The organism is Shinella sp. GW821-FHT11G07, from assembly GCF_058808115.1.
Genome location: NZ_JBXARJ010000001.1, coordinates 740,467 through 797,131, shown reverse-complemented (window position 1 = coordinate 797,131; position 56,665 = coordinate 740,467). Strand labels below are relative to the sequence as shown.

Annotated in this window: 50 protein-coding genes and 1 pseudogene (2 of these 51 running past the window's edge); 25 read left to right on the top strand and 26 right to left on the bottom strand. The window is 62.3% G+C overall.

The features are described from left to right. Positions 1–438, bottom strand: the start of a protein-coding gene (locus AC1RT2_RS03445; protein ID WP_493099505.1) for a hypothetical protein. 819 nt of this gene lie to the left of the window's left edge; only the first 438 of its 1,257 coding nucleotides appear in the window; the start codon lies at positions 436–438; its stop codon lies beyond the left edge, outside the window. 357 nt (positions 439–795) lie between these two features. On the opposite strand from AC1RT2_RS03445, the gene AC1RT2_RS03440 reads away from it, so the two are divergent. After that, positions 796–1,728 carry a glycosyltransferase gene (locus AC1RT2_RS03440; protein ID WP_493099503.1) on the top strand — a complete coding sequence of 311 codons (933 nt, stop codon included), beginning with the start codon at positions 796–798 and terminating at the stop codon, positions 1,726–1,728. On the opposite strand, the gene AC1RT2_RS03435 is transcribed toward AC1RT2_RS03440, so the two are convergent. Further along, a complete protein-coding gene (locus AC1RT2_RS03435) occupies positions 1,719–2,924 on the bottom strand; it encodes a glycosyltransferase family 4 protein (RefSeq protein WP_493099501.1) in 1,206 nt (401 codons plus the stop codon). The genes AC1RT2_RS03440 and AC1RT2_RS03435 overlap by 10 nt on opposite strands. Positions 2,925–3,176: 252 nt before the next feature. On the opposite strand from AC1RT2_RS03435, the gene AC1RT2_RS03430 reads away from it, so the two are divergent. From AC1RT2_RS03430 to AC1RT2_RS03420, 3 genes are all read left to right on the top strand, one after another. Beyond that, on the top strand, positions 3,177–4,115 hold the full coding sequence (locus tag AC1RT2_RS03430; RefSeq protein WP_493099499.1) for a glycosyltransferase family 2 protein: 939 nt from the start codon (positions 3,177–3,179) through the stop codon (positions 4,113–4,115). Between the two features lies 1 nt (position 4,116). Next, positions 4,117–4,899, top strand: a complete 783-nt coding sequence (locus tag AC1RT2_RS03425; protein ID WP_493099497.1) for a right-handed parallel beta-helix repeat-containing protein — start codon at positions 4,117–4,119, stop codon at positions 4,897–4,899. A 130-nt stretch (positions 4,900–5,029) separates the two neighbouring features. Then, positions 5,030–6,481: an O-antigen ligase family protein gene (locus AC1RT2_RS03420; protein ID WP_493099495.1), complete on the top strand. Its 1,452-nt coding sequence runs from the start codon at positions 5,030–5,032 to the stop codon at positions 6,479–6,481. On the opposite strand, the gene AC1RT2_RS03415 is transcribed toward AC1RT2_RS03420, so the two are convergent. Continuing rightward, a complete protein-coding gene (locus tag AC1RT2_RS03415) occupies positions 6,425–7,678 on the bottom strand; it encodes a glycosyltransferase family 4 protein (protein ID WP_493099493.1) in 1,254 nt (417 codons plus the stop codon). The genes AC1RT2_RS03420 and AC1RT2_RS03415 overlap by 57 nt on opposite strands. A gap of 286 nt (positions 7,679–7,964) precedes the next feature. Here AC1RT2_RS03415 and AC1RT2_RS03410 point away from each other — a divergent pair, with 286 nt between their 5' ends. From AC1RT2_RS03410 to AC1RT2_RS03385, 6 genes are read left to right on the top strand one after another with little or no spacing between them, the layout of a single operon-like run. Beyond that, entirely contained in the window at positions 7,965–8,471 is a 507-nt protein-coding gene (locus AC1RT2_RS03410) for an acyltransferase (RefSeq protein WP_493099491.1), read from the top strand. After that, positions 8,468–9,505: a Gfo/Idh/MocA family protein gene (locus AC1RT2_RS03405; RefSeq protein ID WP_493099489.1), complete on the top strand. Its 1,038-nt coding sequence runs from the start codon at positions 8,468–8,470 to the stop codon at positions 9,503–9,505. The genes AC1RT2_RS03410 and AC1RT2_RS03405 overlap by 4 nt, the downstream gene beginning before the upstream one ends. Next, a complete protein-coding gene (locus AC1RT2_RS03400; RefSeq protein ID WP_493099487.1) occupies positions 9,502–10,608 on the top strand; it encodes a DegT/DnrJ/EryC1/StrS family aminotransferase in 1,107 nt (368 codons plus the stop codon). Before AC1RT2_RS03405 ends, AC1RT2_RS03400 begins: the two co-directional genes overlap by 4 nt. Then, entirely contained in the window at positions 10,598–11,308 is a 711-nt protein-coding gene (locus tag AC1RT2_RS03395; protein WP_493099485.1) for an acyltransferase, read from the top strand. The genes AC1RT2_RS03400 and AC1RT2_RS03395 overlap by 11 nt, the downstream gene beginning before the upstream one ends. A gap of 1 nt (position 11,309) precedes the next feature. Then, positions 11,310–12,281, top strand: a complete 972-nt coding sequence (locus tag AC1RT2_RS03390) for an NAD-dependent epimerase/dehydratase family protein (protein ID WP_493099483.1) — start codon at positions 11,310–11,312, stop codon at positions 12,279–12,281. Beyond that, complete coding sequence (locus tag AC1RT2_RS03385) at positions 12,278–13,474, top strand: DegT/DnrJ/EryC1/StrS family aminotransferase (protein ID WP_493099481.1); 1,197 nt, start codon at positions 12,278–12,280, stop codon at positions 13,472–13,474. The genes AC1RT2_RS03390 and AC1RT2_RS03385 overlap by 4 nt, the downstream gene beginning before the upstream one ends. Positions 13,475–13,504: 30 nt before the next feature. Here AC1RT2_RS03385 and AC1RT2_RS03380 read toward each other — a convergent pair whose 3' ends face one another. Both AC1RT2_RS03380 and AC1RT2_RS03375 read right to left on the bottom strand, forming a co-directional pair. Then, entirely contained in the window at positions 13,505–15,019 is a 1,515-nt protein-coding gene (locus AC1RT2_RS03380; protein ID WP_493099479.1) for an O-antigen translocase, read from the bottom strand. Continuing rightward, complete coding sequence (locus tag AC1RT2_RS03375) at positions 15,016–16,260, bottom strand: polysaccharide biosynthesis/export family protein (RefSeq protein WP_493099477.1); 1,245 nt, start codon at positions 16,258–16,260, stop codon at positions 15,016–15,018. The genes AC1RT2_RS03380 and AC1RT2_RS03375 overlap by 4 nt, the downstream gene beginning before the upstream one ends. 409 nt (positions 16,261–16,669) lie before the next feature. Between AC1RT2_RS03375 and AC1RT2_RS03370 the strand changes: the two genes are divergently transcribed. Then, a complete protein-coding gene (locus tag AC1RT2_RS03370; RefSeq protein WP_493099475.1) occupies positions 16,670–17,395 on the top strand; it encodes a LuxR C-terminal-related transcriptional regulator in 726 nt (241 codons plus the stop codon). Between the two features lie 126 nt (positions 17,396–17,521). Here the strand turns inward: AC1RT2_RS03370 and AC1RT2_RS03365 are convergent, their stop codons facing one another. Then, entirely contained in the window at positions 17,522–19,849 is a 2,328-nt protein-coding gene (locus AC1RT2_RS03365; protein ID WP_493099473.1) for a hypothetical protein, read from the bottom strand. 599 nt (positions 19,850–20,448) lie between these two features. On the opposite strand from AC1RT2_RS03365, the pseudogene AC1RT2_RS03360 reads away from it, so the two are divergent. Continuing rightward, positions 20,449–20,613 (top strand): annotated as a pseudogene (locus AC1RT2_RS03360) (PPC domain-containing DNA-binding protein); the annotation flags it as partial. On the opposite strand, the gene AC1RT2_RS03355 reads toward AC1RT2_RS03360, so the two are convergent. Continuing rightward, complete coding sequence (locus AC1RT2_RS03355; RefSeq protein ID WP_493099471.1) at positions 20,610–21,125, bottom strand: cupin domain-containing protein; 516 nt, start codon at positions 21,123–21,125, stop codon at positions 20,610–20,612. The pseudogene AC1RT2_RS03360 and the gene AC1RT2_RS03355 overlap by 4 nt on opposite strands. Positions 21,126–21,308: 183 nt before the next feature. On the opposite strand from AC1RT2_RS03355, the gene AC1RT2_RS03350 reads away from it, so the two are divergent. Together AC1RT2_RS03350 and ku (AC1RT2_RS03345) are read left to right on the top strand one after the other, a co-directional pair. Further along, positions 21,309–21,530 carry a hypothetical protein gene (locus tag AC1RT2_RS03350; RefSeq protein WP_246200465.1) on the top strand — a complete coding sequence of 74 codons (222 nt, stop codon included), beginning with the start codon at positions 21,309–21,311 and terminating at the stop codon, positions 21,528–21,530. Then, complete coding sequence (ku, locus tag AC1RT2_RS03345) at positions 21,530–22,327, top strand: non-homologous end joining protein Ku (RefSeq protein ID WP_493099469.1); 798 nt, start codon at positions 21,530–21,532, stop codon at positions 22,325–22,327. Before AC1RT2_RS03350 ends, ku (AC1RT2_RS03345) begins: the two co-directional genes overlap by 1 nt. Before the next feature lie 4 nt (positions 22,328–22,331). Here ku (AC1RT2_RS03345) and ligD read toward each other — a convergent pair whose 3' ends face one another. The 8 genes from ligD to AC1RT2_RS03305 all read right to left on the bottom strand — a co-directional run bounded on the left by ligD (position 22,332) and on the right by AC1RT2_RS03305 (position 32,184). Continuing rightward, entirely contained in the window at positions 22,332–24,878 is a 2,547-nt protein-coding gene (gene ligD / locus AC1RT2_RS03340; RefSeq protein ID WP_493099467.1) for a DNA ligase D, read from the bottom strand. A 1-nt stretch (position 24,879) separates the two neighbouring features. After that, positions 24,880–25,728: a non-homologous end joining protein Ku gene (gene ku / locus AC1RT2_RS03335; RefSeq protein WP_493099465.1), complete on the bottom strand. Its 849-nt coding sequence runs from the start codon at positions 25,726–25,728 to the stop codon at positions 24,880–24,882. Positions 25,729–25,799: 71 nt separating this feature from the next. Continuing rightward, positions 25,800–26,249, bottom strand: coding sequence for a c-type cytochrome (locus tag AC1RT2_RS03330; protein ID WP_493099463.1), 450 nt, complete (start codon positions 26,247–26,249; stop codon positions 25,800–25,802). Positions 26,250–26,261: 12 nt separating this feature from the next. Beyond that, a complete protein-coding gene (locus AC1RT2_RS03325; protein WP_493099461.1) occupies positions 26,262–28,430 on the bottom strand; it encodes a xanthine dehydrogenase family protein molybdopterin-binding subunit in 2,169 nt (722 codons plus the stop codon). 13 nt (positions 28,431–28,443) lie between these two features. Beyond that, positions 28,444–28,914: a (2Fe-2S)-binding protein gene (locus AC1RT2_RS03320; RefSeq protein WP_493099459.1), complete on the bottom strand. Its 471-nt coding sequence runs from the start codon at positions 28,912–28,914 to the stop codon at positions 28,444–28,446. A gap of 83 nt (positions 28,915–28,997) precedes the next feature. Beyond that, a complete protein-coding gene (locus tag AC1RT2_RS03315; protein ID WP_493099457.1) occupies positions 28,998–29,573 on the bottom strand; it encodes an Isoquinoline 1-oxidoreductase subunit in 576 nt (191 codons plus the stop codon). 5 nt (positions 29,574–29,578) lie between these two features. Beyond that, positions 29,579–31,729, bottom strand: coding sequence for a xanthine dehydrogenase family protein molybdopterin-binding subunit (locus tag AC1RT2_RS03310; RefSeq protein ID WP_493099455.1), 2,151 nt, complete (start codon positions 31,727–31,729; stop codon positions 29,579–29,581). Then, complete coding sequence (locus AC1RT2_RS03305) at positions 31,729–32,184, bottom strand: (2Fe-2S)-binding protein (RefSeq protein ID WP_493099453.1); 456 nt, start codon at positions 32,182–32,184, stop codon at positions 31,729–31,731. The genes AC1RT2_RS03310 and AC1RT2_RS03305 overlap by 1 nt, the downstream gene beginning before the upstream one ends. Before the next feature lie 160 nt (positions 32,185–32,344). Between AC1RT2_RS03305 and AC1RT2_RS03300 the strand changes: the two genes are divergently transcribed. The 3 genes from AC1RT2_RS03300 (at position 32,345) to AC1RT2_RS03290 (ending at position 35,587) form a co-directional block, all read left to right on the top strand. Next, a complete protein-coding gene (locus AC1RT2_RS03300; protein ID WP_493099451.1) occupies positions 32,345–33,064 on the top strand; it encodes a response regulator in 720 nt (239 codons plus the stop codon). Beyond that, positions 33,058–34,380 (top strand): ATP-binding protein, encoded by a 1,323-nt coding sequence (locus tag AC1RT2_RS03295; protein WP_493099449.1) that lies wholly within the window; start codon positions 33,058–33,060, stop codon positions 34,378–34,380. The genes AC1RT2_RS03300 and AC1RT2_RS03295 overlap by 7 nt, the downstream gene beginning before the upstream one ends. A gap of 97 nt (positions 34,381–34,477) precedes the next feature. Next, the gene (locus AC1RT2_RS03290; RefSeq protein WP_493099447.1) at positions 34,478–35,587 is read left to right on the top strand and encodes an XdhC family protein; all 1,110 of its coding nucleotides are present in this window, start codon (positions 34,478–34,480) and stop codon (positions 35,585–35,587) included. A gap of 22 nt (positions 35,588–35,609) precedes the next feature. Here the strand turns inward: AC1RT2_RS03290 and AC1RT2_RS03285 are convergent, their stop codons facing one another. Then, the gene (locus tag AC1RT2_RS03285; RefSeq protein WP_493099445.1) at positions 35,610–36,029 is read right to left on the bottom strand and encodes a hypothetical protein; all 420 of its coding nucleotides are present in this window, start codon (positions 36,027–36,029) and stop codon (positions 35,610–35,612) included. 589 nt (positions 36,030–36,618) lie between these two features. Continuing rightward, positions 36,619–37,392 carry an alpha/beta hydrolase gene (locus tag AC1RT2_RS03280; RefSeq protein ID WP_493099443.1) on the bottom strand — a complete coding sequence of 258 codons (774 nt, stop codon included), beginning with the start codon at positions 37,390–37,392 and terminating at the stop codon, positions 36,619–36,621. Positions 37,393–37,777: 385 nt separating this feature from the next. On the opposite strand from AC1RT2_RS03280, the gene AC1RT2_RS03275 reads away from it, so the two are divergent. From AC1RT2_RS03275 to AC1RT2_RS03265, 3 genes are all read left to right on the top strand, one after another. Further along, the gene (locus AC1RT2_RS03275) at positions 37,778–38,686 is read left to right on the top strand and encodes an AraC family transcriptional regulator (protein WP_493099441.1); all 909 of its coding nucleotides are present in this window, start codon (positions 37,778–37,780) and stop codon (positions 38,684–38,686) included. Positions 38,687–38,823: 137 nt separating this feature from the next. After that, positions 38,824–39,642: an SDR family NAD(P)-dependent oxidoreductase gene (locus tag AC1RT2_RS03270; protein ID WP_493099439.1), complete on the top strand. Its 819-nt coding sequence runs from the start codon at positions 38,824–38,826 to the stop codon at positions 39,640–39,642. 131 nt (positions 39,643–39,773) lie between these two features. Further along, entirely contained in the window at positions 39,774–40,124 is a 351-nt protein-coding gene (locus AC1RT2_RS03265) for a type 2 periplasmic-binding domain-containing protein (protein WP_493099437.1), read from the top strand. 67 nt (positions 40,125–40,191) lie between these two features. On the opposite strand, the gene AC1RT2_RS03260 is transcribed toward AC1RT2_RS03265, so the two are convergent. The 9 genes from AC1RT2_RS03260 to AC1RT2_RS03220 form a co-directional block, all read right to left on the bottom strand. Next, positions 40,192–41,100 carry a CehA/McbA family metallohydrolase gene (locus AC1RT2_RS03260; RefSeq protein ID WP_493099435.1) on the bottom strand — a complete coding sequence of 303 codons (909 nt, stop codon included), beginning with the start codon at positions 41,098–41,100 and terminating at the stop codon, positions 40,192–40,194. Beyond that, positions 41,090–42,757, bottom strand: coding sequence for a dipeptide ABC transporter ATP-binding protein (locus AC1RT2_RS03255; protein WP_493099433.1), 1,668 nt, complete (start codon positions 42,755–42,757; stop codon positions 41,090–41,092). The genes AC1RT2_RS03260 and AC1RT2_RS03255 overlap by 11 nt, the downstream gene beginning before the upstream one ends. A gap of 2 nt (positions 42,758–42,759) precedes the next feature. Then, entirely contained in the window at positions 42,760–43,635 is an 876-nt protein-coding gene (locus AC1RT2_RS03250) for an ABC transporter permease (RefSeq protein WP_493099431.1), read from the bottom strand. After that, positions 43,628–44,605: an ABC transporter permease gene (locus AC1RT2_RS03245; RefSeq protein WP_493099429.1), complete on the bottom strand. Its 978-nt coding sequence runs from the start codon at positions 44,603–44,605 to the stop codon at positions 43,628–43,630. The genes AC1RT2_RS03250 and AC1RT2_RS03245 overlap by 8 nt, the downstream gene beginning before the upstream one ends. A gap of 55 nt (positions 44,606–44,660) precedes the next feature. Then, a complete protein-coding gene (locus AC1RT2_RS03240; RefSeq protein WP_493099427.1) occupies positions 44,661–46,256 on the bottom strand; it encodes an ABC transporter substrate-binding protein in 1,596 nt (531 codons plus the stop codon). A 229-nt stretch (positions 46,257–46,485) separates the two neighbouring features. Beyond that, positions 46,486–47,940, bottom strand: a complete 1,455-nt coding sequence (gene phnY / locus AC1RT2_RS03235; protein ID WP_493099425.1) for a phosphonoacetaldehyde dehydrogenase — start codon at positions 47,938–47,940, stop codon at positions 46,486–46,488. Positions 47,941–47,968: 28 nt separating this feature from the next. Then, entirely contained in the window at positions 47,969–49,237 is a 1,269-nt protein-coding gene (phnA, locus tag AC1RT2_RS03230; protein WP_493099423.1) for a phosphonoacetate hydrolase, read from the bottom strand. A 122-nt stretch (positions 49,238–49,359) separates the two neighbouring features. Continuing rightward, positions 49,360–51,033: a Na/Pi cotransporter family protein gene (locus tag AC1RT2_RS03225; protein ID WP_493099421.1), complete on the bottom strand. Its 1,674-nt coding sequence runs from the start codon at positions 51,031–51,033 to the stop codon at positions 49,360–49,362. Positions 51,034–51,160: 127 nt separating this feature from the next. Beyond that, positions 51,161–52,027 carry a LysR substrate-binding domain-containing protein gene (locus AC1RT2_RS03220; protein WP_493099419.1) on the bottom strand — a complete coding sequence of 289 codons (867 nt, stop codon included), beginning with the start codon at positions 52,025–52,027 and terminating at the stop codon, positions 51,161–51,163. A 96-nt stretch (positions 52,028–52,123) separates the two neighbouring features. Here AC1RT2_RS03220 and psrA point away from each other — a divergent pair, with 96 nt between their 5' ends. The 5 genes from psrA to phnE (AC1RT2_RS03195) form a co-directional block, all read left to right on the top strand. Further along, positions 52,124–53,251 carry an iron-containing alcohol dehydrogenase PsrA gene (gene psrA / locus AC1RT2_RS03215; protein WP_493099417.1) on the top strand — a complete coding sequence of 376 codons (1,128 nt, stop codon included), beginning with the start codon at positions 52,124–52,126 and terminating at the stop codon, positions 53,249–53,251. A 68-nt stretch (positions 53,252–53,319) separates the two neighbouring features. Then, entirely contained in the window at positions 53,320–54,234 is a 915-nt protein-coding gene (locus AC1RT2_RS03210) for a phosphate/phosphite/phosphonate ABC transporter substrate-binding protein (RefSeq protein WP_493099415.1), read from the top strand. Beyond that, positions 54,231–55,052 carry a phosphonate ABC transporter ATP-binding protein gene (phnC, locus tag AC1RT2_RS03205; protein WP_493099413.1) on the top strand — a complete coding sequence of 274 codons (822 nt, stop codon included), beginning with the start codon at positions 54,231–54,233 and terminating at the stop codon, positions 55,050–55,052. The genes AC1RT2_RS03210 and phnC overlap by 4 nt, the downstream gene beginning before the upstream one ends. Then, complete coding sequence (gene phnE, locus AC1RT2_RS03200) at positions 55,052–55,879, top strand: phosphonate ABC transporter, permease protein PhnE (RefSeq protein WP_493099411.1); 828 nt, start codon at positions 55,052–55,054, stop codon at positions 55,877–55,879. Before phnC ends, phnE (AC1RT2_RS03200) begins: the two co-directional genes overlap by 1 nt. A gap of 9 nt (positions 55,880–55,888) precedes the next feature. Then, on the top strand, positions 55,889–56,665 hold the 5' portion of the coding sequence (phnE, locus tag AC1RT2_RS03195) for a phosphonate ABC transporter, permease protein PhnE (protein ID WP_493099409.1). 63 nt of this gene lie beyond the right edge of the window; the window shows 777 of its 840 coding nt (coding positions 1–777); its start codon is at positions 55,889–55,891; its stop codon lies off the right edge, out of view.

The following is a 56,665-nucleotide window of genomic DNA, read 5'->3' as shown; positions in this document are numbered from 1 at the left end:
CGTCACTTCGGCGATCGCCCAGGCCGTCAAGGCGATTGCGCCGATGTCTGGGGACTGTTCCGCGCGCATGGCCGCCCGCTGCAGGAGTTCGGCAAGCGTGCCGCCCTCCAGAGCATGCATCTGTACCGCCGTGTCGGTATGTGCCAGACCGAGGGCCGTCATGGCGGTATACCGAAGGCTGACGCCCTCGATCCGTTCCGTCCAGCCGTCTTTCGTCTCCACTGCCCGCAGCGTATGCGCAAAAAAGGCACCGTCATACATCCGCGGCAGGCCGCGCCCGGCAACCAGGAACAACCTGTCGACCAGGGAACGCGATGGCGGGGAAACCGCCCCGAGCAGGGCCAACCGGTCCTGTGAGGGCACAGCCGACCGGGAGGAGCCGGCGCCTTCGAAGGCTGCCCGGATCTGCAGGTGCGATTTGGCGATTTCGATCGACATGAAGACTTCCACCACCGGTGGGGCACCGGTTTGCCGGGTTCGTGATCGACGGACGCATCGGCGCATTTCAACGCGATACGGCACTCCGTTTGTTCGTCACGTAGGCTACGAAGTCCGGGCGTTTAATCTACCGCTCTCAATGGTTGACGAGAGACCGTTGGAAGGCAGGAAACGCGCGACGGACTATCCTAAGGGCTTAGGACGGGGAGGCGGCGGCGTAATGCAATTCGATTAGATGCCCGACGGGATCGCGTGCGCCTTACGTCTCTCGGCAGTCTTTCGGAGCGGTGTTATTCAGACAATTCTGGGCTCGGTGAAACGAGCGGGCGCAGCGCAATGGACACATCGTCGAAAGCCATGAATGACAACACACTGGCGAGGCTGCACGACAAGGCGCGCCTTGCTATCGTGGTGGTCACCTACAACAGCGCGGAGGTGATCGGAGGGCTGCTCGATTCCCTGCCTTTGGGGTTGGCAGGACTTGCCGACACGGAAATCGTCGTCGTCGACAACAACTCCAGGGACGCCTCGGTCAACATCGCTGCGTCCCATCCCGTGGGCGTGCGCATCATCCAGACGGGCCGGAATGCGGGCTATGCGGCGGCGATCAACGCCGCCGCCGCCTCTATCGACGATGAAAGGCATCTCCTCATCCTCAACCCGGATATCCGCCTCCAGCCGGACTGTGCTCTCACCCTCGTCAGCCGGCTGCAGGACCCTGCGGTCGGGCTGGCGGTGCCGCAGTTGCTCCATGAGGACGAAAGCCTCTCGCATTCACTGCGCAAAGAACCGTCCCTGATCACGGCATGGTCGGATTCGTTGCTGGGAACCAGCTTTGCGGGTCGGTTGGGGCTCGGGGAGATCGTCAAGGACGAGAGACTGTACCGCGCAGGCGGCACGATCGACTGGGCTAGCGGCGCGGCGCTCGCAATATCGGCCGACACGCGAAAGGCGGTCGGGGCGTGGGATGAAACGTTCTTCCTCTACAGCGAGGAGGTCGATTACATGGAGAGGGTTCGCCGCTGCGGCCTGAAGGTCGTTTACGAGCCCGCCGCCCGTGCCGTTCACATCGGCGGCGAATATCACGCCAATACTGGCCTTTCCGCGCTGATGACGTCAAATCGCATCCACTATTACGGAAGGCATCATGGCGCGGCAGCGACGTTCCTGTTTCGCCTTGGCATCATCACGGGAGAGGTGATGCGCTTCGGGTTGGGACCTGGCCATCGTGCCGCATTGTCCGCAGCACTTCGTCCCTACATCGAATATCGGGCGGCTCTTCAGCGCTGACCTGTCAGGTCCGCATAGATCGTGTCCACTCTGTCGAGTTTCGACGACCAGAGGGCGGTTTTGCCGACATGGTCATAGGCGGCCCGCCCCATGCGGTTGCGTAAGCCCGCATCCGTAGCAAGCGTTGCGATGGCCGCAGCGAGATCACGCGCCAGCTTTTCGGGTGTCGACACGGAGAGCTTCATTGCACACAGATCGGACGTCGCGCTGCCCGGCCCGCCGCGATCGACGACGATCAGGGGTAGCGAATATCCCATCGCCTCCAGCGCTACATTGCCGCCCGGCTCCCGATAGCTTGGAAACGTGAAGATATCGGCCGCGCGATAGAACGCGCCAACCTTGTCCTTCGATTGCCACCCATGCAGGTGGACGCGCTGCTCCAGGCCGAGAGAGGTGACCAGCGCTTCGCACGGCGCACGCTCCGGGCCTTCGCCGACGACGTCGAGCTCGACCGGTAGGTCGCGGATGAGCGACAGGGCGCCGATCAGGTCGCGCACGCCCTTGGTCCGCACGAGGCGTCCGACGAACAGCAGCCTGACCGGCCCCTGTCGGCTGGACCTGTCGACCCTTTCCGGAAGGCTGTCGAGACCGGTCTCGCTCATCACCTGAAAATTCTTCAAGGGAACGCCCGCGAGGATTTCCTTCACATAGTCGGCGATGCCAAGCACGCAATCTGCATTCCTGAAAGACGCTCGCAGCCACGGGTCCCAGTTCAGGCGATGGCGATCCAGCGCCCGCAATCGGGTGAACCACGGGCTCGACGTATCGTCCGTCGTGAAACCTTCAGGAGATGGAAGGCTTCCGCCCACGGGGCCGATCAACAAAGGCAGGGTGAAGCCGGTCGCAGGGGAGGGATACCGCATCGCGACGGGCACGGGCTGGTGCACCAGGTCGAACCGCTCGCCGCTCGCCAGCGCCTGCCCGATCCAACGGCGTGCACGCAGATAGAACGGCAGATATGCGGGCTTCATGAGGCTATTGAGGCGCTCGGCCCGGCCGAGCAGGGGTGGCTCGCGCCACTCGATCACCCGCATGGCTGGAAGCTGCTCTGTGGCGGGGCGGGCGCCGCGCTTGTGATAGGTCAGCAAGGTGACATCGTGCCGATCAGCGAGCCGGCGCGCCCATTGGAACGCCACCCATGCCTCGCCGACATCCTCGCCATTGCAGGTCGGTGCGATCAACAAGACCTTGGCCAATCCAAATGCTCCACAAACCTGCCGCGATCCCCTTGCCGCCAGGGGATTATCCGGCCCCCGGATATCGCGGCAATGTCTCCTTTGGGCGGTGTTTGGCGGTGGGCATGCGGCGGATACGGGACGCTGCCTGCCCGCGAACATACCGGACCTATACCAAAGGATGGCGGCATACCCCGTTTTACCGGTCTTTCCTCCTTCGGGACGATCTGCGTAGATGAGAGGCAACAGGTGGCACGCCTCGCGGAGGCTTCGATGAACCCCGACATTTCGGTCATCCTACCGACCTATAACAGAACCAGGCCCCTCGTCGCGGCCATGGCGAGCGTGCTCGCCCAGTCCTACGGGGACTTGGAACTCATCGTCGTCGACGATGCCTCGAGCGACGATGTTGCGACCGTGGTCAACGGCTTTGCCGACGCGCGGGTGCGGTACATCAGGCGCGAAAAGAATGGCGGTGCTGGTGCCGCACGCAATACGGGGCTTGCGGCCGCCCGGGGGCGGCTTATCGCTTTCCAGGACAGCGACGACCTCTGGCTCCCCGGAAAGCTCGAAAGGCAGGTCGCGTTCTTCGACACACTTGCCGACAGCGTGCGCGTCGTCATCGGCGGCAAGATCGTCTACGGCCGTGATCCGGATTTCCGTTACGGGGTCGGCAAGGTCGCGCATGCGCCTCCCCCCGAAGGGAGGCTGCGGCTCGACGAGGACCAGCTCGGCCACCTTCTGACCGAAAACCGGATAAGCGTACAGAATGCCCTGTTCCGGCGCGATTGCATGCCGGATCTCCACTGGTTCGATGAATGCCTGAGGGCAAACGAGGACTGGGAATTCGCGGTTCGGCTGGTCCAGCACACGACGGTTTTCGAAGATATAGAGCCGGTTGTCCTGGGCTTCATTTCGGCCGACAGCATATCAACCAATCGACGGCGGCAATTGATGGGCGAATTCAGGATACTACGCAAGAACCGCCGGGTCCTCGCCTCACGGCGGCTGGATCGTTCCCGACTGCGTATTGGAATCGCGATCGGCCTCTATAATTCCGGCAAGAAACGTTCTGCAATGCGATTCCTGCTCGCCGGCCTGAGGGACCGCCCGGCCAATGTTGCCTCGGTCGTTCGCTCGCTCGTCCGACGGTTCGGTCGTGTGCTCGTCAACACCAGCCTCGCTTCGCCTCAACCGCATTCCGAACGATGAAATGAGATATGTCCGGGCACTGACGGTCTTCGGCCTCGTCCTGCTCTGCCTGACGGCAACAGCGAGCGCGCCGTCGCGCACAGACCGCTGGACCCTGGAAAGAACCGGATTGTCCGATCCGTCGAAGCTCACCAAATTCCACGGCACCTACTATGCGACGGTCGATAATGCGACGGTCCGCGACTTGGAGATCCATGGCAACGTCGTCATCGAAGCCGGCAACGTGACGATGAGGAACGTCAGGCTGATCTCCGAAGCCCCGTGGCATGCGTTGCGCGTGATGGAAGGCGCGACCGGTTTCACGCTGGAGGACAGCGAAATCAACGGCGCCGGCATGGCGGTCAACGGTGTCTACGGTTTCGGGACCTTTCTGCGAAACGACATCCACGGCGTCGACAATGGCATCAACGTCATCGCGCCGTCGACGATCCGCGACAACTACATCCACGATTTCCGCACCAGCGCCGATGGCCACTATGACGGTATCGAGATCAATGGCGGCCACGACATCCAGATCGTTCACAACCTCATCGTGAACGAACATGACCAGACCTCGGCGGTGATGATGAACAACGAGTTCAGCGGGCTGTCGAACATCTCCATCGAGAACAACCGTCTCGTCGGCGGCGGCTACACGATATATCTCGATGGCCGCAAGGGCGGTGGCGCCGTCGACGACGCCTCGATCCGCATCATCGGCAACCAGATCGGTGGCGGGCGGTGGGGCGATTTTGCTTTCTATGACAGCCGGCCGGTGGTGGAGGGCAACAGCGCGCGGAGATGACGTGCACCTAATCCGTTGGGTGTATCCGGACGGCGCCGACTGATCCGATTGATAAGTTATCTATCACCACGCGCGGGGATAGGGTGTCGAGAACGTCGCGTCATCCCGTACCATGAGGCAGCTGCCGGCAATGCGCGCTATCCTTTCCAACGACGGTGAGCCTCAGGCGCCCGTGAAAGCGCGAGCTCCCCGCCCGAGCCGACCGGCCGGACGGAATGCTGGTGCGCGGATCCGGACGTCAGGCGCGATCGCCGAGGACCATCCGGCGCGTGGGACGCGATCCCTGTCGGTCACGCTGTTCGTCGTGTCGCTTTTCCTGCCCCTCGTCTTCAATGTCGGCAGTCTGGCCCTGAGCCCCTTTCGCCTAGTGCTGCTCGCGACGATCCTGCCGTGCCTGTACAAATGGGCATCGGGCGGGGCGGGGCGGGTGCGGTTTGCCGACTTCACGCTTCTTTTGTACTGCGTCTGGTGCTTCATAAGCTTGTGCGCCGTTCATGGTCTCAGCCAGGGGCTGCAGTCGGGTGGCATCCAGTTCATCGAGACGATGGGGCCTTACCTTCTCGCGCGGTGCTACATTCGGTCTGCCGATGATTACTATCGCGTGACGCTCCTGCTGTTTCGCGTCATTCTGTTGCTGATGCCCTTTGCGTTCTTCGAAGCGCTGACCGGCAAGAACATCCTGCTCGATCTGATACGCACCGTGTTCACGACGCACCCGAACCTGCATGACACGCGATGGGGCTTGCGCCGCGTGCAAAGCGTCGTGGAGCATCCCATCCTTTTCGGGGTAATTTGCGGTGCCATGCTCGGTCCGGTTTATTGCGTTCTCGGTTATGCGAAGACGGCCTCGGAACGCTATGCGAAGGCGGCGGTGATCGCGACGACGACATTCCTGTCGATGTCGTCGGGTCCGCAGAGCGGGCTTTTTGCCCAGATCGTCGTGATTGCGTGGGACAGGGTTCTGGTGCGCATCAACGCGCGGTGGAAGTTGTTTTGGGCAAGCCTCTGCACGGGCTATGTATTCGTCGCGACGATGTCCAATCAGAGCGTCTTCGAGTTCTTCATCACCCATTTTTCGTTCAGTCCCGAAAATGCCTATTACCGTGTGCTGATATGGAATTTCGGGACCGGCTCCGTGATGAACCATCCTCTTTTCGGAACGACCATGATCGGCTGGGACAGGCCGGATTGGATGCCGCCCAGCATCGACATGTTCTGGCTCTATCAAGCCATAATCTATGGCATTCCGGCGGCCGCGGCGATGCTCGTCACGTTCCTGGCAGTCTTTGCGGCTGTTGCGACACGGAAGATCGATGATGCGAAACTGGCCTCTTATCGGTTGGGCTTCCTCGCCTCCCTGACGGGCTTCTTTCTCGTCGGCTGGACCGTCCATTTCTGGAACGCCACCTATGTGCTGTTCATCTTCTCCCTCGGCGCGGGAGTTTGGCTGTTGGACGCGAAGGGTGAAGAAAAACCGGACGAACCGATGAAGCGGCGCCCGGCCCGCAGCATCGGGATGCGAGCCTCATCCGCCGGTTTCGAGAGCGGGCGGCCATTGGCCCGATCTGGCGGCCGAGAGTAAGCTCAGGGCCTCACGCCTCTTTCTGCGCTTTGCCAGGGGATTGTGGTTATCGATCTCCACCGCCAGGGCGCGCAGGCCGGACATAACCGCCTCACCTACATGTTTTTCCAAACGCGTGGCGACGACCTCGCGGTAGATCTCGAGTTGAAGCGCCAGTGCCCTTTCAAGGCTGAAGCGTTCGACGACGACCTCGCGACCATATTCGGCAAGGTGCCGCCGAAGATCAGCGTCCAGCACCAGCCGCTCGATCTGGGCTGCAAGCCGGTCGGCGCCGGGCGCGTCGTCCGCGAGCCCGTAGAAACCCTGGTTGAGGAACATGGTCAGCGTCGGGGGCTCGAAGACTTCTGAAAATGCCCTTTCCCCCTGCACGATCAATGGCCGGCCGATGGCAAGTGTGCGCAAGGCGGAACTGCCCATCGCCACGACCAGGTCGGCGGCGGCATAGGCGCCTCTCGGATCGAGCAGCTGGCCGCAAAGAATGATCGCGCGTCGTCCGAGACGGTGATTGACGGCCTCGGCCCGCTCCTCCAGCGCCGCGCGGGCGGGGCCGTCGCCGACCAGCGCCAGAACCACCCTGTGCCGCCCGCCGATCATGTCCACCGCATCGATGGCCCGGACAAGCGAATCCAGCTTCAGGTCGAGGGCGTGGCGAGATACGCTGACGATCAGAAAATCCTCATCCGCAATCCCGTGCGCGGTTCGAAACGGCTGCCCATCCAGCGATGGGTTGTCGCGATCGACGTCGATCGGCGGCTCGATCACCCAGACGGGGCCGGCCTGCCGCGCGCGCGCCTGTCGGCCAAGATCCTCGGTGCCCATGATCAGCGGCACGGAGGGCGGTACCTGTGCGCTGACGGACATGCTCAGCACGGTACAGAGAACGGGGACGCCGAAAATCAGGAACGCACCGTAGTAGGCGTCGAGACAGGGGGGCCATTCATAGGTGTGGATCAGGTCGATCCGCTCCCGTCGCGCAATCCGCGCGAGTTCGATGATGCGCGAGGGCGCGGGCCGGTACTTCGTTGCACTTGCCGGCAGGAAGCGCAGGCCCCGCTCGGCGATATAGTCGGTCAGAGGCCCCGGAACGCCATAGACGACCACCTCATGGCCCGCGGCCTGCGCGCCGGCGGCCAGGTCGATCGCGTTGATCTGGCTTCCGCCGACGGCGAGATCATGGGGATAGACGAGGATGCGCAATTTCCGCTTTCCCGGTTTGATGCCGCGTGTTTTCAGCGCTCAAACTGCGGGGAAGGATAACACCGTGCAATCGCACCTTTCGGCGGGGTGGGCAAAATGGCGGGCGTGATCCCTACGCTGCGGGCATCATGAAGGCTCAATCGGCGGCCTCGGCGTACACCCTAAGGTGTAGCGCGTAAATCCTATTGTTCCCTTTACTCAAACGGCAAAAGGAAATGTCCTCTAAGTAGTTTGGAGCATGCCCCGACGCCTGTTTTTGAACAGGAATCCGCTACGGAGTATTCGAATGATTTCACTCGACGTTGTCAGGGAAGAAGGGGTGGTGATCCACCATCCCGATCTGGTCAACCTCTACGGCTGCACCATCGGAGCCGGTTCCCGGATCGGCACATTCGTGGAGATCCAGAGGAACGCGCATATCGGCCGGAACTGCAAGATTTCCAGCCATAGTTTCATTTGCGAAGGCGTGACGATAGAGGACGGTGTCTTCGTCGGGCATGGGGTCATGTTCACGAACGACATGTATCCCCGCGCGGTCAATGTCGACGGCAGCCTCCAGTGCGATAGCGACTGGTCGTTGCTGCCGACCCGCGTGAGGCGCCGGGTCTCGATCGGCAGTAATGCCACGATCCTTCCGGGCGTGACCATCGGTGAGGGCGCGCAGATCGGCGCCGGCGCTGTCGTGGTCAAGGATGTTCCCGATTTCGCCATCGTGGCCGGCGTCCCGGCCCGGATCATCGGCCGGGTCAAGGACGCCCGTTCGAACGACGCAATCATGGAGGCGGTATCGTGATCGGGGTAGGGGTTGTCGGATATGGCTACTGGGGACCGAACCTGGTGCGGAACCTGGCGGATATTACGGATGCGAGGCTTGTTTCGGTCTGCGACCTGATGACCGACCGGCTCGCGCCGGTGAAGGCCCGCTATCCGACCGTCGATATCACCGCCGATTTCGACGAGATGCTGCAGGACCCGCGGATCGATGCGATCGCGATCGCAACGCCGGTCTCCACGCATTTCCGGCTCGCCATGATGGCCCTGATGGCCGGCAAGCACGTCTTCGTGGAAAAGCCGATGGCGGCGACCACGGAGGAGGCCCGGCGCATGGTGGAGGAGGCCGCCCGGCGTGGCTTGGTACTCGCCGTCGACCACACCTTCGTCCATACGGGGGCGGTGCGGAAGATGCGGGAGATTGCGGAACGGGATCTCGGCGAAATCTACTATTACGACTCCGTGCGCGTGAACCTCGGCCTCTTCCAGCACGATGTCAGCGTCGTCTGGGATCTTGCCGTACATGACCTCTCGATCATGGATTACGTGCTCGACGAAAAACCGGTGGCCGTGTCGGCGACCGGCATGAGCCATGTGCCGGGCGAGCCCGAAAACATTGCCTACCTGACGCTGTTCTACGAGAGCAAGCTGATCGCGCATGTCCATGTGAATTGGCTGGCGCCCGTGAAGGTGCGCAGGACGCTGATCGGCGGCAGCAACAAGATGATCGTCTACGATGACCTCGAACCCAGCGAAAAGGTGAAGGTCTACGACAAGGGGATAACGCTGAACGGCAACCCGCAAAAGAACGGCGAGAAGGTCTACCAGATGCTGGTCGGCTACCGTACCGGCGACATGCATGCCCCCCAGCTGGACATTTCCGAGGCGCTCGGCCGGGAACTCAGGGAATTCCTCCACTGTGTCGAAACGGGCGCGAGGCCCATTGCCGACGGCAATGCAGGCCTGCGCGTGGTGAGGATCCTCGAAGCAGCCACCCAGTCGCTCGCCCAGCGCGGCCGCGTCACAGAACTGGAGAAGGCGAGGCTGATCGCATGATCCCGCTCCTCGACCTGAAAGCCCAATATGCATCCCTGAAGCCCGAGATCGATGCCGCCGTGCTCAAGGTGCTGGCATCGGCGCAATATGTGCTCGGCGACGAAGTGGAGCAGTTCGAGCACGAATTCGCGGAGTATTGCGGCGTCAGGCATGCGATCGCCGTCAATTCGGGAACGAGCGCCCTTCATCTGACCCTGCTCTCCCTCGGATGCGGCCCCGGGGACGAGGTCGTCACCGTGCCGTTCACCTTCGTCGCGACCGTGTCGGCGATCTGCTATACCGGCGCAAGGCCGGTCTTCGTCGATGTCGAGCAGTCCACCCTGACGATGGATCCCGAAAGGCTGGAGGCCGCCATCACGCCGCGCACGAAGGCGATCGTGCCCGTACACATCTATGGCCAGATGGCGAACATGGATGCCATCCAGGCGGTTGCGGCACGCCATGGCCTGCCGGTCGTGGAAGATGCCTGCCAGGCGCACGGCGCCGAATTCAGGGGCCGCAGGGCCGGCAGCTTTGGCGTGGCGGGATGCTTCAGCTTCTATCCGGGCAAGAATCTCGGTGCCTGCGGCGAGGGCGGCATTGCCGTCACTGATGACGACCGGCACGCGAAAACCCTGCGCATGCTGCGCGATTGGGGACAGGAACAGCGCTATCACCATGTCCTGAAGGGCTACAATTACCGTATGGACGGCATTCAGGGCGCGATCCTGCGCGTCAAGCTACGCCATCTGGAAGCGTGGACCGAAGCACGGCGCGCCCATGCTGCGCGTTACACCGCGCTGCTCGGCGGCATGCGTCATATCCGGCTGCCCTATGCCGATGCGCAGCGCCGCCACGTCTATCATATCTACGCGATCCGCACCGGGGACCGCGACGGATTACAGCGGGCCTTGCTCGCCGAAGGCGTCCAGACCGGCCTGCACTATCCTATTCCCGTCCACCTTCAGCCGGCGCATGCAGACCTAGGTTATGCGCCGGGCGATTTTCCTGTGTCCGAAGCCGCCGCACAGGAGGTGTTGTCCCTGCCGATCTACCCGGAAATGACCGGCCACCAGGTGGAGCAGGTCGTCCGCGCCGTGGAAAGGGAAGCCTATGTCGCTTGAGGCTCGCCATACCCCGCGGATCGTCAAGGCGGTGCACGGCCTGCGCGGCAAGCCCGTCGATCCCGCCTACCAGCAAGGCCTCGCCGAAGACCTGAAAAGCACATATGGGCAGGCGGGCCTGATCGAGCTCTACGGGCGATTTTCGAACGGCGACGGTTTCGTGGACGCCCTGATGCGCCGGGCCATTGTGCAGGCCCTGTCGCGTCGGTGTGGGGCCGGGCTCCAGGTTGGGGCGAACGCGGTCTTCAAACATCCGGAAACATTCGAGATCGGCGACGGCGTGTTCATCGGGGCGCAGGCGAACATCCAGGGCCGCTACGACGGAACCTGCCGGATCGGCAACAATGTCTGGATCGGCCCGCAGGCCTTCATCGATGCGCGCGACGTGGTCATCGGCAACGACGTCGGCTGGGGTCCTGGCGCAAAGATACTCGGATCGACCCATAGCGGCATGCCGGTCGATGTGCCGATCATCCGGACCGATCTGGAGATCAGGCCGGTCCGGATCGAGGCGGAGGCCGACATCGGCACGAACGCCACCATCCTGCCGGGCGTGACTGTCGGCAGAGGCGCCATCGTCGGCGCCGGCGCGGTCGTGGTCTCCGATGTTGAGCCCTATTCGATCGTCGCAGGCGTGCCGGCACAGTTCCTGCGATGGCGGGAGGACCCACCGGTTCGGGCAAAAAACGTCGAGGTGTGACATGAAGGACAAGAGGATACTGATCACTGGCGGCGCCGGCCTCATCGGCTCGCATATCGCCGACCAACTTGCCGCGGAACGGCCGCGCGAGATCGTAATTATCGACAATTTCGTGCGCGGGCGGCGCGAAAACCTCATGCAGGCCGCAAGCTCCGTGCCGGTCACGATCATCGAAGGCGATATCCGCGACCGTGCCTTGCTGGAGCGGACATTCAAGGGGATCGACGTTGTCTTTCACCAGGCGGCGATCCGCATCACCCAGTGCGCCGAGGAGCCGCGGCTCGCCTTCGACGTTCTCGCGGGCGGGACGTTCGACGTCCTTGAAGCAGCGGTGAAGTTCGGCGTTGCGAAGGTCGTGGCCGCGTCTTCCGCCTCGGTGCTGGGACAGGCGGAAAGCTTTCCGACGACCGAAGACCACCATCCCTACAACAACCGCACCATCTACGGCGCCGCCAAGGCCTTCAACGAAGGGCTACTTCGCAGCTTCGCGGACATGTACGACCTGAATTACGTCGCGCTGCGCTATTTCAACGTCTACGGTCCGCGCATGGATGTGCACGGCGTCTATACAGAGGTGCTTATCCGGTGGATGGAACGCATCGAGTCCGGCCTCCCGCCGCTCATCCTCGGCGACGGGTTGCAGACGATGGATTTTGTTCACGTCCACGATATCGCCCGCGCCAACATCCTGGCCGCCAAGTCTTCCGTGACGGACGAAGTCTTCAATGTCGCGAGTGGCACGGAAACCAGCCTGAATGAACTGGCGGAAATGCTCCTGGCGGTCATGGGATCGACGCTGAAGCCGGAATATGGGCCGGCCCGCAAGGTCAACGCCGTTGCCCGCCGTCTTGCATCGACCGACAAGGCGCGCGATCTCATCGGTTTTTCGGCCGCGGTGGACATGGAGTCGGGCCTTCGCGATCTCGTTTCCTGGTGGCGCCAGGAGAGAGTACAGGGAGGGCAGGCGGCGTGAGCGGCTCCCTCTCCCAGATTCCCGTCGCCAAACCCGAACTCGATGAAGAGGAGGCGGACGCCGTCCGACGGGTCATCCTGTCGGGCTGGATAACGCAAGGCCCGGAAGTGGCGGCTTTCGAAAGCGAGTTCGCCGCCTATGTCGGCGCGCCCTTCGCCACTGCGGTTTCCAACTGCACGACGGCGCTGCATCTCGCGCTCAAGGTGGTCGGCGTAGGGCGCGGCGACGAAGTGATCACTGTCAGCCATTCCTTCATCGCCACGGCCAACGCCATCCGCTATTGCGATGCGACTCCCGTCTTCGTCGACATCGAAGCGGATGGTTTCAACATCGATCCCTCGCGCATTGAGGCGGCGGTGACGCCGCGCACGAAAGCCGTGCTGGTCGTGCATCAACTGGGCATGCCGTGCGATCTTGCGGCGGTGATGGCGATTGCCGGTCCGCGCTCGATCCCGGTCATCGAGGATGCGGCCTGTGCATCGGGAAGCGAGATTTTGCGGCTGGGCCGATGGGAAAAGATCGGGCGGCCCTATGGCGACATAGCCTGTTTCTCCTTCCACCCCCGCAAGGTTATCACCACCGGTGATGGCGGCATGCTGACCACCGCCAATGCGGAGTACGACCGCAAATTCCAGCTCTGGCGCCAGCACAGCATGAGCGTTGCCGATACCGTGCGCCATGGATCGAAGTCCGTCATCTACGAGACCTATCCCGAACTCGGCTACAATTACCGGATGACCGATCTGCAAGCGGCACTCGGCCGGGTGCAATTGCGTCGGCTGCCGGGCCTCGTCGCGCGCCGGCGAAAACTCGCCGATCTCTACGGCGAGTTGATCGCGCGGAGCGCGCCGGCATTCACGGCACCCCGTGAGCCCGCATGGGCGCGCACAAACTGGCAGAGCTATTGCGTGCGCATCCCTGACGGGGGCGATCAGCGCGCGATCATGCAGGCGCTGCTCGACGACGGCATCTCGACGCGGCGCGGCGTCATGAACATCGTGGCTGAACAAAGCTATGCCGGAGGCGGCACGCATCGCGTGGCCGGCGGCCTGGAGCGCAGCTCGGCAGCCCAGGAAAACTCCATCATCCTGCCGCTCTTCGCGCAGCTTTGCGAAGAGGACGTGCATCGCGTCGTCGATGCGCTCACGAGGGTTTCCACGCGCACGGAACGCGCTCTGGAAACCGCCCTGTAAGCCCTTTTGCCCGGTAAACTGCCTGTGCCGTCACGCGAACCGCGCGATCAAGATTTTCAGCGGTGAGGGCAATGAGGAATGCGGAACCAGCCGTACCAGTTTGCGCAGGGAATACAGGCCGGTTAGCAGAAGCACGGCTGAGCCCGTGGCAGTCGATTGCCAAAGCGACAGCGCCTGTGTCGCCAGAAAGACCAGAGCGCAAGCAAGGATGAAGACGGGGGCGATTCCCGCATTCTCGCTCGACCAGCGAAATCCGCTCATCCGCCGGACGATGGCGTAGATCAGGACGCCGTGCCAGACATAGAGGCCGAGGAAGGCTATTCCCGCACCAGCGGCGCCGAAATACGGGACGAGGACGAAGGCCAGGCCGACATGGACCACCGTCGCCGCGACCTCGGTCCAGAAGAACGTCGCCTGCGCTTCCTTCGCGATCACGATATAGCCCATCGGCCAAGCGACGATGCGCAGCATCATGCCGAGGCAAATCCAGCGAAGCAGGTCCGTCGCCCCATCGAAGGCATGGGAATAGAGGATATGCAGCACGAAGGGGGCGAAGGTCAGCGTTGCGACGACGCCGGGGCCTGCAAGAAGCAGGCTCATCTGCACCTGCTCGTTTACCAGGCGGTTGCATTCGGCATTGCTCCCACTCACGGCCGTCAGGCGCGGATAGAAATCGGTGCCCATGGCCTGCAACACGATGCCGGCATAGAGGCCCCCGATAGCCCAGGCCGCCTGGTAGAAACCGGCTGACGCGATCCCCTCGGCGTGCAGGACGATCAGGCGATTTGCATAGGCTGCACCAAATGTCAGCAGCCCGCTTGCCATGAACACCAGCCCGAGTTTCAGGAGGCGCCTGCTCTCCTGCCCGAACAGCGGCGGCGGCATCCCGATCGAAGGCAGCTGGACCCGTCTGCGAAAATGCCATGACGCCAGTCCGGTCACGATGGCTACGGCAATCAGGGACGGAACGATGCCGCGCAGGCCGAAAAAATAGATCAGGGGAATGGTAATCACCGTGCCGGCGAAGGCTGCGGCGACGTTGACGATTGCAATGTCCGAAATCCGGCGCAGCCCCTGGAGCAGTGCCATTTGTCCTCCGGACACGATGCGCAGGGCAACGGCAAGCGACAGCAGGGCAACTCCGCCCGCCTGCTGATGGTCGCCGAATGTCAGACCGGAGAGCGGAACAGCCAGCAGGGTGAGCAGCAGTGCGCCGACCGCTCCGAGCACAAGCGCCGTGCGCGACAACACCAAAGCCGTGCGCGCGATCGTCTCGTCGTCGTTCGTACCGGCAGCTTCGGCGATCTGTCGCACGCCGCTCGATTGCACGCCCATGCCCGCGAGGTTCTGGGCCATGTCGGCAAGCGCGCTGTAGAGCCCCATCAGGCCGATGCCCTCCGGCCCGAGCATCAGCGCGACCGCCTTGTTGCGGATGATCGAAAAGGCGACACCAACGATGGACGACGCGCCGACCAGAAGGGTGGATTTCAGGATTTCCTCGTGCGTGCTCTGCTCGCTGGATGAGGCGTCGCAGGGATCACTCATTGGCTGGTTCCGACGACCGCATCCGTCTTTGAGTTCTGCGCAAGCGTTTCCGGCGTCGTGGCCTTTGCGCGACGGGTAACGCGAAGTACGTCGCCGGGCTGCAGGACGGTATCGCTGCTGGCTGCTATTTCCTGTGCCCGGCCGTCGACCAGGCGATCGATCGAAAAGACGAGCATCGTGGGATCGCCCGTATCCAACGTTCTGTCCTGTTTCGACAGGATTTTCAGCATCTGCTTCTGAGCGACCTCGCGTTTGAGAAGCATCTGGTCCAGGTTCGCCTGTTCCGTCTGCAATTCGATGTTCACCTCGGTGCGTTGTCGATCGTACAGCCCTTCGAGGTTGCGCGAGGCTTCGGAGATGTTCTGCTTTGCCCGCATCGCATCCGCGGACACGTCGAGGCGCGCGGCCGAGTAGCTTCGAAGCATCCGCTCGAGGTCGCCCTGTCTGGCGGGAAGTGCGATGCCCTTGTCCACCATCGTTTTGAAAAGGTTCAACTCCTTCGCGACGGATTTGATGTCGGCATCGGCACTGTCGGCCTTCTTGTCGAGCGTTTCGAGTTCCACGCGAAGGAGATCGCGCAGCTCCATGAAGGAATTCGCTTGTCTCTGCAGGAGATTGGAGCGCGCTGTCATGACAGCCTTCTCCTGTTCATAGACCGCGCGAGCCTCCTGGCTTTCCATTCCGACCGGCAGATCGAACTTCGGTTCCTTCGCATCCGACAGTTCAGCGTGGAAACGTGCGATCTTGATGCGGGTGCGCATAATGGAGTTTTCCAGTCCCCGCAGGCTTGCGACCAGTTCCACCCTGTCGGGCAGGGCTGGGCCGCTACTGTCCGGGTTATTCTCACCACCTCCCACAGCCAGCGCCTGCAATGCCGTCAACCCCGGACGGAACTCGTAGGTGCCCGGCAGCTTCACGTCCCCTACGACGTAAATCGGCGGATATTTGACGATGGCCACCGTTGCCTCGGGTGCGCGTACAAGCCCTATCTTGTTCTTGAGCTCCTCGGCAATCCTGGCGGCGAGATCGGCTTCGTCCAAGCTCCCGACCGGAAGCCGGCCGATCACTGGCAGCGACAATGTTCCGTCCTGCGCCACGATAAACTCTCCGCTGAGGGCATCCCATCTTTCATAGAGCCCCTTCATCGGCATCCATTGGACGATGTTCAAGCGGATGCTCGTATTCGGCCAGATCCGTGGTGCATCCGCAGACGCAGGCGACCACCAAAGAGCGGTCAACATGGTCGTGGCGAAGAGTGTCTTAAGTGGGCGCGGCTGATCCTGCAGAATCCGTAACATAACCATGGAGTTCGCCTGTCGAAGCTCGGTAAGCGCCGGTCGCTCGCCGTGATGAATTTCATCTCGCATTCTGCGGAGCGAAAGAGGTTTTCAGTAGTCGATCAGTCGTCGGCAGGCTTCATCAATTCGGAGTAAGCCGCACCGCTTACGTCAACCGACGGCAAGGGCGGCATCCGGATATTACGCCGGATAATCCTTTTGTAGTGGGAACAGGACGCTTGTTCGGTCAGGAGGAAACCACAGGCGGGCAGGTGTAACCCATAGGGAGCTATCGCGAAGATGCCACACCGAAGATAGAGTGTTGGTGCCCTTGAATGGCAGCCGTGTTCGTGTGGGGAGCGGGGAGGTCGGCATGGCGCCGGGACGACAGAGCAAGTGCGACGCTTTTTCGGCGGCGTCCTCTAGAACGGATGTGGTGCGCACAATCCTGGTGGTTGGGCCTTCTGAATGTACCTGCGAGAGGCTCGAGGCCTTTCCCGAAGAGTTCCCGCAAACCGTGGTCTTGCATGTGCCGAGTATCGAAGCCGCGTGCAAGCCGTTCGCCAATCCTGTCGGATTGATCCTCATCGATTCCGCGCTTCTACCCGCCGCCGAGGCGGCGTCGTTCATATTGCGCCGCATGCATCCCGATGCGCAGATTGCGCTTACCCATCCGACAATATCGGGGATAGGAAAATTGTCGCGAGCCGATGGTGGACCGAGGGTCTATCGCAGCCTCCTGCCGATGGATCTCGCAATCAACATCTGGCTTGCGGTGGTCCGCCTGATGCTTTCGGGGGGCGAGTATTTTCCGCTTTCGCCTCAGACCCTTACTACGGGGCGTCATCGCGCTGCACGGGGAAAGCAGGGTTTCTACACCGAGGCCGACAACCCCATCAAGCTTACGGCCCGTGAGATGGAGATCCTTGAGAAAGCGGCTCAGGGAATGCAAAACAAGCTGATTGCGGCGGAGTTCAATCTCTCCGAAAATACCGTGAAGGTTCATCTGCACAATATCATCAGCAAACTCGGTGTTCACAATCGCACGGAGGCGGCTGCCAAATATCATCAGCTGTTGAGTGCAACTCAGGAGAAGTGACGCCGGGCTTGTTTATGCACGGCGCCCCAAACCGAATGTTCCAATGCAGCTTCGAGTACCGCTGCTATTAGAGATCGGTGCGAAGGCAAACCATGGGCGGCCACGCCGCCCATGGTCATGTTGTTGTCAGAAGAGGAAGATGTCATTCGCTGACAGGTTGTACCCATTGTCGAAGGCAGCAATCAGGACCTTCGCCGCAGCGCCATTGCCATCGCTGTCGTAGTAAAGAGCATGCGCCTTCGTGTCATAGATGAAACGGTCATTGCTATCGAGAGCGGCAGTGCCAAGGCGGAAAGCGCTGGCTGCGAGGTTGCCCGTCGGCCCTGAACTGACATCGAAAACAAGAACGTCGGAAGACGTGAAGTCGGTGATGTGGTCTGCGTCGGCAGTCTTAACCTGGCTCTGGCGGAAGACGAATTTGTCGACACCTGCTCCACCGGTCAGCGTGTCGGAACCGGCCTGGCCTTCAAATGCGTCATTGCCGGCTCCCCCCAGAAGGATGTCGTTGCCGCTTCCACCCCTCAGGGTATTGTTCCCGGCATTGCCTGTCAGGGTGTTGTTGCCGGAGTTGCCCGTTCCGTTTATGGCACCGGTTCCGGTCAGGATCAGCCTTTCGATATTGGCCGACAGCATGTGGCTGACAGATGCCTTGACAGTGTCCGTTCCGGCATTGCTGCCTTCGGTGACGACATCGCTGGCATTGTCGACGACGTAGGTGTCGTTGCCGGTGCCGCCTGCCATCTTGTCCGCACCGGCACCGCCGTTAAGGATGTTGTTGCCGGCGTTGCCGGTCAGGCTGTTAGCGGCAGAATTACCGGTGCCGTTGATGGCAGCGGTTCCGGTCAGGATCAGTCTCTCGACATTGCTAGCCAGCGTGTGGCTGACGGATGCCTTGACGGTGTCCGTTCCGGCATTGCTGCCTTCGGTGACGACATCGCCGATATTGTCGACGACATAGGTGTCGTTGCCGGCGCCGCCTGCCATCTTGTCCGCCCCCGCGCCGCCGTTCAGGGTGTTGTTTAAGGCGTTGCCGACCAGGGCGTCGTTGTAGCTGGAGCCGGTCAGATTCTCGATGCTGATGAACTTGTCACCGGTGGCATGACCACCGGAGGCAGTTCCCGTCTGAAGATTAACCTTCACGGCCGTTGAACCCGCATAGGTGGCCGTGTCCGTACCAGCGCCACCATCCAGTACGTCGGCGCCCGCGCCGCCCTTCAGCAAATCGTTGCCGCCAAGGCCCTTGTAGGTTTCGTTTCCGGCATTCGTCGTGCCGCTGACGGGGAGCGTATCGTTGCTCTGTGTTCCCGTATGGACCGTTCCGCCTGGGTTCACCGGTGTATCGAGATCGGTGTTGCCCGAGAGGACGGGCTTGTTGTCATAGAGTGCGAAATCGCCCCAATGACCGCCGCCGATCTGGTTGTTGGTGATCTTGATCGAACTGTCGACGACGGTGCCGCCGTTGAAACGGTCATCGAGGTACACAGTGTAGCCACCACCGACCAGACGGTTGCCTTCGATAGTGATGTTGGAGAGGCCACCGAAATCGTTGTTCATCATGATTGCCGACGTCTGGTCGTGGTCATTGATGATTGTGTTGTGAATGATATCGATGTCGTGACCGCCATTGATCTCGATACCATCGTAGTGAGCATCGCTACCACCACGCAGATTGTGGATGTAGTTGTCCTTGATCAGTGTGGGCGCGATGACATTGATGCCATTGTCGACATCATGCAGATTGTTACGCAGGAACGTGCCGAAGCCATAGATGGCGTTGACTGTAATGCCGCTGCCATCGATTTCGCTATCCTGCAGAGTGAAGCCTGTCGCATCGTCCATCACGCGCAGCGCATGCCACTCGGTATTGGAGATTAGCTTGACGTTCTTCAGGGTAACATTCTTGGCCTCGATGACGATATCGCCATGGACCTCAAGGTTGCTGATGACGGCATTGTCCTGCGTTACATGATAGGACCCCGTATACTTGGTCATCTTCGTGCCACTGGGAACGCCGGTGTTGCTGGCGTCCGGGTAGCCCGAAGAAGCTGCCGCGGCCTCGTTGCCAGCCGCCGCGAGTGTTGCCGAAGAATCTGCGTTTCCAGCCTTGCTGGCGACGGACTGGATGACCGCCGTCTGTTTTGTCTCGACATTCGTCGGCGAGGTCGCTGAGGCGGCCTTGAGAGAGGCTGCGTCGTCTACCGACGAAACTTTCACAACATGATCGTTCTGCTTGTGGCCGCTTTCATCTGAACGATCTGTTCTCAGCCTCAGGCTGGATGTACCGCCAATCTCGTCATTGACAGAATTGCCGAAGTCACGGAAATGGAAGCTGTCCCATATGCTGTCGTTCTCGTTATCGGCGCCTGAGTCGAGGATTGAACCGATCTCGCTACGGATGAGCGATGTGTCCTCCAAAAGCGTGGAGACGGATACGTCGCTAAATTTACTTCTCATGGTCTTGTCACCTTTCTCCCAACGGCCGCCTTCAACGTGCATGCCTAGCTGATTTGACGGGTTGAGTACTACTTTATAGGTAGGTCAGCGCTGAGGGCCGGAAGGTAGTCTGGGTCGATTTGAAAGGCAATGTAGCGAAATAGTACTAGATAATGCGTTAAATCTGCCTTAATGCGGCCATATTTTCCTTTTGATCCAATGTAATTCTGATAATGTCATCAAATTTTATTTCAGCCTTATTTGGTAGGGATTTTCATTTGAGGGGATTGAGCGGAACTACTTCATCAACTTTGAGTTAAATTTAAATGTTGAATTCATTTTCGAAATTGCGATGAGACTAAGATCGGGACGAGAAGGGAAAGCGGACGTGTCAGGTTGCTGAGCGTGAGCTGAGCCGCTGATGTGCCGCTTGAAACGCGATCCTTCTTGAAGAATGGCTTTTGAGCCGAAGAAGGTCATTGAAATGGCGCCGAAAAGACACAAAGCGGAGGAGGCCTCTCGCAGAGCGAATCGATAGCGGAGGCGATCCGACCGATAGGCGCGACGAAGCTGCATTTGTCGTTGGCGTGCAGAATAGGGTGGATCAGGTGAAACGCCTGCACCTCCATATCGTGCTCAACTTTTCGGATGGCAGCACGAAGGGCGGGCATTTTCTGGCAGGTTACGTCCGGCCGACGCTGTAGGTCGTTGTGCGGGAAACGCCTGCCGATCTGCGGCGGAGGCACCGTCCAGATCTCGGCATCGCGCTGATCGACGTGGGCTAACTCCTGTTGCCATCCCGCCAGAGAGAAACGAGCGGGCCGGCGGCTCCGTAAATGGGATCGCTTTCCGGAATGGGCAGGGAGGCGATGACCTTGAGTTCGCCGGGTGTGGCCGCCGCCGTTTTGATGTCGGCGTACTGGCCGGGAGGGTAGCCGCCGACCACCAGGAAATCGTCGCTGGCGGACACCCGCTTGTGGCCGGTGCCGGCGGGAAGCACCAGGCAATCGCCAGCGTGGACGTGGAGGGTTTCACCATCCGGTCCGCCGATCATCAACTCGGCGCTTCCCCTCGCAATGCCCAGCACCTCATGCGCGCCGACGTGATAGTGCTGGTAGGAGAAGACGCCGTTGCGCCAGAGGCCCTGCCAGCTCGCATCGTGAAACAGTCGCTCGAAGGCGCGGGCGCCATCCCTTTCGTCCGTCTCAAAGACATCCCTGTAGACGAGCACCGGCAGGAACGGATGGTTCGGCACCCATTCTCTGGAGGACAAGAAAAGTGTTTCGGGTTGTTTCATCGCGGCCTCCCTTGCCCTTGTTCGACATCCTGCCGAAGTCTTTGCGGGTCATTCTTCTATAGTGTCAGGGTCTCGCGCCAGCCAATTGGGTGTCCAACCCGCCGATCCACCGAATGTTCCGGGAACAGATGCCGTGATGCCGCATTAGGCAAGCGGATGCGTGTTTTCTGGAGGTTTTAGCCCATGGATAACAAGGACAGACTGATCCTGGCGCTGGCGGCGCTGCTGCGTGCCGAGCGCGAAACGCGCGGGGCCTTGATCAGCGCGCTTGAGGAAGATTCCATCTCGCGCGAAACGTTGCTCGCCATGCTGTCCGATCCCATTCCCATCGTCACGCAGGAGGATATCAAGTTCGCCGAGCGGTTTGCGCTGTCGAAACACCTGCCGCTCGAAAGGAAAGGCTGATGGCGCTGCGCTCCTTCTGGAAGGGCTATTTGAAACTCTCGCTCGTCACCTGTCCGGTGGCGATGACGCCTGCGGTCTCGCAGGAGGACAAGGTGCGCTTTCGCACGCTCAACGGCAAGACCGGTAATCCCGTCGTCAGCCGCTATGTCGATGGCGTGACAGGCAAGGCGGTAGGCGAGGACGACGAGGTGAAAGGCTATCCGCGCGGCGAAGACGATTACGTCATGCTGGAGGACGACGAGATCGAGGCCGTGGCGCTGGAAAGCACCCGCACCATCGACATCGAGACCTTCGTGCCGCGCGAAACGATCGAATGGATCTGGTACGAGGCGCCGCATTTCCTTGTGCCAAACGATACGGTGGGTGAAGAGGCGTTTTCCGTCATCCGCGAGGCAATGGCCTCGACCGGCACGGTCGGAATTTCCCGTGTGGTGCTCTACCGTCGCGAGCGGGCGGTGATGCTGGATCCGCGCGGCAAGGGCATCGTTTTATGGACGCTGCGCTACGGCGACGAGGTGCGTGAGGAGAAGGCGTATTTCGCGGGATTGAAGGAAGCGAAACCGGACGCCAAGGCGCTGACATTGGTGAAAACGCTCATCAAGGAGCGGACGAAACCATGGGACCCGAAGATGGCGGACGATCCGGTGCAGGATCGCCTTCTCGACATCATTGCCGCGAAGAAGAAGGGCCGCAAACGTCCTGCCAAAGCGAAGACGCCACCGCCGACCTTCGGCAATGTCATCAACATCATGGATGCGTTGCGCAAGAGCATCAAGGCCGAGGGCAGGGGCAAGTAGCACATCAGCTTTTCGCCTTGCCCTTTCCTGCCTTCAACGGTTCCGCTGCGGCCTTGAACTCTGCCCACGGATCGGCATCGAGTGCCTGCAGGCGCGTCGGCGTGTTTTCGACCGTGAAATAGGCGGGGCCGATATCGGGGCTGAGTTCGCTCCAGGCAAGCGGCATGGATACGGCAGCACCAGGACGAGCGCGGGTTGAGTAGGGCGCTACCGCCGTCATGCCGCGTTGGTTGCGCAAGTAGTCGATGAGGATCTTGCCGCTGCGCTTCGACTTGGTGATGGTCGAGACGTATTTCTCCGGGTTATCCTTCGCCATGGCATCGGCGATGCCTTTGCAGAAGGCCTTGACCGCCGGCCAGCGCGCCGAAGGTTTTAGTGGCGCAACGACATGCAGGCCCTTGCCTCCGGAAGTCTTGACGAAGGCGTTGAGCCCGGCCGCTTCCAGTCGCTTGCGCGTCTCCTCCGCCGCCTCGATGATCGTCGGCCAGTCGACGCCTTCTCCCGGGTCAAGGTCCATGATGATGCGGTCCGGCCGCTCCCAATCGGCGAGCGTCGAGCCCCATGGATGGATTTCCAGCGTCGCCGATTGCACCATGCCGATCAGCCCATCGAGATCGTTGATCGCGACATAGGGCTCATCGTCCTTCTCCGCTGGGTCCTGCACCTCAACGATATTCGCGTTGATGCCCTTCCAGGCGTGTTTCTGGAAGAAGGTCTGGCCGTCGATGCCGCTTGGCGCACGCAGAAGTGCCAGCGGCCGGCCGACGATGTGCGGGGCGATGTAGCGCCAGATCTCGGTGTAGTAGTCCGCGAGGCCCTCCTTGGTAACGCCTTCGTCGGGCCAGTAGACCCGGTCCGGATGGGTGAGGCGCACGGCGCGGCGCGGCGGCTTCTCGGTTTTCGGGGTTGTTTTCGATCTGGGCACTTCGGCGACGACCTCCGTTGCTGGTTTGTCTTCCCGCAATCCGCGAAAGGAAGCATGCCGCAGATGCCCATCGGCCGTCCAGGCACGAAACTCCACTTCCACCACGAGTTCCGGCCGCACGTAACGCGCCTGCCGTGCTTCGTCGGCGGTGAGGTGCCGGCCGAAGGGGCTTTCGTCGGTTCGCATGCGGTTGAGCCGCCTGAAGAAATCGGCGGCGACCGAGGTGCTGAACCCGGTACCGACACGGCCAACCGGTTCGAGTTTGCCGCTCTTGTAGACGCCGAGCACGAGGGAGCCGATCGACTGGCGCGAGACGGTAGAGGGCACGAAACCGCCGACCACGAACTCCTGCCGCGCGGAGCACTTCGACTTGATCCAACTCTTGCTGCGCCCGGCGCGATAGGGGGCGTCGCGCAGTTTCGAAACCACTCCCTCCAGGCTCAACCGGCAGGCATGGCGTAGCACGAGCGCGCCGTTCTCCTCAAAGTGGCCGCTGTAGCGCAGCGTCCCTTCTGTCCTGGGTACCAGCGTTTCCAGTAGCGATTTCCGCTCCGTGAGCGGCAGGCGCGTGAGGTCGTAGCCATCGAGATAGAGCAGGTCGAAGACGTAGAAGACGAAGCGGTCATCCCGCCCGTCGCTGAGATCGGCCTGGAGGGCGGAGAAATCGGAGGCGCCGGAGCCGGTCTCGACGACGAGTTCACCATCGATGATAGCCGTGCCAATCGGCAGGTCGCTAAGCGCTGACGGAACGTCCTTGCCGAATTTCTTCGTCCAATCGAGGCCGCTGCGGGTCAGAAGCTTGACCCGCCCGGCCTCGATACGCGCCTCGAGCCGATAACCGTCGAACTTGATCTCATGCAGCCAGCGTTCACCGGCGGGCGGCGCTGCAGCGAGTGTCGCCAGTGTCGGCGGCAGGAAATCCGGCAGTTTTGCCTTTCGGGCACCCTTGAAAGCGGAGGGATCAGGCACCGGAACCGCCTTTGGCGTCGGTCTTGCCTTCGCCGGCTTCGCCTTTGCGGTTTTGCGGATCCGTCCCGTCTTAGACGACCAGCCCGGCGCCTCGCCGGCGACGTCGGCGATCTCGCGGCCGGTTTTCACAGATTCCGGCCGCTCTGCGAGTAGATCATCCTGACCTTCCGGCACGGAAAATTCGTCATCGCCCTTGATCAGGAGCCAGTTTTCTCGCTTCTCGCCCGGCTTGCCGTGCATGCGCACGAGGTGCCAGTGACCGCGCAACTTCTCCCCGTCGAGTTCGAATTCCAGATGGCCCTTGGCATAGGCCTTCCTGACATCGCCGATCGGCTGCCAGGTGCCGCGGTCCCAGACGATTACCGTGCCGCCACCATATTCGCCCTTGGGAATCGTGCCTTCGAAATCGCCATAGGCGAGGGGGTGGTCCTCGACATGCACGGCGAGCCGTTTTTCGCTCGGCACCAGGCTCGGGCCGCGCGTCACTGCCCAGCTTTTCAGGACGCCGTCCATTTCGAGGCGGAAATCGTAGTGCAGGCGCGTGGCATCGTGTTTCTGGATGACGAAGCTGTTGCCGCTCTTGCGACCCTTCCGGCCCTTCGGCTCGGCGGTCGACTTGAAATCCCGTTTCTGCCGGTAGACGTCCAGTGTCGCCATGTCAGCCTGCCTTTCGCCGGCTGGCTGCCGTCTTGCGCGCCGCTGCGGTTTTCTTCGAGTTGCGCTTCGACGTCTTCAGGCCGCTCTCACCGGCGCTCTGCCGCAGCGCCGCCATCAGGTCGACGACCTTGCCCTCTGCCTTCGGCTGCCTGATCTTTCGTCCCTCGATTTTTGCCTTCACCACCTCGGCCAGTGCCGCATCGTAGCGGTCGTCGAATTTTTGCGGATCGAAGCGGCCGCTCTTCGTCTTGATGATGTGCTCGGCCAGTTCGAGCATCTCGCCCTTGAGCTTGATATCGGGAATTTCGGAAAAATGTTCCTCCGCAGAACGGACTTCATATTCATAATTGAGCGTGGTCGCGATGAGACCTTCACCGTGCGGGCGGATCAGGATGGTGCGCACCCGGCGGAAGAGCACGGTCTCGGCCAACGCCGCCACCTTTCTGCTCTTCATACCGTCGCGGATCAGGATGAAAACCTCCTGCGCCTGCTTGTCCGCCGGCGCGAGGTAATAGGGTTTGTCGAAGTAAAGATCATCGATCTCGTCGCAGGCGATGAAGGCCTGGACATCCATCGTCTTGTCGCTCTCCGGCACGGCGGAGGCAACCTCGTCCGGATCGAGCACGATGTAATCGTCCTTGCCGGTCTCGTAGCCTTTCACCTGGTCGTCGCGCTCGACCACCTTGCCGGTCTCGCTATCGATGAACTCGCGGCGCAGCCGGTGCCCCGTCGCACGGTTCAGCATGTGGAAGGACACGCGCTCGTTCGTCGAGGTGGCCGTATGCAGAGCGACCGGGCAGACAAGCTCGGCCACCTTCAAAAACCCCTTCCAATTCGCTCTTGGCACCATGCTGCTCACTCCCGCTGCACAGCGGATGCAATGCCTCCAGGCCCTATTTGTTCCGACTTTTCAGGCTGTCTTCAATCCTGCACTCCCTCCGTCGGAACGGACCCCAGCCTCTTCAAATACGCGATGATGTCGGCGCGGTCCTGTGCCTGTGGAACACCGATCGTCATTGTCGTTGCAGGCACCGCTTTCCGGGGCGCCTGCAGAAAACGGTCGAGGCTCTCGTCGTTCCAGATGATACCCGAGCCTTTCAGGGCATTTGAGTATCGCGCGCCGGCACTTGTTCCGGCGCGGCGACCAAAGACGTCGTCAAGCGGTGGTCCCATTTTGTTCTGGCCGGTTATCGAATGGCAAGTGCCGCAACGGTTGAAGACGGTTTTCCCGCGTATCGGATCCCCATCCGCCAACACCGGCGTGGCAACGGCAACGGCGAGGGACACAATGAGGAGAAACCGGATTTTTCGAAACGTCACAATCTTCCGCCGACGGGCGGCAATGGCAACATTCTGGACTTCCGTCGTCATGGCGCTTCACCTCTAGGCAGGGATCAAACCGCTCTTCGTGAGCGGCAGATCGCGAATGCGCCGGCCGGTGGCGGCGAAGATTGCGTTCATGACCGCGGGCGTTGCCACGGCGATGGGGGGCTCACCGCCGCCGCCCCAGAAATCCCGGGATTGCAGCACGACCGTCTCGATCCTGGGCATGTCGGCCAGCCGGATGACCCGGTAGGTGTCGAAGTTGGTCTGCTGTATCGCGCCACCGTCTACGGAACATTCGCCGTAGAGCGCAGCCGATAGCCCGAAGACGCAGGCGCCCTCTGCCTGCCGGGCGATCAGTTCCGGGTTTGCGGCATTGCCGACATCGGTCGCCACGACGAGCCGGTCGATCCGGATGGCGTCATCTTGCAACGAGACTTCGGCGACCGCGGCGACATAGCTGCCATAGCCATTTGCGACCGCGAGGCCGCGAAAAACGCCTTCGGCCGGTTTTTCGTGCCAGCGCGCCCGTTCGGCGGCGGCGTTCAACACGGCTAAGTGTTTGGGATGTTTCGCCATCATGGCGCGACGGAATTCCAGCGGATCCTTTCCGGCGTGATGGGCGAGTTCGTCGATGAAGCTCTCAAGGTAGAAGAGGTTGTGATTGAGGTTGACGCCGCGCCAGGAGCCGGGCCGGATCGGTGGATTGTACATCACATGGTCGATCAGAAGGTTCGGGAGGTCGTAGCCGAGGATGCCGTTGCCGCTCGACAGGTTGAGCCCGTGGAAGGCGCGGGAATCGCCCCCGCCGGCAAGGCTCTGCGGCCGCAGCGAGCCCTGGATGGATTGGCCGGCGATGCGCATGTGCAGGCCGACGATGTTTCCGTCCGCGTCGAGGGCGCCCGTCATCCGGCAGCGGGTGACGGGATGGTAGAAGTCGTGGGTCATGTCCTCCTCGCGCGACCAGATCATCTTGACCGGCGTACCCGGTAGCTGTTTTGCAATCAGCACGGCCATGCGCGCGTAATCATGGTAGAGGCGACGACCGAAGCCGCCACCGAGATGCAGGCGGTGCACCTCGCAGTTTTCGATCGGTACGCCGCTCGCTTCGGCAATGGTTTCGAGGCACGCGCCGGCATGCTGGGTCGGCGCCCAGATCTCACAGCGGCCTTCCGTGTAGAGCGCGGTTGCATTGATCGGTTCCATCGCGGCATGCGCCTGATAGGGGTAGCTGTAGTCCGCGGTGATCACGCGCCCGCCGGCGCTGATGGCGGCCAGTGCGTCTCCGGCCTCCGCTCCGGCAAAGCCTTTCGCGGCCGCCAGCCCCTCCGTCAAACGCGTGGCGATGGCAGCATCGTCGAGCGCTCCGTGCGGACCCGCGTCCCATTCGATCTCCAGCGCATCAAGCGCCGTGTTCGCCTGCCACCATCGGTCGGCCACGACGGCGATGGTGGCGTCGTCGACCTTGAGGACATGGCGGATGCCGGGCAGGGCGAGGGCTGCCTCGGCGTTGAAGCGCCTGAGGCTCCCCCCGGCGATGGAACAGGCGCGGACCGCCGCATTCAGCATTCCGGGCAGGGTGACATCGATGGCATAGACCTGCTTGCCGGTCAGCTTGTCGGGCGTGTCCAGCCGGCGCAGCGGCTGGCCGGCAATGCGCCAGCTTTCCGGATTCTTCAGCGGCACGATCGGCGGGGGCTCGATCTCGGCGGCGAGGCTAGCAATAGCGCCGTAGGTGACGCGGCGTTGCGTGGGCGGGTGCTGGATGATGCCCTCGGCCACGCGGCATTCTTCGGGCGACACGCCCCAGCGCCGTGCAGCGGCCGCGACCAGCATGATGCGGGCCGCAGCGCCGGCGTGCCGCATGGGCTCCTGCAATTCGCGGATCGAACCGCTGCCGCCCGTCTGGAAATCACCCCAGACCTCGCCGCGGGCGAGGTTTTCGCGCGGGGAGACATATTCGGTGTGCACATTCTGCCAGTCGCATTCGAGCTCTTCAGCCAGGAGCTGGGCCAAGCCGGTCAGCGAGCCCTGGCCCATTTCTGACCGGGAGAGGCGGATCGCGACCGTATTGTCCGGATGGATGACGATCCAGTTGTTGAGTTCGCCGGGCCCGGTCTGCTGCGCCAGGCCCGATGTTTGCGGCATGAAGCCGAGGGCGAAGGCGCCGAGCGTCGTCGCCGACGCCTTGAGAAAAAACCGGCGGGAAACGGGCAAGGTAACGGTCATCGGATACCTCCTCTCAGCTCTTGTCTTGCGGGGATGCCGGATTCGCCGCCTGCACGATGGCAGCGGCAACGCGGGCGTAGGTGCCGCAGCGACAGATATTGGTGATCTGCTCTGCGATGAGGTCGGGTCCGGGGTTCGCATGCTCGGCAAGCAAGGCGGCCGCGGCCATGATCATGCCGGATTGACAGTATCCGCATTGCGGCACGTCCAGATCCAGCCATGCCTGCTGGACCGGGTGCAGCCCGTCCTTCGCCAGACCTTCGATCGTGACGATCTTCTGGTCGGGTGTGACGGCGTCCACCGGCATCGAGCAGGACCGTACGGCCATGCCGTTGATATGCACCGTGCAGGCGCCGCACTGGGCGATGCCGCAGCCATATTTCGTGCCGGTCAGGCCTGCCTGTTCCCGGAGCACCCACAGCAGGGGCGTGCCCGGATCGACCTCCAGTTCGCGATATTCGCCATTGATGTTCAAACTGGCCATAAGGCACCTCCTTCCAAGGGGTGACGCCGCAAGTGGCGGCTGAAATCGCTCATTGTTGGTACGGTCGGCGTGTCGCCGGACCGCTAGTCCGGGCAGTGCGCGCCGTTCTCGGCCCATACGCGGACCAACTCGCCGAACTCCCCGGCGGGAATTGACGGCTTTTCCCTCGGCAGGCCGTTCAGGTCGGTGCCGGGGTTCCAGGCCCAGAGCACGAGCGGGTCATGTCCCATATGCTCGACAAGCTGCACCGGCGTCATCGTGCTGCGCGCAGGGTCGGTGAGTTGGCGGCAGATGCCGCGCCGGTCGAGACCCTCCCAGGCCATGGAGAGCGGCGCGAGGTGCCAGTTGGCATTGCCGGGCACGCCCGAAGGCGAATTGTCGTCCTGGTGACAGGTCGCGCATTGCAGCGCCGGGCTGCCATGGTTGTTCGGCCCGCGCGCGACGCCCATATTGTGGCGAAGCCGCGCGTTGCCCTGACGGGGGAACTCCGTGTTGGTATGACAGTTCATGCAGCGCGGGTGTTCGATCACCGTCACGAGGCGCTCGAAGGCGGCAAGTGATGCCACCCTGTCCTGATGGGAGGGTTGCTCCTGCGCCGTGACGGCAATGCCCGTTGCGACGATCAGGACCGGTGCGAGAATGAAATAAGCTGCCCGCATCGCCGTCACACCCGAAGATCGTGGTTGCTGATCGGCAGGCTGCGCAGGCGCTTGCCGGTCGCGGCGTGAATCGCGTTGGTCAGGGCCGGGGCCAGCGGCGGCAGGCCGGTTTCGCCGACCCCGCCCCAGCGTTCGCCGTAGCGGCCGAGGCTCGGCACCAAGGCGACATCGATCATGGGCATCTCATTCATCCGTAGGTAACGGTAGTCGTGGAAGTTGGTCTGCTGCACGCGGCCATCCTCGATCGTCACCGCGCCGTAGAGTGCCGTCGCAAGCCCCTGTACGATCCCGCCTTCGATCTGCTGGATCGTGATATCGGGATGCACGACGAAATTCGGATCGACGGCGCAACTGATCCGGTGCACCTGGAGGAGACCGTCCGTCACCGAGATTTCAGCGATTTGCGCGCACCAGGCATTGTCTCCCTCGACGATGGCGATGCCCTGATGTCGGCCCGCGGAAGCCTTGCCCCAGCCGGCGAGCTTTGCCGCAGCGTCCAGGGTGGCGAGCGCACGGGGATTGTCGGCCAGCATCTCCCGGCGCAGCAGATAGGGATCCACCTGGCGTTGGGTGGCGATCTCGTCGAGGAAAGCTTCGCGGAACCAGCCGTTCTGCGAGAGGTTGACCCCGCGCCAGAACCCGACCGGAATATGGCTGTCCCGGCGCGCGACACCCACTTCGAAACGTGCGACGGCATAGGGCATGTCTTCCTCGACAAAGCCGTCCATCAACGCGTTGTCGACGCCTTCCTTCAGCCAGAACGGGGCGAGGGAGGCGGCAATCGAGGAGCCGGAAATGCGGACCTTCCAGCCGAGAAGCCTGCCGCCGGCGTCGAAGCCGGCCGTATGGCGCGCCAGAACCATCGGCCGGTAGTAGTCATGCGTGAAATCCTCTTCGCGCGACCAGATCATGCGGACCGGCACGCCGGAGACCTGCGCGGCGATCTGCACCGCCTGCCGGGCCCAGTCCTGCGCCAGGCCCCGCCGGCCGAAGCCGCCGCCCAGTTGCAGTTTGTGGACGAAGATCTGCGAGGCATCCCGCTGCATGAGACGGGCGATCGTGTTCGTCGTTCCCTCGCCATTCTGGGTCGGTGCCCAGAGGTCGATCCGCCCCGCCGTGACCTGGGCCGCGCAGACCTGCGGTTCCATGGTGGCATGCGCGAGGAAGGGCGCCTCGTACTCCACGTCGAGCACATGCGCGGCATCGCGAAGGGCGGCATCCACGTCGCCGATCCGGTGGCCGATGGCCGCGGTGGGGTCGGCAAGACCTTCCCGGAACATCGCCCGGAGCGTGTCGTTCGACACGCCGGCGCCGATGCTTTCGTCCCAGGTGACGGGAAGCGTTGTGACTGCCGCGTTCGCCTGCCGCCATGTATCGGCGACGACGGCGACCGCATCCTCGCCGACCTGAACGATGTGGTGCACGCCCGGCAAACGGGACACATCGGCGGGGTCAAAGGACACCAAGCGACCACCGATCGTCGGACAGTTCCTGACGGCCGCATGCAGCATGCCGGGTAGGTCGACATCGGTGGCGAAGATCGGCGTGCCGAAGACCTTCGGGCCCGCCTCCAGTCGGGCGGCGGAGGTGCCGATCAGTCGCCATTCGGACGGATCTTTCAGGCCGACAGGTTCTGGAACCGGCCGCCGGGCGGCCGCGGCCGCAAGCTCGCCGAAGCGAAAGGTCCGTCCCGTCGCCGCATGGGTGACGAGGCTGTCCCTCGCGCTGCATTGGCCCGGCGGAACGTTCCAGCGCGCCGCCGCTTCGGCGATCAGCATTTCACGTGCCTGGGCGCCGGCCTGACGCAGATATTCCTGTGAGGCGCGCACGGAGATCGAGGTCGAGGTCACCATGTCGCCCCAGGGCTTGTCGCGCGACAGGTTCTCGTTGGTATCGGCATATTCGGCGCGCACCTTCGACCAGTCGCATTCGAGCTCTTCGGCGACGAGCATCGGCAGTGCTGTGAAAATGCCCTGGCCCATGTCGCTGCGGGCAACGCGGATCATCACCGTGTCGTCGGGCGAAATCACCACCCAGGCCGTGACCTGGCCGGAGGTTTCCTGAGCGCGCATTTCCGGCAGGCCAACCAGCATGCCGCCGGCAACCGCCGAAACGCCAAAGAGGAACTGCCTTCGATTGAGAGCGGGCGTCCTCATCAGATCAACTCCGCCGCGCGGTGGATGGCGGCCCGGACACGATTGTAGGTGCCGCAACGGCAGAGATTCCCGGACATCGCCGCATCGATATCCGCATTGCTTGGCCTGGGGATTTCGCGGAGCAGGGCGGCTGCCTGCATGATCTGTCCCGATTGACAGTAGCCGCATTGCGCCACGTCGATCTCAAGCCACGCGGTCTGGACCGGATGGGGCGTCTGCGGGGTGCCGAGACCCTCGATTGTCGTGATTTCGGCCTCCGCCACGTCCGCAAGCGTGGCGACGCAGGACCGCAGCGCCTTCCCGTCGGCATGGACCGTGCAGCAACCACAGAGCGCCGCCCCGCAGCCGTAGCGCGTTCCCAAAAGCCCGAGTTCGTCGCGCAGGGCCCAGAGAAGCGATGTGTCTTCGGGAAGATCGATGTAGTGCCGTGATCCGTTGACCTTGAGAACAGGCATTCTTGCCTCCAGCAATTGAGTAAGAGGCAAAGTAGGATCAACATGTCGCAGAACTTTCCCGCGATGGACAAGAATTGTATCGGATTGTCGCAGCTGCCGGATGCAATTTGTTACAATTTTTCTCTGCCGGAAAATCACTCCGATCTTGTATGGAAAGGCAATGGCACCGCTTCCTTACATCGTTGTCACCGATGACAACCCTGAGATCCGTGAACTCGTCGCCGCTTACCTTGGCGAGCGTGGATTCCGCGTCAGCACGGCCGAGGGCGGCACGGCCTTGCGACAGATCCTGCAGGTCTCTTCGCCGGATCTGGTCATTCTCGACATCATGATGCCCGAGGAGGATGGTTTCGCCCTATGTCGCCATCTGCGCGCCAACAGTGAGGTTCCCGTTCTCTTCCTGACGGCGATGACCGATGAAATGGACCGCATCGTTGGCCTGGAGCTGGGGGCGGACGACTATCTCGTCAAACCCTTCAATCCGCGCGAGCTGCTTGCTCGTATTAAGGCGATCCTCCGGCGGGTTCAGTCCCTGCCCCCGCAGCGCGACGTCATCCGGGCGAATTTCGTACATTTCGGCTCCTGGCGGCTTGATACGGGTCGCCGCGAGCTTGTCGGCGCCGATGATGTCGGCGTGCCGCTGTCGTCGGCCGAGTTCCGCCTGCTGAAGGCTTTTATCGACCATCCGGGCATCGTGCTGAGCCGAGACCAGCTTCTCGACCTCACGGTGGGCCGCATCGCCGATCCGTTCGATCGGGCGATCGACAACCAGGTCAGCCGGCTGCGCAAGAAGATCGAGAACGATCCGAAGAACCCGGAAATCATCCGGACGCACTGGGGAGGGGGGTACAGTTTCACGCCCTCGGTCGCGAAATGCTGAAACTGTGGAGACATAGCCTTGCCGGCCAGTTCATCATCGTGATGATGGTCGCCCTGCTTATCTCGCAGGCGATCGGCTACATCCTCGCAGCGAGCGACCGCATCCGCGACCTGCGCGCCTCCGAGGAGACGGAATTCCGGCGAAGCGCCAATGCGCTGGCGAGCGCGCTCGCTACAGCAACGCCGGAGCTTGCAAAGCGCATCACCGAAGCGAGCGGCACGCCCTATACGCGCTTCTGGGTCTCCGCCGTGCCCGAGCCGCAACCGGGGGCCGTCTGCGTTCCTCCCGGCACGGCGGGCAGCAATCCGCCGGGCCTGTTCCCGGAAAAGCCGTTGGCCGACTGCACGGAGAGCAGCTACATCGACGGCAACGGTCTCGGTCTGGCCGTCCCCTCCGGTGAACGCTGGCTGAACGGCATCTATTACAAGCGGTTCAGCAGCGGTTCCCTGCAACGCCAGTCGATCATCAGCTTCGTGCTTTCCGCCCTCGTTCTGGCGATCGGCGGCGGCATTTTCGCGCGACGCATCGCCCGCCCGCTGAAGGCGCTGAGCGATGCCGCGGATCGGTCAGGACGCGGCGAGCAACACCACCCCCTGCCGGAGACGGGGCCGGACGACCTGCGTAAGACGGCCGCTGCCTTCAATCGCATGCAAGACAGGTTGCACCGCTTCGTGTCGGACAGGACGCAGATGTTCGCCGCCATCGGGCATGATCTGCGCACCCCCCTGACGACGCTGCGGCTGCGCGCGGAGTATATAAAAGATCCCGCCTTGCAGGATCGCATCGTGGCGACGATCGAGGAAATGCAGACCATGGTAGACGCAACCCTCGCCTTTGCGAAGGGCGAGGCAACAGCCGGTGACACCCGGACGGTCGATCTCAACGCGCTTGTCGGCAGCCTTTGCGACGATATGGAGACGGTCTATCCGGGCATCACGTTCCAGGAGGGTGAACGGCTGGGCTTTCGCTGCCGCCCGGAAAACCTGCGCCGCGCGCTTCGCAATCTGATCGAGAATGCGGTGCGATATGGCGGCGTGGCACGCGTCAGCCTCGCCGCTTTTGACGGCGAGGTCCAGATTGCCGTCGAGGATGACGGGCCCGGCATTCCCGAAAACCAGCTGGAGGCGGTGTTTTCGCCGTTCCTGCGACTTGAGGAATCGCGCAATCGCCAGACGGGCGGCGTCGGTCTCGGTCTTTCCATTGCCCGCGCCATCGCCCACCAGCACGGTGGCGACATCCGCCTTTCCAACCGCAATCCGGGTTTGCGGGCGGTCCTGGTTCTGCCACGCGAACATCGGGCGGATATCGCCGCATAAAGGCATCCTGCGACAAAGTAATACAAAGCGCGCCCGTCACGGCAAACCTCAGCGACAGCCCTGCCTTAGGCTTCTCCCATCGCAAGAGGAGTTGGCAATGTCTGCACACGAGATCGCAAAGGCGGATTGGCCCGTCCACGGACTGGAGGGCGACGTCCGGGAATTTCTCGCCCAAGCGCTGGAAACTCAAAGAAAGGTCGCGCTCGCGACCCTCTACTCGACATCCGGTTCCGCAATCCGCGGCATCGGTGCCCAGATGGCCATCACTGATCAGGCCGTTGCTGGATCGGTCGCCGGCGGATGCATCGACGCCGACCTGATCAACCGGAGCCTCCAGGTGCTGGAAAGCGGCCGCCCCCAGTGGCTGACCTATGGAGAAGGCGGGCCGATCGACCTCCAGTTACCCTGTGGCAAATCCATCGAAGTGCTGGTCGAATTGCTATCGCCCGACGACCCGGCCCTCAAGGCCCTGCTGGAGGCAAGACGCAACCGAAGACATGTCGTCTGGATGTCGGATGGGGTGCAGCGTTCATGCCATCGCTTCCAGGGCGAGGGCCAGCCGCGTGCGCTGGCTGGTGCGATCGGCAGCCCCCGCTTCATCTGGCGACGGCATCTGCCCTGCACCCGGTTGATCATTTGCGGTCACGACGCGAGCATGCTGATCCTGTGCAAGGTGGCGATCCAGCTCGGCCTCGAAACCTTTCTCCTGCGCGCGGGCGGTCCGGAAACCGAGCCGCCGATCGAAGGGTTGCGCTATCTGCGTTCTTCTTCGGCAGACACGATCGCCCATCTGCGCCCCGATCCATGGACAAGCATCATCGCCGCAACCCATGATGAGGATCGCGATCTTGACATCCTTGATGCCGCCTTGGCGACGGATGCGGGGCATGTCGGCCTTCTTGGAAGCCGTAGCCGTTGGTCTCGTCTTGCCGGGGCGCTGCTCGGCCGCGGCTTCGCCTCCTCGCAAATGGCGCGCATCCGGTCCCCGGTCGGGCTGCCGCTCGGCAGCAAGGCACCCCATGCCATCGCCGCCTCCATCCTCGCCGAGGTCATCAGCGACCTCTCTGGTCACGCCGAAGAGCCAACCGAAATGGTGGCGCAGCAAGGCATGCCGAGCCGGGTGGCGGGCGATGCAGGGGAGGTTTTTGCTTCTCGCCAAGCGCCGCCGAGGGATTGGTTTGCCGTAAAATCCGCTGCTGTATCCTGAAACACGCCGAATTTGTGGGACCTTATTCGGGGAGCGCGTTTGAAACGAGGGTTCCAGCTTCTGAAGCTGCGATGCGGCACAGAAGCAGTCCCTGCTCGATCGCCAGCGCCTTGGCGGGCACGAAGTGGAAATCGATGCCGAGCGCCTTGCCGAAGGCGAAGGCGGCCAACCGTACCGGAACGGACGTCGGCTTTTCGCCGTCTATGACGATGGCGCCGAGGCAAAGGTGGCGCAGGCGATCCCTGTTGCGCTTGAAGAACAGGGCTCGTCGCCTGCGTTCCTCGATGCTTTCGTCATGGTCGTCGGTGGGAGTGTGGTCGGTGATCAGGACGAACCGCTCGCCCCGGTCCAGGATGTCTTCGAGCTGTGCTTCGGCCGAATGACCGGTCTTGATGTCCGGGTGAAGGAAGATGAGAGGGAATTGGCTCGGATCGATCAGCATTTTATCTCCCGCTGCAGAATGGCTATCTGCCGGCAAGACATGTCCTGCCGGCGACCGTCACGCGCCCGCGAAGAGGCCATCAAATCGCTGGAAGCAGCCAAACTCGCAGCCTGTCGTCCGACGGCGCAATGAACCAGCCCGAGCCGACATCCATGACGTGACCGCTGCCGTTCGAAACGGCTTGCCTGATTCCGGGTTGGAGACACCAGGTGTCCGGCACAACCCATTGTTGCAGGAACGCGCCGGCATTGATGTCCCAGTCGATCGCATGAATCCCCACGAGCGCTTTCGCCTGGACGTCGATCGGTCTTCACGAACCCCGGCAAAGGGGCCGATCTCGACGCGAGGAGATTCCACAAGACGAAACTTGGATTGTCGTCTTGTGCACGGCAAACCGCGGTTGATCGAAAGAACAAAGGGGGATTGTGCGTCGCCATTGCTTCCGTCAGCACACGGTGCCGCCTGAGGGCTGGGTGACTTGGTGGTCAAATTCGTGCGATCGGCACGGTGCTCGTATCGTTCTGACCGAAAAACCCCCGCCCGCTTGCGCGGCCGGGGGCTTTGTGTGTCGTCATCGACCTGTGTCGAATTACTTCCCGCCGTTTGCCGCATCCTCGATGATCTTCGCAACGGCCTGGGGCTGAGAGACATAGACGGCGTGGCTGCCGGCCTGGTCGACGGTGGTGGCGCCGGCGCGCTTTGCCATACCGCGCTGGGCGTCGACCGGGATCATGTGGTCTTCAGTGGCGACGAGATACCAGCTCGGCTTTTCCTTCCAGGCGGGAACCGTCACTTCACCGGCGAGCGCCTCGACACCCCACGGAACCTGCGAGTCGGCCATGAAGGCAGCAAGCTCTGGCTCGACGTCGGCGGCGAAGGCTGCGGCGAACTTCTGCTTGTCCAGGAAGAGGAAACCATCCTGCGGCGGCAGGATCGGCGGAACGGCTGCACCTTCCGGCGGGTTGGCGATGAGCTTCGCGATGGATTCGCCGGCATCGGGGGCGAAGGCGGCGATATAGACGAGACCCTTCACCTTGGGATCCGTACCGGCTTCCGAGACGATCACACCACCATAGGAATGGCCGACGAGGATGACATCGCCTTCGGCAGCGGCAATGGCGCGCTTGGTAACAGCGACATCATCGGCAAGCGAGAGGGTGGGGTTCTGGACGATGGTGACGTTGTAGCCGTCCTTCTTCAGGATGTTGTAGACGCCCTGCCAGCCGGAGCCATCGACGAAGCCGCCATGGACGAGCACGATGGACTTGGCGGGAGCGGACTGGGCGTGGGCGGCCGGCACGACGGTGGCAGCGGCGACGAAGAGGGAAGCGGCGGTAGCGAGCAGGGTGTTGACGATGGACATTGGGTCTCTCCTTTGATCTGATGCGATAACCGTTATCGCGATAATCATTTGATACGCGCGCCTCGCATCTTTGTCCAGATGTTTTTTATCGCGATAATTATTTTTTTGGCGATTGCGGAAATCGATCGTTTCTGCCGGAGGCTGCGGCCACCCGGCCGTCAAACGCTAATGCAACCGAAGGACCGGCTCCAATTCACAATCTGGCGGATTTGATGGTGAAGTCCAATCAGTCGGCCGCGGAGCGCGCCGCTCGAGGCAAACCCGCCCTTATGGATGTCAGGCGTGGCCGGATCGCGTTATATATTGGCCGATCCGCAGGAGACTGGGCTTCTGGACGTGGTCAGGATGGTGGCACCACTGGCCACCGATGTGCAGGAATGAGGCCATGAGCATTTCCATCACGCCCGACCTGGATGACCCCGACAGGGTTCCGCGCGCCGTTGTAGGCCTCGCCATCGAGCTTGATGCCCTGCGCGAAACCGAGCCGCACCGCCATCGCAAGGCGCAATTGCTTTATGTGGTTGGCGGCGTCATCACCGTGGAGGCGGCGGGCGGCATCTGGACCGTGCCGCCCCATTGCGCCATCTGGATTCCGAGCGGCGTCGAGCATGTCGCCCGCACGGCGGGGCGAATTTCGGTCGCCAACCTCTATGTCGATCCCGATCTTGCAGAGGCCCTGCGGGATCAGTGCGGGATACTCTTCGTGCAGCCTTTGCTGCGCGAACTCATCCTGCGCTTCGTCTCAGGCCCGTCGCTCTATCCCGAGGGCGATACGCGCGAAGCGCGGCTCGTCTCGGTCCTGCTCGACGAATTGCTGGCCGCACCGCTCGAACCCCTCCATCTGCCGATGCCGACGGAACGGCGCCTGCGACGCCTTGTCGAAACCCTCGTCGACGATCCCGCGGTACGCTTCACCATCGAGGAATGGGGCGCGCGGGTGGGGGCGAGCAACCGCACGCTGACCCGCCTCTTCCAGCGCGAGACGGGCATGTCCTTCGTGCGCTGGCGCCAGCAGCTGCATGTCGGCCTCGCCTTGCAGCGCCTTGCCTCCGGGCAATCTGTTACCAATATCGCCCTCGACCTCGGCTATGAAAGCCCGAGCGCCTTCATCGCGATGTTCCGGCGCATGCTCGGCACGACACCGGCCCGGTATTTTACCGAAGCCGCCTTCGGTGACCTTGACCGGGGAAACCGCCGATTGCCGAAGCGCGATAACCCACCGCAGGCCGACATCCTTCCAAAAGCGAAAATCGTTGCCTTCGACGCGGCCGGCCGGCGACACGGGAAACCCTGATCGCAAAACTTGGCCGGATCGGCGCATTCTCTGGCCCGGGTCGGTTAGCCGCCGGGCGGGCTCCTCCCTTAGCCTTCCGGGGACGGCTGAGGGACGTTCCCCGGGAGCCGGAAGTATCAAATTGAGGACAATCGACCATGGGCGAAAAGATCTGGTTCATCACGGGAGCCTCGCGCGGGCTGGGGCGGGTTTGGGCGCAAGCTGCCCTTGCGCGCGGCGACAAGGTAGCCGCCTGCGTGCGCGATGAGGCAAGCCTTGCGGAGCTCAGCGAAACCTATGGCGCGGCCTTGCTGCCCATCGAACTCGACGTGCGCAGCGAGGAGGATGTGCGCCAGGCCGTGCACACTGCAATCACCGTCTTCGGGCGGCTCGACGTCGTCGTCAGCAATGCCGGCTACGCGATCTTCGGCACCGTCGAGGAGACGGACGAGGGGCATGCGCGGGCGCAGTTCGACACGAATTTCTTCGGCACGCTCTGGGTCGTGAAGGCCGTGCTGCCGCAACTGCGTGAACAGGGCGGCGGGCATATCCTGATCACCTCGAGCCTTGCGGGCATCATCACCTTTCCGACGGCCGGCATCTACAACGCGACGAAATGGGCCGTGGAGGGGCTGGGGGAGACGCTCGCCTCGGAAGTCGTGGACTTCGGAATCAAAGTGACGATGATCGAGCCCGGCGGCTACGATACGGATTGGCGCGGCAGCTCCGCCACGCAGATGCCGACGATGCACGAGTATGATGGACTGCGCGACCGGCTGAAAGCGGCAAACGGATCCCGCAAGCTCGGCAATCCCGCCGCGACGGCCGAGGCTATCCTGCTCGTCGTCGATGCCCCGTCGCCACCACTGCGGCTCTTCCTCGGGGAAACCGCCCTCGGCATCGCGCTGAACTGCTATGCCGACCGGCTTGCGACCTGGGAGGCCTGGGCGGACGTTTCGAAACGCGCCCAGGGTTGATCGAGATAACAATACGTGCGGCCGGGCCGTCGACCCCGGCCCGCTTTTTGTCATGCCCGTCTGCGCGCCCGGGCCTTTCCGCTGAACACGCCCGATGATCTGATGCACCACTCCCTTCTGCACGAAATGATATGTCCGCGTGGGAGGAGTGGGCGTCGGCCTATATGCAGGAACGTCCGGCCCTGTCCCGAGGCACTATTTTTCGAGAACCCTGGCTTGCCATCCGGGAGGCAATCAATGGGGGAGGCGTTGCCCTTGCCGACGACTTCATGATCGAAGACCTCTTGCGCGCCGGTACGCTTGTCGCGCCATTCGACGAGAGGCTTCCCATTCCGCAGCGCTACCAGCTCGTGCAAAAGTCGATGGGCGGACGAGCCGGCCTTGCAAGACTGTTTTCCGATTGGTTCTTGGATGCACTCGCAGATCACGACGCCGCGTTGAGCTCATTGCTCGGAACACGCCGTCCGGCTGCCGAGGCGTGATCGGCAGCCAATTCGTGTGGTTAACGAGCCATCAACGCGACGGTCCGGGGCGGTGCGTGCGTCTTGACTACACGTAGATCGGATTCGACCAGGCAACCTTGCCTGCCTCATCGATGGCGACGATACGGCACCAGTCGCCCTTGAACTTGTCGATCGGTAACTCGGCACGCGTCATGGCCGTGCCCCATTGTTTTTCGTTTCGCGAGGCGCGGCCGACGATGGAGATTTGGAAGACAGGGGAGGTTTCTATGATCAGCAGGCCGTTCTCCATCCGTATATCCTCGAATTTCGGCCCTTGGCTGGAATAATAGTGGCCAAGCTTCAACGCTGCGACCAGCGCTTCGGGCTCATTGGCCTCCGCCTTGACCATGACCCAGCCGCCGAAGGCGTCGCGGTTCTGGTCTTCCCCTGCAACGAAATGGGCGTCGTCGCAGGCAAGCGCATTGATCCGGCGGCCTGAATTGAGGAGATCGTCCAGATAGTAGGAGCCGCCGCCCCGTGCGTTTAGAACCTGGCTGGTGTGGTTGTAGACTTCGACCGCATGGGCGCCGGGGATCGAAGCGGCGTCGGCCATGCTCAGCGCGTACCATTCCGGATGGGGGATGGCGACGAAGGCACCGGCATCGAGGCAGCGCTGGGCGATTTCAGGGCCTGTCTCGCCTTCACCGTTCGGGGGGAAGTCGATGGGCAGGCCAACCGCCAGAACGTGCCATTTTTCGCCTTGCTCGGTTGCGGGCGCATGGCACTCGGCGCCGAGAATGGTCGTGAAGTTGTTCGTCCGAAACGGCCGCGTATCGGCGATCGGATAGTTGTAGTGGGGCATGAAGTGATCCGACAGGCAGATGAAATCATATCCGCGCTCGCGATAGCGCTCGCAAACCTCTTCGGGGGCAAGTTTGCCGTCGGAAAGGGAGGAGTGGGTGTGGAGATTGCCGCGATAGAATTTTCCGGGCGCGGCGAAGGCCTCAATTTGCATGCTTTCTGGTCCTTTGTGCGAGCTGTTCGGACGCCGTGGAAAAGGCGGCCAGCAGTTTTCGGGTATAGTCTGAGGACGGCGCTTCGAGCACCGCCTGCGTGGGTCCGTAGTCGCGGATGCGGCCACCCTCCAAAACAAGAATAGCGTCCGACATTTCGGCAACCACGGGGAGGTCGTGCGAGATGAAGAGGTAGGTCGTGCCGTGCTCGCGCTGCAGGCGCTTCATGACCTTGAGCACGGACGACTGGACCGTGACGTCGAGCGCGGAGGTGACTTCGTCGCACAGGATGAGGTCCGGCTTGCCGGCAAAGGCGCGGGCGATGGCGACGCGTTGCTGCTGGCCGCCTGAAAGCTGCCGCGGGGAACGAGACAGAAAACCGGCATGGAGGTCGAGTTCTTCCAGCAGTGCCACCGCCTGTTCGCGCGCGGCTGCACGCGTCATGCCGAAGAAGAACTGCAACGGTCGGGTGACGATCTGCTCCACGGTGTGCTGCGGGTTCAGCGAGGAGGCGGGATCCTGGAAGATCATCTGTATGCGCCGGCGCAGATCGCGAGCGCGGTGGGTCGCCAGGCCATGCAGAGGCTTGCCATCGAACTCGATTGCGCCCGGCGTGCAATCGATCAATCCGGCGACGAGGGAGGCGAGCGTTGATTTTCCGCTGCCGGATTCGCCCACGACACCGAGCGTTCCACCGGCGGGGATGGAAACGGATATGCCCGAAAGGGTCTTGGGAGGCCCGCTGTGCAGGAACAGCCGCGAGATCGGATTGAGCCCGCCGCGATTGCCGTAAGAGAAGTCGAGGCCATTGATGGTCAGGTTGGCCGGCGCGGCTTGCAGGCGCGCAGGTGTGTGTGGGCGGCGTTCCAGACGAGGAATGGCGGCGACGAGCGTGCGCGCATAGTCCGTTTTCGGCGTGGTGAAGACCTGGTCCGTCGGCCCGTCTTCCAGCACCTTGCCGTCCTTCATCACCAGAACGCGCTCACACATGCGGGCGATGACGTTGAGGTCGTGGCTGACATAGATGAGGGTCGTGTTGGTGCGCTGCTGCAGCCTGCTGACGAGATCGAGGACCTGGGACTCGACCGTCTTGTCGAGTGCTGTGGTCGGCTCGTCGAGGATGATCAGTTCCGGCTCTGCGACGAGGGCCGCGGCAATGACGACGCGTTGCCGCTGGCCGCCCGAAAGCTGGTGCGGGTAGCGATCGTAGATCGCCGCCGGATTAGGCAGTTCCATCGCTCCGAGAAGCTCGATCGCCCGGTCCTTTGGACGTTTGCCGTGATCGGCCCTGTGCAGGCGGATCAATTCCGTCAGGTGCTGGCCGATCGTCCGATGGGGCGTAAGGGACGAGAGCGGGTTCTGTGGAACCATGGCGGCCCGGCCGCCGCGAAATTTCAAGAGGTCGGCGGCGTTGAGTGTCAGGATATCAGTGCCGGACACGGTGATCGTGCCGCGCGCAATACGGGCGCCAGGCCGGGTATAGGCGAGGAATGCGCGCGCCAGCGAAGATTTTCCGCAGCCGCTTTCGCCGACGATGCCCAGCGTCTCGCCCCTGCGAATGGAGAAACTCACATTGTCGACCGCCGGTACTTCGGTCTTCGGGCCGGTCTTATAGACGAGCGTTAGGTCACTGACCGTGATGTGCGGGGTTTCGGCCATGGTCAAAGCTCCGCGGTCGTGATGCCGAAGGCGCGTGCGAAGCCATCGACCATGAAATTGACGCCGAGGATCAGGCTCGAGAGCATGATGGCTGGCAGCAGGAGGAACCACGGATCCGTATAGACGACCCCCATGGCCTCCTGCACCATCAGGCCCCAGTCGGGTGTGGGCTGGCTGATGCCCAGACCAAGGAAGGACAGCGCGCTGATGCGAAGCACGGCCGAGGAGATCCTCACTGCCAGCTCGACACCGATGAGACCCGTCAGATTGGGCAGGATCTCACGGAGCATGATGGCCAATCGTGATTCCCCCCGCAGTTCCGCCGCCCGCACGAAGTCCAGCGTCGACAGGCTGATCGTCTTGGCACGCATGACGCGCACGACGCCCCATGTGTAGACGACGGCGATGACGGGAATGAGCATGACGATATCCTTGCCGAGCGCCAGCGTGAGGATGGCGATCAGGATGATGTCGGGGATGGCCATGACGGCGTCGATGAAGCGCATGATCGCCTCGTCGATGCGGCCGCCGACGTAGCCCGCCACCATGCCGAGGAAGGTGCCGACGGCAATGGCGATGGCGACGCCGCAGAAGGACACGAGCAGCGCGATGCGACCGCCCTCGATGATCCGGCTGAAATAATCGCGGCCGATCTGGTCGGTACCCATCCAGAATTCCGCCGACGGGCGGGCCAGCGGCGCGCCCACGAGCGCGCTTGCGTCGTGCGGAGCGATGAGCGGGCTGAACAGGGCGAGGCCCAGATGGATCGCCACGAGGAGGACGCCGACGAGCGTCATCGGTTCGCTCAGCGCACGGCGTATCTTGGAGCTGGATCGCCGGGAAAGCGCGATCGAAACGATGGTCTTTGTGTCAGACATTCTGGAACCTCGTGCGAACGCGTGGGTCGAGGACGAGCACGGCGAGATCGGCGATGAGGTTGGCGACGACCACTGCGAGCGCCGCAAGAAACGCGATCGCCTGGATCGTGGGGATTTCCCGTTGCGAAATGGCACGCAGCAGTTCGCCACCGGCGCCTGGATACTTGAACACCGCCTCGACCACGACCGAGCCCGCAAGGAGGCCGGCGACGAATGTGGCTGTGCCGTTGAGCATCGGGATCAGGGCGGAGGGGAGGGCGTGCCGTATCGAGATCCGCCAGGTGGGAATGCCCGCCAGCCGGGCGCGCTCAACGTAATCGCTGCTGAGGGCTTCCACCATGCCGGCGCGCAGAAGACGGAACTGATAGGCGGCGCCGTGAACGCAGAGTGCGATGACAGGCAGGACGGCCGCGCCCAGGATCGTCATTTTCGGGGCATCCGTCGGCGCGAGTATGACTGCCGGAACGAGGCCGAGCCAAACCGAGAAGACAATGACGAAGAGGTTGGAGACGACGAAATCGGGCATCGAATAGGTGAACAGCGTCGCGCTGCTGATGGTGTTATCCAGGCGCCCACCCGGCTTCAGGCTTGCGAAAACGGCGAGCACGACGACGATCGCCAGCATGACGACCAGAGCCATGCCCGCCATGATCGCCGAGTTGATCATCGGATGGACGATCCGATCGGCAACGGGTTCGCGGCGGACGAGCGTCTGGCCGAAGTCGAACGTGAAGAGGTTTTGCCAGACTTCGGCGAACCGGACCGGTATCGATCGGTCCAACCCAAGTTCGGAGCGCATCTGCGCAAGCTGTTCCTCGGTGTAGAAAGCCAGCTCTTCAGCGGGGATCGTCGCGGTAAGGGCGTCCCCCGGCAGCACTTCCGTCCCGAGAAAGACGATCAACGACGTCAGTGTCAGGATGAAGAAGGACAAAACGAGACGTCTGCCGATCAAAGTGACGATGCCGGACATTCAGATCACCATTTCCCGGGTCTATGAAAGGGGTGGGAGCCTGCGTGCGTTGCCATCAGGATTCCACCCAGCAATCGTCAAAACGGGTTCCCCAGTTCTGGGAATGCGACTTCAGGTTTTTGACCTTCGGAAGATGGGCGAGCATGTTGCGGCGGCCGCCAAGCACGATCGCGGGCGTATCTGCCTGCGCGATGCGCTGCAGTTCCTGGTAGTTCGCGAGGCGCTTCTGGTCGTCAGGTTCGGCGATCGTCTCCTCGAAGAGTTTGACGAACGCGTCGTTCTTCGCACCGGTCCAGCCCGCGGACTCTACTGGATTGGACACGAGGCGCCCAAGGTTGATGGCAGGATTGCGTGGGCCGACGAGACCGGCATTCGGCCGTCCGAAAGGCGGGTTCACCTGTTTTACATAGGCGTCGAAGCCATCCGTCGGCATTTCGCGCAGTTCCACATTGATGCCGGCCTTTTTCCAGGATTCGGCGACGATCGCCATGACACGCGGCATTTCCGGGAATGACGGCGAGAAGACGATCACGGGAAGGTCGATGCCGTCCGGATAACCGGCCTCGGCAAGGAGTTGCCGCGCCCGGTCCGGGTCAAAAGGCTTGTCGCGTGCCACGAACTCCTTGTTGATGCCGGACATCTGGGTGTCGTTGCCGACCCAGGAGCCGGGGTCGTTATAGACGACGGTGTTGATGGCGTTTCGGTCGATGCTGAGGGACATCGCCTCGCGCACTTTCGCATCGTTCCAGGGTAGGGTGAGGTTTTTCGGCAAGCCGATCAGGAACTGGTCGCCGCCGGCCGATTTGTGAACGAGGCCGCCCGCTCCTTCGAACTGGCCGGCCGTGGTCGGATCGATGTTGAAGACCGCATCGAACTGACCGGAGCGGAAGCCGTTGATCGCCGTCTGCGAGGTGACGACGTAGCCTTCAAGTTCGTCGAGGAAGGGACGACCCGAAAGCCAGTAGGTCTCGTTTCTGACGGCGTTGAAACCGCGACGGTTGTCGACCTGCACGAGTTTGAAGGGACCAGTGCCTATGCCGTCCGTAAGGATCGCATCCGGCGCGGCAGCCGGGACGACGGTCAAGCGATACTCGGCGAGGATGAAGGGAAACTCTGCATAGCCGGAGTTCAGGGTGAAGCGAACACCATATTTGCCGTTCGGCTCGATCTTCTCGAACCACTTGTTGAGGAAGCTGCTGGCCTTTTGCGTAATATGCGCCTCGAAAGAGGCGACCACATCCTCCGACGCCATTTCCTTGCCGTTGTGGAACTGGACGCCTTCGCGAAGCTTGAATTCCCAGACCTTCAGCGTGTCGTCGGCCGGGTTCCAGCTCTCCGCGAGTTCGGCTTGAAGATTGAAGTTGTGGTCGACCCAAAGCAGGCAGTTCCACACCGAGCGAGTCAGAAGGTCGATCCAGTAATAGGGGTGCTTGCCGTTGTCGGACGTACCGACAGCCCAGTTCGGGTAGGTCTGGCCATAGACCAGTTTGCCGCCCATTTTCGGAACCGCACCCGATGGCAGTACTGCCCAAGCGGGCAGTTCACCAGCCCGTGCCGCGCTGTTGCCGAACGGCGGCGAAGCACCAAGCGCCAGAGCGCCGAGACCGAGCATCTGAAGAAAATCGCGTCTCGATTGCGAATGCATTGTCATCTGCAGGTCCCCGGCGTTTGTAATTGATATATCAGTTCTCACGGGACCATTTCATTTCCGGGCATGCCTATCAAATACGAACTCTCAATGTGTTCGATAGTTTAAAGCTATACGAGAGCGGAAATCGATTGATTTTCTGCACAACAGAGAGTTGCACGCATAAAAATCGCCGGAACGGGTGCTCTCCGTTCCGGCGCAGGTAGTCGAGGGAGGATCGTTGTGTGGCCTGTTACCAGGGCAAGGAGAATGTTTTGACGTTTGTAAAGGACTTCATGGCCTCGATCACACCTTCCTTATAGCCGTTGCCGGAATCCTTGATGCCGCCGAAAGGGCTCATCTCGATGCGATAGCCGGGCACTTCCCAGATGTTCACGGTGCCGACCTCAAGGCCAGCGATGTATTTCTGCATACGGCGGAAATCGTTGGTGCACACGCCGGAGGAGAGGCCGAAAGCGGTGGAATTGGAAAGCGCGATCAGCGCGTCATCGTCGTCCGGTGTGCGGATGATCGGGATAATCGGGCCGAATGTTTCCTCCATAACGAGTTCCGAGCCGTGCGGCACGCGGTCGACGACGATCGGCGGCAGCAGGGCGCCCTTGCGGCCGGGATCGTAGAGCACGTCGGCGCCCTGTTCGGCGGCCATGTAGACCCGTTTTTCGAAGAGGGCGGCGGCCTTTTCGTGCACGACGGTGCCGAGCTGTGTGGCGCGGTCCATCGGATCGCCGAAGGTGATCGCCTTTGCCCGCTCCAGCACCATCGGTACGAAGCGATCGGCGACACGCTCCTGGCAGAGGATGCGCTTGACGGCGGTGCAGCGCTGGCCGGAATTCTTCGTGGCCCCTGCCACCGCCAGGTCGGCGGCTCTCGCAAGATCGTCGTCCGACAGGTCGTTGAGAATGATCAGCGGATCATTGCCGCCAAGCTCCAGCACCTGGCGCCTGTAGCCGGCCTTCGAGGCGATCAGCTTGCCGACCGGCACGCCGCCGGTAAAAGTGATCAGGTCGATATTGGGGTTGGTGATCATCTCGTCGCCGATCGCCTGTGGCCAGCCGGTGACGACCGAAAGCATTTCTGGCGGCAGACCTGCCTCGTAGAGGATATCGGCCAGCACCAGCGCGGTCATCGGGGTCAGTTCCGTCGGCTTGACCACGATGCAGTTGTTGGTGGCGATCGCCGGCGCGATCTTGTGCGACACCATGTTGAGGGGATGGTTGAACGGCGTGATCGCCGAGATCGCCTTCAGCGGCTCGCGTGTCGTAAAAATCTTGCGCTGCTTGCCGTGGGGCGTGAGATCGCAGGAGAAGATCTGGCCGTCGTCCTGGATGCACATCTGCCCGGACAGCGTGAACACATCGAAGGCACGACCGACTTCATAGAGCGAATCCTGCTTGGAAATGCCGAGCTCCAGCGTGACGAGGTCGGAAATCTCCTCCTTGCGGGCATTCAGCAATTCGGCCGTGCGCAAGAGGATCTTCTGCCGGTCGTAGCGCGTCAGCTTCGACTTGTAGTTTGCGGCAATCTCGAACGCCTGGCGCGCGTGCTCGGCGGTGCCTGCCGGCACGGTGCCGATCACCGTGTCGGTATAGGGGTAGTGCACATCGACGACACCGTCGGCATCGACCTTCCTTCCGGCGATGCGCATCGGTTCATGGCGGACTTTGATGGACGTCTCGGGGCGGGTCATGGCTGTCTTCCTCTCGATCGATTTCCACTCAGGCCCGCTTGCCGGCCTGGGCCGCCGCCATGACCGCATAGTAGAAGGCGTCGAAATTGCGCAGCTTCGGCGCATCCGGCTGATCGGGTAGGACCCGGTTGGTGATGAAAGGCACGGCCTGTTCGGTCAGCCCACCATGGGAGCGCAGCGGTTCGTTCAGCGCTGCGAGGTCGTGGCGGTGCTCACTGGTGCCGATCGTCTTGTTTTCGGTGGAGAGCATGACGATATCGCCGATGCGGTCTTCCGGTAGCTCAAAGCGGCGGCAGGCGTCTTCCCGGCCGAGAACGAGGTCGATACCCTCGATTTTGCGCAACCGGTCCATGAGGGCGGCGCGGTCGGCGTCTTTCGGCAGGTACGCCGTGGCGAACGAACCGAGCGCGCCGTGATGCACGACATAGGGATCGGTGATCGGCAGGATGACGCGGGCGACGTCCTTGCCGAGCCATTCGTCGAAGAGATCCTGGGCATAGACGACATCCGGCGAGCCATCAGCCTTGTGCTTCGGCTTCATGCCGTGATCGGCCGTCACCACGATCGCGGCGCCGAGCGCGTCAAGTTCGGTGAGATACCTGTCGAACATCTCGTAAAAGTCGTTCGCCTGCTTCACGCCGGGGGCATATTTGTGCTGCACGTAGTCGGTGGTCGTCAGATACATGACGTCGGGACGGAATTCCTTGAGCAGCTTGACGCCGGCGGCGAAGACGAATTCCGACAGTTCGGCCGAGTAGACTTCCGGCACTGGGCGACCAAGCCATTGCGAAGCATTGTCGATGCCGTTCTCAGCCTTGGTTGTGGTGTTGGCCTTTTCTGAAGAGAAGCAGATCGCGCGGTCCTCGTCATAGGCAAGTCCATGGCCGAGCAAGGCGCGCAGCTTGTCCTTGGCGGTGACGACGGCGACGCGGGCGCCGGCATCGTAGAAGGCCTTGAAGATGGTGGGCGCGCGCAGGAACTTCGGGTCGTTCATCATCACCTCTTCGCCCGTCGCGGGGTTGTAGAGGTAGTTGCCGCAGATGCCGTGCACCGCCGGTGGACGGCCGGTCGCAATCGACAGGTTGTTCGGGTTGGTGAAGCTCGGGATGACGCTATGGGCGGTACGCACGGTGCCGGTCTTGCGCATGCGCTCCAGCGTCGGCATCAGGCCGGCTTCGATTGCCGCGTCGAGGTAGGCCGGCTCGCAGCCGTCAAGGCAGATGGCAATCGCGGGAACCTTCGGCCACTGATAGTCGCGTCCGTTGGCGGTGACGGTGATGGGTGACATCTGGTTCATAACGGGCGTCCTTTCCTGAGAGCGGAGCGAGCGTCGCGCGCCGGTCCGCATGAGTTTCCTGATCTATCTGACGCAAAAGCGTCTATCTGAAAAATTGCAATTCTGAATTCGATCGATAGATCCTAGCTATGATTTGTGTTGGCTAGACGACTGGTCAGCAGATCGCCGCTACGGGTGAGGATCGGATAGGCGATGGTCACCAGAAGTGAATTGATCTCCTTCAGGCCGCGCGCGATCTCGATATGCATACCGCTCGTCTCGATGCTCTCGGGTGTGCCGGATTGCAGACGGCGCAGATGCCGGTCGTGCGTATAGCGCGCCATTTCCCGCATCTTCTCCTTTTCGAGCACGAGCTGGCGCGCCGACGGCGGATCCTGCGAGATGAGCACGTTGAGGGAAAGATGCATGTTCTCGACGACCTGGGCATGAAGGTCGACAAGTTCCGCCCAGCCTTCGCTGGAAAAGCGCCAGTTCTTGTCCGCCCGCTCCTCTGCAAGAACCAGCAGGTTCTTGGCGATGATGTCGCCGGCATGTTCGAGATTGATGGCGAAGTCGGTGAGCTCGATGCTGCGCGATGCCTCTTCGGTGGTCATCGTGCCGCGGTTCACTTCGGCGAGGTAGAGCTTGATGTCGGTGTGGGCCTGGTTGACCGCGTTGTCGATGTCACGCACGCGGGTGATCTCGACGCGCTCTCCTGCGCGCAGGAGATCCATAACGGGGCGGACCATGATCTCGACGAGCTCGCCCATGCGCAGGAGTTCGCGCGTTGCGCTGGCAAGCGCCAGTCGCGGGGTGGTGATTACCGAGCGGTCGAGCGCGGTGACGCGATTTTGCAGCGGATCATCGCTTGCGGCCTTGGCCTCCACATCCGGCAGCAGGCGGCCGACGAGGCGCGTCATCATGGCAACGAAGGGCAGGCCCGCCAGAACGAGCGCCGCATTGAAGAGCACATGGAAATTCACCAGCGCATCCGCCGGCCCGTAGCCGAGCACTGCAATCGGCGGCGCCGTCGTTTCCACGACGGCCATGGCAGCGAGCGAAGCCGTCGCACGGAAGAAGAGATTGCCAACGGGAATGCGCTGGGCGGCGGGCGGCATGCCGCGCGACAGCCAGAAAGCAATCAGGCCGCCGCCGAGATTGGCGCCGAGCACCAGCGGCACGGCGGCCTCCAGCGGCACCAGCCCCTGTCCGGCAAAGGTCGCGACCATAAGGATCGCCGCGACGCTGGAATGGATGAGCCAGGTGAAGAGCGCTCCGACCAGGAAGGCCGTCACATAGTCCTCGGCGAGGTAGCCCGAAAGCGATGGCAGCATGGCGCCATCGCGCAGCGGCGCCGTCGCCGTGCCGATCAGGCGAAGAGACAGGAGCACGAAGCCGATGCCGAGCACCATGCGGCCGATTTCGCGCGTCCTCCTGCCGGAGAATTTCAGATGAAGCACGCCGCCGGCAAAGAGGCAAACCGGAACAAGCCAGCTGAGGTCGAAGGACAGCACCCGTACGACGAGCGCCGACCCGAGATCGGCGCCGAGTAGCAGGGCAAGTCCGGTCGGAACGGCGAGAATACCGTTTGCCGCGAAGCCGCAGGCGAGCATGGCGACGGCAGTGGAGCTTTGTAGCAGGATGGCGGCTGCGGTTCCCCCGGCCGCTGCCCTGCCATGGCCCTGCCGCGCGGTGCCGAGCATGGAGCGAAGCGCGCCGCAATAGGCATTCTCCATGCCGCTTCGCACCATGTGCACGGCGAAGAGCAGCAGCATGGTTGCACCGGCGAGGTGCAGCAGGACGGCGGAGAGATGCATCGGCTCATTCCCTGTTTACGGAACACATCCATATGTGTTGAACGCGGGACAGTCGGCCGAGACGGTATATTCGTCAATTTTAAAGTTTCTATGGATGTATAGATTTCGCCTATAGGTGACGGAGCCGTCAGGGCGCCAGCACCGTCTTCATGAAGGCCTCTATCTTGGGCGAACCCCGCCGTTCCACGAGGCAGCAGAGCCGGTATTCGGTCTGGACACTGGCGTCCGAAAAGCGGATCGTGCCGAGGCGAGGATGGGCGACGAATTCGAAATCGGCGACGACACCAATGCCGAGACCACGCTCGACGGCCTTCCACACGCCCTCGCGGCTGCCGATTTCGAGCAGTGGCTTGATCGGCACATTCGCCTCCAGGGCCGCCTGTTCCAGAGCACGCCGCGTCGTCGATCCCACTTCGCGCAGGATGAGCGACTGATCGGCAAGTTCCGTGATTGAAACCTCCTCGCGCCCATACCAGGGGTGATCGACATTGACGAAGACGACGACGTCATGGGTGCTGAACGGCACGGACGAGATCCGCGGATCGTCCACGGCATGGGCCAGGATCGCCACGTCGGATTCGAGATCGAGGACGCGCTGCAAGGTCTGGTCGGAATTGCCGAGCAGCATGCTGACCTTGATCGCTGGATACTTTGCAAGGAAGAGCGCCACCATCTCGGTTGCATGGAACGGCCCCACGGCGGCAAGGCGCAACTGGCCGGTTTCGAGCTTGCCGCTGCTGAGCAGCAGCTCCTCGGCTTCCTCGTGCATGCTCATGATGCGCTTGGTGACATCGAACAGGGACATGCCTGTTTCCGACAGCTCGACCCGGCGCCCCCGGCGCACGAACAACTCGACGCCGTAGCGATCTTCCAGCTCCTTCACCTGGGTCGTCACGGTCGGCTGGCTGATATTCAGCACATTGGCCGCGGCCGTGAAACCACGGTTTTCCGCGACCGCATGGAAGGAGCGAAGGTGGGTGAATACTATAGCCATAGTCTATGATAAACGGCGGAGATTTGTATTAGTCAATAGATGGCGAGTTTGCCAGACTGTTCCTGCCTATCAATTTCGCAGAACAGGAATTTCGTCGTGTGGTCTTATCGCAACCCCGTTGACGTCCGTTTCGGCCCCGGCAGCTTTGCGCGATTGGCCGATGCCATCGCCGGTCGCAGCTACGCCCTCGTCACCTATGGCGACGCCTTTTTCCGCGGGCTCGCCTCTCGCCTCGAGATGGAAGCCGGCGCACCGGTCCTCGTCATCGACGACATCGCCCCCAACCCGGACATCGCCCTTCTGGAAGTCCAGACGGCCCGCTTTGCCGGACTTTCCCGGCAGCCGGAGGTCATCGTGGCGCTCGGCGGTGGCTCGGTCATCGACTCGGCCAAGGTCTTTGCCGCCGCGCGCGGCGACTTTGCCGCCATGGATGCCTATCTCAAGAAGCGGGCCGGCGCTGGCACCATTTCGCCCTGGTCGCTGATCGCCGTGCCGACGACCGCCGGCACGGGCAGCGAAGTCACCTGCTGGGGCACCGTCTGGGACAATGCGGGCGGCGTCAAATTCTCGCTCGCCCATCCCGGCCTCTATCCGGAATATTCGATCGTCGACCCCGAGCTCATGATCGGCAAGCCGAAGGACCTTACCGTCCAGACCGGTCTCGACGCCCTGTCGCATTCGCTGGAAAGCCTGTGGAACCGGAGCGCCAATCCCGTCTCCATGGCCCATGCGACCGCTGCCGCCCGCGGGGTGCTGTCCACCCTGCCGCTGCTCGTCAACGATCTCAGGAATGTCGAGCTCCGAGGCCGCATGGCGCGTGCCGCAACGCTCGCCGGCTTTGCCTTCTCAAACACAAAGACGGCCATCGCGCATTCGTTGTCCTATCCGATCACGCTGCGCCACGGCGTGCCGCATGGCATCGCCTGCTCCTTCTCGCTTCCCATGATCATCCGCAGTGTCGCCGGGGAGGGCGGTATCTGCGCGGAGGGTCTGCAGGCGGTCTTCGGAACCGATGCGTCGAAGGCGGCCGAGCAGCTGGAAGCATTCCTGAACGGATTGGGCGTTGCCACGGACTATCGCCACTACGGGATCGGCGAGCAAGAATGGCGTGATCTCATCGCCGACGCCTTCGAGGGCGAGCGGGGGCAGAACTTCATCGGCAAACGGGAGGCACTTCTGGCCGTCGCCGATGGCGAGGGAAGGAAACAGATGGCAGTGGCTTGATCGAAACAGGAGGCCGCGACGCCGGATGATCCGGCATATCGGCAGCAATCACTTTTTGGGAGGAAAGAATGACTGTTCTGAAACGTACTGTGGCCGGCCTGGCAACTCTGGGTGCGGTGATTGCCTATACGACGTCGGGTGCCCTTGCAGAGGAGTGCAAGAACCCCGATACGCTGGTCTTCTCCATCATTCCGACGGAGGAGACGACGCAGGAGCTCGACATCTACAAGCCCCTGCTCGACAAGCTGAAGGAAAAGACCGGCAAGTCCGTCGAGTTCTTCATGCCGACGTCCTACGCCTCGGTCATCGAGGGCATGGTCAACGGCTGGGTGCAGATCGGCGTGCACGGGCCGAACTCCTATGTGCTTGCCAGGGAGAAGGACCCGAACCTCGAGGTCTTCGCCACCTATACCAAGACCAAGGGACATTTCCAGGAGGAGGGGCCGGGCTACCGTGCGGTGCTCGTCGTACCGGCAGGCTCGAAGTTCGACAGCATCGAATCCCTGAAAGGATCCGTCGTCGGCCTCGCCGACCCGGCCAGCACCTCCGGTAATCTCCTGCCGCGCATGGTGTTCGGCGAAAAGGTCGGCACGGGTCCGGAACTGGAGAACTACTTCTCCAAGGTCGTCTATACCGGCGGGCACGATCAGTCGGCGCTGGCGGTCAAGGAAGGTCGCGTCGACGATGCCTTCGTCGCGACGCACCGTCTCGACAACGTCATCGACCGTGGGCTCGCCAAGAAGGATGACTTCCGGGTGCTCTGGCAGTCGGAGATCATTCCGCAGGACCCGATGGTCTATCGCAGCGATCTCTGCGAGCCGCTGAAAGCCTCCATCCGCGAAGCCTTCCTGACGCTGCATGAGGACGCGGCGGCAAAACCGTTCTTTGATGGCATCGCCTCAACGAAGTTCGTCGCCATGAAGGACAGCGACTACGACATCATCCGCAAGCTGGTCGCAGCCGAAAAGGCAGCGAGCCAGTGAGACACGAAAAGAACATCGTCGAGAGCCGCGCGTCGCGCGGCTCCATGGCTGAAACGGTGGCGTCCATGTCGATCCTGCAAGTGCGCAACCTGAAAGTCAGCTACGCGGCCAATGGCCCGCAGATCCTCAAGGGGATTGATTTTGCTGTGGATGGCGACGATTTCTGCGCCGTCATCGGACCGAGCGGCGCCGGAAAGTCGACGCTGATCCGCTGTATCAACCGGCTCGTCGAGCCGACGGAAGGCGATATCTTCCTGTTCGGTCAGTCGGTGCGGCCGCTGCACGGGACCGAACTGCGCCACCTGCGCCGGCGCATCGGCATGATCTTCCAGGAGTTCAACCTGGTGAACCGCATGTCGGTAATGGACAATGTGCTGTCGGGCAGGCTCGGCTATACCGGCGCCTTCCGCAGTTTCTTCAAGGCCTTTCCGCGCGAGGATATCGACCGGGCGCTGCACCTGCTCGAAAAGGTTGGCCTGCAGGATCATATCGACAAGCGGGCGGATGCGCTTTCGGGCGGCCAGCGGCAGCGCGTCGGCATTGCCCGTGCGCTGATGCAGAAGCCGGAAATCCTGCTGCTCGACGAGCCGACCTCGGCGCTCGACCCAAAAATCTCGCGCGACGTGATGCGGCTGATCCGAGAGCTTGCGACGGAGTTCAAGGTGCCGGTCCTCTGCAACATCCACGATGTGCAGCTGGCGCTTGAGAGCTGCAACCGGATCATCGGCATGCAGGACGGCTACAAGAAGTTCGACGGTCCGTCGAAGGGCATGCGCAAGCAGGACCTCGACGAGATCTATGCGATGGAGGTGCTGTGATGAGCCTGGCGCCCGCTTCCGTCTCCGAGCACGGTTTTGACACCTGGCTCGCCCACAAGCGCAGCCGCCGCACGACGAACTGGCTGATCGTGGCCGCGACTGTCGCTGTGCTTACCTGGTGCTTCTGGGACACGATCATGTTCGACACCGACTGGGCACGCATGGGCGGTGCCCTCGGCATCGGCGGCACGCTCGAACGCTTCTTCTGGGTCGACTGGTCGCTTGCGCCGAAGCTCCTCGTGCCGGCGCTCGAAACGCTGATGATGGCGACGCTCGGCACCATCCTCGGCTGCGTACTCTCGCTTCCCGTTGCCTGGTTCGGCGCGGCGAACGTCACGCCGAGCCGGTATATCCTCTATCCGCTCGGCCGCTTCCTGATGGTGCTGTCCCGCTCGATCCACGAAATCATCTGGGCGCTGCTCTTCGTCGGCGCCGTCGGTCTCGGGGCCTTGCCCGGTGTCCTTGCCGTCGCGATGCGTTCCATCGGCTTCATTTCGAAAATCACCGCGGAAGCGATCGAGAACATCGACCCGAAACCCGTCGAGGCGATCCGTGCCGTCGGCGGCAACCAGTTCCAGGTGATGTATTACGGTATCGTGCCGCAGATCCTGCCGGTCATCATCGGCACCATCATTTTCGAATGGGACATCAATATCCGCCGCTCCGCGATCATGGGACTGGTGGGTGCCGGTGGCCTCGGCCTCGTCTTCTTCCGCCAGATGGCAATGTTCAATTATGGCGGCGTGACGCTCGTGGTCCTTGCGGTCCTCGCCCTCATCGCGCTCGGCGAGGTGGTCTCCCATTTCGCCCGCAAGGCAGTGATCTAGGAGGTGGCAATGGCACTCGTATCGACACATCGCATCCCCACCACGCAACGCCGCTGGTCGCGCTGCCGCCACCCGCAATCGACGATCCGCTTCGCCGTACTGCTGGCCGTCCTGGCATTCCTCGCCTGGTCCGTCGCCTTCCTCAACATCGACCTGGCGCGCATTCTGGGCGCCTTCCCGCGGCTGGTGGAAATCCTCGCCACCCGCTATTTCCCACCGGACATGAACTATATTTCCGATGCGGATTTCATCCGCTCGGTCATCCGCACGCTCGAAATGTCGCTGCTCGGAGGGTTCTTCGGGGTGGTCTTCGCCATACCGTTTGCCTGGCTTGCCGCGCGCAACATCACCATCAGTCGGCGTTTTGCCTATCCCTTCGGCCGCTTCGCCATCATGGGCAGCCGCTCCATCCACGAGACGATCTGGACCATCCTTTTCGTCACCGTATTCGGTTTCGGCATGCTGGCGGGCACGATGGCACTCACGGTCTTCTGCATTGGTTTTGCCGGAAAACTCTTTTCCGACGAGATGGAGGCGATCGACATGGGGCCGGTCGATGCCATGCGCTCGATCGGCGCCAGCCCGCTCCAGGTCTTCCAATATGCCGTCGTGCCGCAGGTCCGCGTCGCCTTCACGGGCATTGCGATCTACACGTGGGACGTCGCCTTCCGTGCGGCAACCGTCGTCGGCTTCTTCGGCGGCGGCGGCATGGGCTGGTATCTGAAACGCACCACGCAGCAGCTCGAATCCACCCGCGTTGCGGCGATCCTGCTGGTCATCATCGCC

Coding starts and splice junctions, on each gene's coding strand:
- AC1RT2_RS03440 (WP_493099503.1), top strand. CDS start 796: ATGAATGACAACACACTGGCGAGGCTGCACGACAAGGCGCGCCTTGCT.
- AC1RT2_RS03430 (WP_493099499.1), top strand. CDS start 3,177: ATGAACCCCGACATTTCGGTCATCCTACCGACCTATAACAGAACCAGG.
- AC1RT2_RS03425 (WP_493099497.1), top strand. CDS start 4,117: ATGAGATATGTCCGGGCACTGACGGTCTTCGGCCTCGTCCTGCTCTGC.
- AC1RT2_RS03420 (WP_493099495.1), top strand. CDS start 5,030: ATGCGCGCTATCCTTTCCAACGACGGTGAGCCTCAGGCGCCCGTGAAA.
- AC1RT2_RS03410 (WP_493099491.1), top strand. CDS start 7,965: ATGATTTCACTCGACGTTGTCAGGGAAGAAGGGGTGGTGATCCACCAT.
- AC1RT2_RS03400 (WP_493099487.1), top strand. CDS start 9,502: ATGATCCCGCTCCTCGACCTGAAAGCCCAATATGCATCCCTGAAGCCC.
- AC1RT2_RS03395 (WP_493099485.1), top strand. CDS start 10,598: ATGTCGCTTGAGGCTCGCCATACCCCGCGGATCGTCAAGGCGGTGCAC.
- AC1RT2_RS03390 (WP_493099483.1), top strand. CDS start 11,310: ATGAAGGACAAGAGGATACTGATCACTGGCGGCGCCGGCCTCATCGGC.
- AC1RT2_RS03380 (WP_493099479.1), bottom strand. CDS start 15,019: ATGAGTGATCCCTGCGACGCCTCATCCAGCGAGCAGAGCACGCACGAG.
- AC1RT2_RS03375 (WP_493099477.1), bottom strand. CDS start 16,260: ATGTTGACCGCTCTTTGGTGGTCGCCTGCGTCTGCGGATGCACCACGG.
- AC1RT2_RS03370 (WP_493099475.1), top strand. CDS start 16,670: ATGGCGCCGGGACGACAGAGCAAGTGCGACGCTTTTTCGGCGGCGTCC.
- AC1RT2_RS03365 (WP_493099473.1), bottom strand. CDS start 19,849: ATGAGAAGTAAATTTAGCGACGTATCCGTCTCCACGCTTTTGGAGGAC.
- AC1RT2_RS03355 (WP_493099471.1), bottom strand. CDS start 21,125: ATGAAACAACCCGAAACACTTTTCTTGTCCTCCAGAGAATGGGTGCCG.
- AC1RT2_RS03350 (WP_246200465.1), top strand. CDS start 21,309: ATGGATAACAAGGACAGACTGATCCTGGCGCTGGCGGCGCTGCTGCGT.
- ku (WP_493099469.1), top strand. CDS start 21,530: ATGGCGCTGCGCTCCTTCTGGAAGGGCTATTTGAAACTCTCGCTCGTC.
- ligD (WP_493099467.1), bottom strand. CDS start 24,878: ATGGCGACACTGGACGTCTACCGGCAGAAACGGGATTTCAAGTCGACC.
- ku (WP_493099465.1), bottom strand. CDS start 25,728: ATGGTGCCAAGAGCGAATTGGAAGGGGTTTTTGAAGGTGGCCGAGCTT.
- AC1RT2_RS03330 (WP_493099463.1), bottom strand. CDS start 26,249: ATGACGACGGAAGTCCAGAATGTTGCCATTGCCGCCCGTCGGCGGAAG.
- AC1RT2_RS03325 (WP_493099461.1), bottom strand. CDS start 28,430: ATGACCGTTACCTTGCCCGTTTCCCGCCGGTTTTTTCTCAAGGCGTCG.
- AC1RT2_RS03320 (WP_493099459.1), bottom strand. CDS start 28,914: ATGGCCAGTTTGAACATCAATGGCGAATATCGCGAACTGGAGGTCGAT.
- AC1RT2_RS03315 (WP_493099457.1), bottom strand. CDS start 29,573: ATGCGGGCAGCTTATTTCATTCTCGCACCGGTCCTGATCGTCGCAACG.
- AC1RT2_RS03310 (WP_493099455.1), bottom strand. CDS start 31,729: ATGAGGACGCCCGCTCTCAATCGAAGGCAGTTCCTCTTTGGCGTTTCG.
- AC1RT2_RS03305 (WP_493099453.1), bottom strand. CDS start 32,184: ATGCCTGTTCTCAAGGTCAACGGATCACGGCACTACATCGATCTTCCC.
- AC1RT2_RS03300 (WP_493099451.1), top strand. CDS start 32,345: ATGGCACCGCTTCCTTACATCGTTGTCACCGATGACAACCCTGAGATC.
- AC1RT2_RS03295 (WP_493099449.1), top strand. CDS start 33,058: ATGCTGAAACTGTGGAGACATAGCCTTGCCGGCCAGTTCATCATCGTG.
- AC1RT2_RS03290 (WP_493099447.1), top strand. CDS start 34,478: ATGTCTGCACACGAGATCGCAAAGGCGGATTGGCCCGTCCACGGACTG.
- AC1RT2_RS03285 (WP_493099445.1), bottom strand. CDS start 36,029: ATGCTGATCGATCCGAGCCAATTCCCTCTCATCTTCCTTCACCCGGAC.
- AC1RT2_RS03280 (WP_493099443.1), bottom strand. CDS start 37,392: ATGTCCATCGTCAACACCCTGCTCGCTACCGCCGCTTCCCTCTTCGTC.
- AC1RT2_RS03275 (WP_493099441.1), top strand. CDS start 37,778: ATGAGCATTTCCATCACGCCCGACCTGGATGACCCCGACAGGGTTCCG.
- AC1RT2_RS03270 (WP_493099439.1), top strand. CDS start 38,824: ATGGGCGAAAAGATCTGGTTCATCACGGGAGCCTCGCGCGGGCTGGGG.
- AC1RT2_RS03265 (WP_493099437.1), top strand. CDS start 39,774: ATGTCCGCGTGGGAGGAGTGGGCGTCGGCCTATATGCAGGAACGTCCG.
- AC1RT2_RS03260 (WP_493099435.1), bottom strand. CDS start 41,100: ATGCAAATTGAGGCCTTCGCCGCGCCCGGAAAATTCTATCGCGGCAAT.
- AC1RT2_RS03255 (WP_493099433.1), bottom strand. CDS start 42,757: ATGGCCGAAACCCCGCACATCACGGTCAGTGACCTAACGCTCGTCTAT.
- AC1RT2_RS03250 (WP_493099431.1), bottom strand. CDS start 43,635: ATGTCTGACACAAAGACCATCGTTTCGATCGCGCTTTCCCGGCGATCC.
- AC1RT2_RS03245 (WP_493099429.1), bottom strand. CDS start 44,605: ATGTCCGGCATCGTCACTTTGATCGGCAGACGTCTCGTTTTGTCCTTC.
- AC1RT2_RS03240 (WP_493099427.1), bottom strand. CDS start 46,256: ATGACAATGCATTCGCAATCGAGACGCGATTTTCTTCAGATGCTCGGT.
- phnY (WP_493099425.1), bottom strand. CDS start 47,940: ATGACCCGCCCCGAGACGTCCATCAAAGTCCGCCATGAACCGATGCGC.
- phnA (WP_493099423.1), bottom strand. CDS start 49,237: ATGAACCAGATGTCACCCATCACCGTCACCGCCAACGGACGCGACTAT.
- AC1RT2_RS03225 (WP_493099421.1), bottom strand. CDS start 51,033: ATGCATCTCTCCGCCGTCCTGCTGCACCTCGCCGGTGCAACCATGCTG.
- AC1RT2_RS03220 (WP_493099419.1), bottom strand. CDS start 52,027: ATGGCTATAGTATTCACCCACCTTCGCTCCTTCCATGCGGTCGCGGAA.
- AC1RT2_RS03210 (WP_493099415.1), top strand. CDS start 53,320: ATGACTGTTCTGAAACGTACTGTGGCCGGCCTGGCAACTCTGGGTGCG.
- phnE (WP_493099411.1), top strand. CDS start 55,052: ATGAGCCTGGCGCCCGCTTCCGTCTCCGAGCACGGTTTTGACACCTGG.